Below are 57671 nucleotides of genomic sequence, written 5' to 3' on the forward strand. Positions count from 1 at the left end.
CGCGGGCCACCTTGCGGTTTTTGCATGGCCGCGCAGCCACAAATCAGTAAAAAGCATAAAACGGGGATGAAATTTTTAAGAAAAAATACCGGTTTTTGATTTAACATACTTTTTATGCCTTTTAAGCGATTTTTGTGTTTTTATGAACCCTGATATTAAAAATTGAAAATAATGCTTTATAAAAGATATTTTATAAATATCTAAAAATCAGTTATTTAACTACTATCTCGACACATGAACCATTAAAACCGACACATCTGACGGAGAAACGCCCGAAATGCGCGATGCCTGGCCTAAAGTGCGTGGTTTTATCTTCTTCAATTTTTCTCGAGCCTCTTTTGAAAGAGAGACGAGTTGGCTGTAATCGAATTCCGGATTGATCTCGCGATCTTCCATTTTTTTCATGCGCTCAACTATTTCCAGTTCTTTTATGAAGTAACTCTCATATTTGATTTTTATTTCAGCCTGCTCGATAGTTTCTTTATCGAAGGCAGAAAGTTTATCCTCCAAAGATGAATCGACTTTTCTCAACTCTTTAAAACCTAATTGAGGGCGGCCCAATAGGCTGAATAGTTTTACTGCCTGGTTTAACGGGCTGGTTCCTACTTCTTCTAAAAGTTTATTTGCAGTAGCAGGGTCGATACTTTTGGCTCGGGTGAAAGCTACAATATCATCAGAGTTCTTGATCTTGGCATTTACCTTATCCATACGCTCATCACTTATCAAACCTAATTCATGGCCCATACCGCTTAGCCTGATATCGGCATTATCCTGACGGAGCAATAAACGATGCTCGGCTCGCGAGGTAAACATGCGATAAGGTTCTTCGGTACCTTTTGTTACCAGGTCATCTATTAATACACCGATGTACGATTCAGATCTTTTCAGTATCAGCTCATGCTTATCGTTTATTTTTTGATGTGCATTTATACCAGCTATAAAACCTTGCGACGCAGCTTCTTCATAACCGGTAGTTCCGTTTATTTGCCCGGCGAAATATAGGTTGCTTATCAGTTTGGTTTCTAACGTTAAGCCTAATTGCGTAGGAGGGAAGAAGTCGTACTCGATAGCATACCCCGGGCGGAACATCTTCGCATTCTCGAAACCCGGTATTTTGGTTAAAGCTTTATACTGTACATCTTCGGGTAGTGAGGTTGAGAAACCATTTACATATATCTCACAAGTGTTCCAGCCTTCAGGTTCTACAAATATTTGGTGACGATCGCGCTCTGCAAAGCGGTTTATTTTATCTTCAATGGATGGGCAATAACGAGGGCCTAAACCTTTTATCCTACCGGTAAACATAGGCGAACGCTCGAAGCCTTCTTTCAAAGTTTCGTGCACATCTGGGTTGGTATAGGTTATCCAGCAGCAGCGTTGATCGGTAGCTAAGGGCACATCTGTATAAGAGAATCTCCCGCGTTCTTCATCGCCCCATTGTTCTTCCATTAAAGAATAGTTTAAAGAACGTCCGTCAATACGGGGAGGAGTACCTGTTTTCATCCTGCCTGCTTCAAAGCCCAGGGTCACTAATTGTTCAGTTAAACCTGTTGCAGCTTTCTCTCCCGTACGGCCACCACCAAATCTTTTCTCGCCGATATGTATAACACCATTCAGAAAAGTACCATTGGTTAATACTACGGCATCACATTCTATCTCTATACCTAAGGATGTTTTCACACCTGCAACGGTATTTCCCTTTACTAAAAGAGAGGTAACGGTGTCCTGCCAAAAGTCGACGTTCGGTGTTTTTTCTAAGGCAATTCTCCACTCTTCAGCAAAGCGCATGCGGTCGCTTTGTGCTCGTGGGCTCCACATAGCGGGCCCTTTGCTTAGGTTTAACATCCTAAATTGAAGAGAAGTTTTATCGGTAATGATACCCGAGTAACCACCCAGTGCATCTACCTCGCGTACTATTTGCCCTTTAGCAACACCGCCCATAGCGGGGTTACAACTCATCTGGGCAATGGTACCCATAGTCATGGTTATCAGTAAAACTGATGAACCTAAGTTAGCTGCTGCTGCCGCGGCTTCGCAGCCTGCGTGCCCTGCACCAACTACTATTACGTTATATTTCTTAAACATAATACCTCCATGTTCCACGTGGAACAGTATCTAATTATTAAAAATAAACGTTCCACGTGGAACGTTTTATATCTCTATTTCTCGGATGTTCCACGTGGAACAATAAAAGAATACGCGGCGAATGATGCCCAAATAGCTTCTAACACAATAAAAGGATAGAAGCTTATCATATATGATGATAGGCAGCATAAACCTGCACCTATAAAGTTCATTCCGCTATACCAACGGCTATTGGGGCTTAGCTTCTTGTATAAATTCAAAACAAAAGCGCCCAATAGTATAATAACTCCTATGGATGCGATAATGTCTGATAGCTTCATATTAGGCTTCCTTTAGTTCAGATAGCTCCATCCAACGCATGCTTTTTTCGTCTATCTGGCTGTTAAGCTTCGCTATACTTTCAGATAGTTCCTGTATTTTTTTAGCATCAAGGCCGGTGGAGTTTAGCTGTTCAGAAGTCGTTTTTAGCTTATCCTCTAAGTCGGCTATATCTTTTTCTAAACCCTGAAGCTCTTTCTCCTCTTTAAAGCTTAGTTTACTTTTCTTAGGAATTTCTACAACGGGTGCAGACACAGCGGGTGCAGGTTTCTTAGCAGCCTGCTTGCTCTCTTCTAATTCAAGCCTGTACGATGAATAGTTGCCGTTGTATATACGTACACCACCATTGCCTTCCATAATGAATAGCTGCTCTGCCATTTTATCCAACAAGTACCTGTCGTGCGATACGATCATTAATATACCAGGGTATGTAGTCAGGAATTCTTCCAATACGTTTAGTGTATCAATATCCAAATCGTTGGTAGGCTCATCCAGTATCAGGAAGTTAGGATTCTTCATCAAAATGCTCATCAGGTGAAGGCGTTTCTTTTCGCCACCGCTGAGTTTTGCCACCATGCCGTATTGCTTGGCAGGAGGGAAGAGGAATAGTGTGAGCAATGCCGAAGCTGATATTTGTTTCCCATCAGCCATGGTGATAAACTCGGCAACATTCTTTACAATGTCTATTACGCGCTCATCTTCTTTAAAGGCTAAACCTGCCTGGTTAAAGTAACCTATTACCGTTGTTTCGCCTTTTACTATTTCGCCGCTATCGGGCTTAAGAGAGTCGGTGATTAGGTTCAGTAAGGTGGATTTACCGCTTCCATTCCTGCCGGCAAGCCCTATGCGGTCGCCTTTTTTGAAGATGTAGCTAAAATCTTTTATGTAGGTGTTACCATTGAAGCCTTTGGTAACATGGTGCATTTCCATTATTTTGTTACCCTGGCGTGCTATTTTCACGCTCAGCTCAACATCCTGCTTGGTATTATGGCTTTTGGTTTTTGCTTCCAGATCGTAATAAGCATCTATCCTCGCTTTTGATTTGGTACCACGGGCCTGCGGTTGGCGGCGCATCCATTCCAACTCTTTCTTTAATAGCTGCGAGTTTTTCTGAAATGAAGCTTCGTCGCTTGCTTCGCGTTCAGCTTTCTTCTCCAGGTAGTAACCATAGTTGCCTACGTAGGGGATAACCTTGCCACGGTCTATCTCCAATATCTCGTTACATACGTTATCCAAAAAGTACCGGTCGTGCGTTACCATCAAAATGGTTTTGCTGCCTTCGGTAAGTAATTTCTCCAGCCACTCTATAGTATCAATATCTAAGTGGTTGGTAGGCTCATCCAAAATGTATATCTCCGGGTCTTCAATAAGCAACTTTGCAAGAGCCAATCGTTTCTTTTGTCCGCCTGATAAAATACTGATGCGCTGGGCAAGGTGATGAATATCTAATCTACCCAAAATGGTCTTGATCTTATACTCATATTCCCAGGCATCAACCTCGCTCATGTCAGCCATTACTTTTTCCAACTCCTTCATATTTTCAGGGTCGTTCTCCATCAACTCTTCGTAGCGGCGAATCAGTTGCTGCTGCTTGTTATCAGCATGGAAAATGTAATCGCTTATGGTAACGGCATCTTTAAAATGAGGGTCCTGCTCCAGGTAACCTACCTTAAGCCCTTTGGCTTGTGCCACTTTACCTTCGGTAGGGTTTATATAGCCCGAAAGTATTTTAAGCAGTGTAGATTTACCCGCGCCATTAACACCCACTAACGCCACCCTGCGGCCGCGGTTAATGCCAATGGTTAAGTTTTTAAATAACCAGTTATCATGAAAAGAGTGGCCAAGGCTCTCGGCCGAAATGTAAGTACTCACTAAGCGTTTATTATTTGGTCAAATGTATAAGTGTGTATGCCGGGCGCAGCTTTCAGCGAGTTTTTGTACATCGCGTTAGCAACCTGCTGTGCGGTAATGCTGCGGTATTTTCGCCAGCTGCCTATAAACAGGTGGTCTAATACCTTAAATATTCCTACAAATATGTTCTCCAGTGGCCGGTTCTCCTGCCTGCCACCATATAGCATAGATGGCTGATAAATATGCAGGCTTTCAAAACCAACAAGTTTTAAAGCTTCTTCCAACTCGCCTTTTAATTTGATATAAAAGGTTGATGAACCGGCATTAGCGCCAACCGCCGATACCAGCTGAAACTGGCGCACCCCGTTAGCTTTAGCTATTGCTGCAATTTGCAGGGGGTAGTCGTGGTCTATTTTTCTGTACTGTTCGGCATCCGGTGTTTTAGCTTTAGTTGTGCCGAGGCAACTGAATATTACATCAGCTTTTATGTCCGCTGTATGTTTATCCAGATCGTCAAAATTGATAACTAATTGCTTCAACTTTGTATGTGTAATGGTTAAGTGCTTGCGCACCAATATCACTACTTCATCAAATTCGGCACTGGCAAGCAATATGTCGAGCAGTTTACTGCCCACAAGCCCGCTTGCGCCAACTATTATTGCCTTATATCCCATTGATGCCCAGTTTAAAATGCAAAAATACGCATTATTAAAATAGTGTGCTTTTAAGCGTGTTTTTGTAATGTAAAAGATGATATGATAACTGATATATAGATTTTTATTTATAAATAATTGAAAATCAGATAAATATAATTTATATACATGCGGTACCCTTTGTAAACAAATCAAACTCACCCTATGTTATCCATTTAACCAGTTATACTACATATAATAGTTTTATGCGGCTGTAGGCTATAAAAAATAGCACAGCTGCAAAAACAAACCTTTATTATTTTGTTTATAACCGGCAAGTAATTAGATAATTATGGCAGAGCAGGCATTAACCGGTTATAGAAAATGGATGGAAGGCGTTGGCGAGCAGGGAGTTTTCTTTGCCCGGTTCTTCCGTAACATATTTACCGGCGGCTTCGAGTGGAATGAATTTGTACGCCAGTGTTACGAAATAGGGTACAAATCGTTCATGCTGGTGGGGCTCACTTCATTTATTATGGGTTTAGTACTCATCCTGCAGTTGCGCCCATCGATGGTAGAAATGGGTGCCGAAAGTATGCTGCCGAAAACGCTGGCCGTATCGTTCATCCGCGAAATGGGGCCGGTTATTACCGCTATTATTTGCGCAGGTAAAATTGCATCGAGCATAGGCGCCGAGCTGGGCAGTATGAAAGTAACTGAGCAAATAGATGCCATGGAAGTATCGGGCGCCAACCCTATGCAATACCTGGTGGTTACGCGCATTTTAGCCACTAGCCTTATGGTACCGCTACTGGCCTTAATGGGCGATGTTATAGGGCTGTTCGGCGGTTACCTGGCCTTAAACTTTACCGACGCTATTAGCTTCCCCTTATATTTTCGCAAGTGTATCTCTTCACTGGAGTTTATTGATTTTTTGCCAGCCCTGGTTAAAACCGTGTTCTTCGGTTTTGCTATTGGCTTTGTAGGTTGTTACAAAGGTTTTCATTCCGATAAGGGAACCGAGAGCGTAGGGCTTGCTGCCAACTCCGCCGTGGTTACTGCTTCGCTGTGGATATTTGTGATAGATGCCTTTGCAGTTCAGTTAACCAACATTTTATTTTATAACTGATATGCAAAAGCCTGAGAACCATAGCCATATTTCGGATGCTGCCAACGAGGTTGTGGTAGACATTCAGCATATCTCTAAAACCTTTGGCGATAACGAGGTGCTGAAGGATATAAGCCTTCAGGTACACAGGGGAGAGAATGTTGTAGTGCTTGGCAAGTCGGGACAGGGTAAATCTGTAACCATACAATGTATCGTAGGCCTGCTGCATCCCGATAGCGGCAGTGTGAAGGTATTTGGGGATGAGGTAGCCAACCTGAGCGATAAAAAGCTTAAAGAGCTGCGCACTAAAGTGGGCTTCCTTTTCCAGAGCGGAGCTTTGTACGATTCCATGACCGTGCGCGAGAACCTTGAGTTTCCGCTTACACGGGTTTTAAAGATGAAAGACAAGCAAGAGATAGATAACCGCGTACAGGAGGTATTAGAAGGCGTAGGATTGATAGATGCGATAGACAAAATGCCATCAGACCTGTCAGGCGGTATGCGTAAGCGGGTAGGCCTTGCGCGCACTCTGATTGTAAAGCCTGAGATAATGCTTTATGATGAACCTACTACCGGCTTAGATCCTATCACTTCGCGCGAGATAAGCCAACTGATACTAAACATGCAAAAGAAGTATAAAACAGCCTCGATCATCATCACCCATGATATGGAATGTGCCAAAATAACCGGCGACCGCGTGGTGATCATGAACGAAGGCGAATATATAGCCGAGGGCACGTTCGACGAACTTGAATCGTCTGACGATGAACTGGTAAGCTCATTTTTTAACCAAACAGTATGAAAACCACATCATCACAAAAAATAAAAATAGGGGTATTCACCATTATCGGGTTCGTAATACTGCTGCTGGGCGTTTTCTTCATTGGCAACCAAAAAAGCCTGTTCAATTCTACCTTTAGGGTTTACGGCATGTTTAAAAATGTGAACGGGCTTACGGTAGGCAATAACGTGCGTTTTGCGGGCATTAATGTTGGCGTGGTAGAAAGTATCAACATCGTAACCGATAGTTCGGTAAGGGTAGATCTGAGCTTGAATAAGTCGGTAAAAAAGTTTATCAAGAAAGATTCGAAGATGAGCATAGGCAGCGATGGGTTGATGGGGGATAAGCTGGTAATTATAGCGCCCGGTGGCGTTACCAGTACCGAAGAAATAGGCGATAACAATGAATTGAATTCGGTAAACCCGATGGATGTGGATAAGCTATTCAATAAACTGGCTAAAGTTGCCGACAACGCGGAGGAATTAACCACCAACCTATCGCAAATAGTAGCTAAAGTAAATAACGGAAAGGGGAGCATAGGCCGCTTGCTTAACAATGATAAAATTGCCCGCGACCTGGAAGGTACGGTGAAACAAGCTCAAAAAACGATGGTGGGTGTACATGCTACAACAGCTACCTTGAATGAAGACCTAAAGGCGGCTCAGCATAATTTCCTGTTGCGTGGCTTCTTCAAAAAGAAAGAAAAAGCGAAAAAAGCAAGGCAGGATTCCATCAGGAAAGCGCAGGAAGAGAAGTTGAAAGCGAAGCAAAAAGCTGCTGATGATGCTAAGATAAATTAATAAATATCTTATATACAGATATTTAAATAAAAAAGCGCCTGGTTTAGAGGCGCTTTTTTTATGTTCCATGTGGAACATTTTTTAGAATTTGATACCCATGTTTTGGAACATAAAAGCCCACTTATCGGCTTGTTCTGCAATGATTTGCGCGGTCGATTTGCCCGCGCCATGTCCGGCTTTTGTTTCGATACGGATAAGTACCGGTGCGGTACCTTTCTGCATTTCCTGTAAACGCGATGCGAACTTGAATGAGTGCGCGGGAACTACGCGATCGTCATGGTCGGCAGTGGTTACCATGGTTGCAGGGTAATCTGCCGGTTTTATAGCGTGGTAGGGCGAATATTTATACAGGTATTCGAACATCTCTTTAGAATCTTCGGCGGTACCATAATCATAGGCCCAACCTGCACCTGCGGTGAATTTGTTGTAACGTAGCATATCCATTACCCCTACAGCCGGGAAGGCCACCTGGCAAAGATCGGGGCGTTGCGTAATAGTGGCGCCAACTAACAATCCACCGTTAGAACCTCCGGAAACGGCAAGGTATTCCTTCGAAGTGTATTTATTATCGATAAGGTATTGCGCCGCAGCAATAAAATCATCAAAAACGTTCTGTTTCTGCATTTTAGTGCCGGCCAAGTGCCATTTCTCTCCGTACTCGCCGCCGCCGCGCAGGTTAGGGACTGCGTAAATGCCCCCATGCTCCAGCAAAACAATATTAGAAGTACTGAAAGCAGGGGTAAGGCTTACGCTAAAACCACCGTAAGCATAAAGCATTGTTGGGTTTTTGCCATTGAGTACGGTGCCTTTTTTATAGGTAATGATCATAGGTACCTTGGTACCATCCTTAGAAGTGTAGAACACCTGTTTAGATTCATACAATTCCGGGTCGAATTTTACGCCCGATTTTTTGTAAACGGTCGATTTTCCGCTCGCGATATCGTATTTGAAGATGGTGCTTGGGTATACATAAGAGGTGAAGCTGTAATACGTTTCCTTCTCATCTCTCTTAGCACCAAAACCACCCGCGCTGCCTACCGATGGCAATTGAATATCGTGTTCGAATTTGCCGTTCAGGTCATACTGTTTTACCAGCGATGTGGCATCTTTGAGGTATTCGGCGAATATCTTCCCGCCGCCTGTGGATACGCCCAGTACGTTAGGTGTTTCGGCTATCAGATCTTTCCAGTTGGCCGGTTTTGGGTTAGCTGCATCAACCGTAACCAGGCGATAGTTTGGTGCATTCAGGTTGGTGAAGATGTATAGCTTGCTGCCAACGTTATCAATAATGCTGTGCTCTTTTTCAAAGTTATCCACTACATTCACAATAGGACTGTTGGGTTTCGTCATATCCTTAAAATACAACTCGTTGCCGGTTGTAGATGTTGCCGCGGTGATCACCAGGTAATGCTCATCTTCGGTTAAGTATGCACCAATGTAGCGGCGGGGTGTTACATCGCCTCCGAATATCATCTTATCCTCGGTTTGCGGTGTGCCGAGCTTATGGTAATAGAGCTTGTGGTATTGCGTTAGGCCCGCCAGTTCACTGCCTTCTTTTGGTTTATCGTAGCTGCTGTAGTAAAAACCTTCGTTTTTATACCAGGCAATGCCCGAAAATTTCACATTGATCAGCGTATCGCCCACAATGCTTTTAGCAGTTGTTTTAATAACGATGACTTTCCTCCAGTCGGAACCACCCTCTGATATTTGGTAAGCTGCTAAACTACCGTCTTTAGAAAAGTTGATGCCGGCAAGCGATGTAGTACCATCCTTAGAAAATTTGGTAGGATCAAGGAACACCTCGGGCGCGCCATCGCCCAACTGGCGGTATAATAACGATTGGCTTTGTAAACCATCATTTTTATAGAAATAGGTGTATTTACCTTCTTTGAATGGGGCGCTGTATTTCTCATAGTTCCATAATACCTCCAGGCGTTTACGAATGTCTTCGCGGAAAGGTATTTGGCCTAAATAATCTTGTGTTACCTTATTTTCGGCAACAACCCATGCCTTGGTATCTTCGGCACGGTCGTCTTCCTGCCAGCGGTAGGGGTCGGGCACGGTGGTGCCAAAATAGGTATCGGTAACATCGCCTTTTTTAGTTTGCGGGTACGGTAGGGTTTTAATAGTCATTTGTGCGTGTGTATGGCTGCCAATTGCCAGTGCAATTGCCATTGCCGGTATTACTTTTTTCATTGTGGATGCAATAAGAGTTATGGCTAATATAGCAGAAAAATGCTGCTGTAAATAAAAAGAGGCTGTTCCCTATGTGGAAACAGCCTCTTTTTACATTTCAATAAGTTTATTGCTTATAATGCGCTGGTAATAGCAGGATCTAATGGTGTAGTAGCCGACCTGTAGCGATGGATAAGCTTACCGTTCTCATCGATCAGGAATTTTTCGAAATTCCATTTAATATCACCTTTGAAATCAGGGTTATCGGCAGTTGTTAAATATTTGAACAACGGGTCGATATCTAAACCTAACACACTCACTTTACCGCTCATAGGGAAAGTTACTGCGAAGTTATCGTGGCAGAAGTTTTTGATATCTTCGTTAGTACCCGGCTCCTGGCCGCCAAAGTTATTTGCGGGGAAACCTACTACTACCAATTTGTCTTTGTATTGGTCGGCAAGTTTTTGCAGATCGGTGTATTGTTTAGTAAAACCGCATTTAGAGGCAGTATTTACAATAAGAACTTTTTTGCCTTTGAATTTCTTCAGATTAAAGTCTTTACCATCGATAGATTTTAATTTAAAGTCGTATACCGACGAAGGCGCTAATGCAACAAACATCAGCGAAAGGAATAATGCAAGTGTTTTCATTGGTTAAATTTTGAGGCTTAATTTTATAACGTAAAAGTAGCGTTAAAAACCTCGTTCGCCCAAATAATGGTCTTCCTTTAATGTCATTTTTTTCTTGTCGGCAGCGCTTTTGTCTTTATAACCAAGCAAATGCAGCGCACCGTGCACCATTACGCGATGCATTTCATGTGTTTCTGTAACAGCATATTTACCGGCGTTCTCTTTTATACGCTCTACCGAAATAAAGATATCGCCAACAATAAGCCCTTCTTCCTCAGAATTATCAAAGGTGATGATATCGGTATAGGTGTCGTGATCCAGATACTGCTGGTTTATTTGCAATAGGTATTCGTCCGAACAAAAAATGTAGTTAAGCTCGCTAAGTTTAAAACCCTCGGCGATGATGGTATTGGTTAACCATTTACGCACAAGGGTTTTATCTTTCAGCTTATAGCTTAAGCCTTCTTCAAAAAAAGATATTTTGGGCATTATATTTTAAAATGTAGTTCCACCTCGTTGCCTTTCGCATTAAAAATGCACTGGTCGGCAAGGTGTTTTAATATGAATACGCCGCGGCCAGTAAGTTCTTCCAGCCTATCAGGTGCGGTAGGGTCGGCAAGGTTGTTATAGTCAAAGCCTTCGCCTTCGTCGGTAACGGTCCAAATAATGCGTTTGGGTTCTACTTCGGCGTTTATTATTACGATCTTATTGTCGTCGAGTTTGTTGCCATGTACAATGGCATTCACTACAGCCTCGTTAAGGCAGGTCATCATGTTGGCGAAAGTATCTTCGCTCACCTGGAATTTATCGGCAATTTCTTCTATCAATGCCTCCAGTTGCGTAATGCTTTCGTACTTAGATGGTAGTTGTAACGTGTATAACTGCTCCGCCTGCAGGTTTGGCTGCTCCATACTATTTAGCGTTAAGTTGTTCAAAGTAAAGTTTAATTTTTTGCCTGTAATACAAATTTAGTGCCGACGGAACAGTTTTTAGCCGCTCCGTTTGTTTGGCCCTGGTTTGTTCATATTGTTGCAAGGCCTTTATATATCCCGGGGGCATATCGGCAGCTGCACGCGATTCGCGTTTATCATCCTGTTCGCGCTGTTGTTCGGCCTTCTCGGCTTCCAGCAAACGCGACTGAATACGCTGCTGCCTCTTTAATGCTTCATCGGTAATTCTCCTGTTTACGAGATCGTTCTCAGTTTGTTCCATTTCTTTCGAAATTTTATCCAAACCTCCTGCATCGCCCTTTCCATCCTTAATTTGCTCGCGATTATACTGTTGCAAAGTTTGCCTTATCAGCTGTTGCTCACGTGCTAAACGTGCCAATTGCTCGCTCATGCTTTTGCTTCCGCCTAACTGCTGCTGTTGGCCGCTTTTACCTGGCTGCTGCCCCTGTTGCTGCATTTGCTCGCGGGCCTTTTGCATATTTTGGTTCAGTTGCTGCTGCATTTTGGTAAGCTGCGATAATGATGGCTGCCCGCTTTTGCCCTTGCCGCCTTTTTTATTCATCTGCTTTTGCAACTGGTCAAGCGCTTCGCTCAGCATCAACGCCAGGTTGTTCATTGATGTCATAGCAAATTGCTGATTACGCAAAGCTTCGGCTGTTCGGCGGTCGCCAAGTTTTTCCAGCGCCTGGTCAATATTGCTATTGATCGCAGTAACCTCTTTATTAACAGCCGACTGTATTTGCGGCACCCTTTTACTCAGCGAATATAAGCTATCTTCTGCCGTTTTAAGGTTATCCTTTATGCTTTTTTGTGTTTGCGCCAGGCGTGTGTAGGCAGGGTCGAGCGCGTTGGTAGTGCGCAATTGCCCCATCAATTTCTCCTGCCCGAAGGAGCTATTCACTAACGATTTCAGCAATTCGCGCAGTTGGCGTGCATCTACAGCGTTCTCGCTTTCTTCGCCTTCGGCATCCTGCTGCTGCATTTTTTGAGCCAACTGTTTCATTTGCTCCGCCGCCGATTGCTGCGATTTGGAAGCTTGCTTGCGGTTGTTCTTTTTCAGGTTCTCGCTACTTTGCTCCATCTGCTTATCTATCTCCTGCTTCTCTTTCTCAGGGTTTTCAAAGGCTTCTTTTTTGCCATTGGTTTCGTTGGTTTTCTGCAGGTCGTCCAACTGTTTTTTAATGTTATCAAAATCCTTATTCAACTTTTCCTGTTGCTGCAGGTCCTGTTGGCTATTGCCTTCTTTTTCCGTTTTATCGGCCAATTGTTTTTGCTCCTGCGCTAATTGTTCTAATTGGCTTACGGCCTGGTTAAGCTTCTGATCGAACTCCAGTTTTTTGTAAAGCTCCAGTATACGGTCGAGTTCTTTCTTCAGCGAACGGTTGTCGTTCTGCATTTTCGAAAGCTCGTCGCGGGTCGAGTATTTTTGATCCTGATCCAGCAACTGCTGAAGTTTTTGCAGCATTTCGCGGGTTTTCTCGTCGAGTACGTTATTAAACAGGTTCTCTATCTGCTTTTGCTTCTCCAGCAGTTCTTCGTTCTGTTTAAAGTTTTCCTGGCGGTTATAGAGGTTCTTTTTGTTATCCTCTTTAATGTCTTTTACCAATTCGTCCAGGTCCTTGCGTTTTTGCAGCAACTCTTCCACCTGCTTTTTCTCATCAAAGGAGAGGTTTGTTTTATCCAGCAATTGTTGGTTAAGCTTTTGAGCATCCTTCTCTATCTGCCCGGCCAGCTTTGCTGCCGATTGCATTTTGTCTTTCACGGCTTGGGTGCCGGCATTCAATTGGTCGGCGAGGGCTGCCGCATCGGGCACATTTAAGGTGCGCTCCGTCGAACGCGCTGTTTTTGGCCCGCTTACAGCATCGTTATCGGCAACTTCGAAGTAATAAGTTACTTTATCGCCTGGTTTTATGCCGGCATCCTTCAGGTTCCAAAAGTGGAAAAAGCCGCTTTGGGTAGCACCAAGATCCGCTTTTACGGTTTTGCTGAATGCCTTGTCGCCAATTTTGTAATGAAAGGTTAGCGACGAAAAACCATGATCGTCCTGAATTTTCCCGTTGAAATAAAAGGCTTTCAGGCTAATACTGTCGGGTTTTTCTTCCACCTCTATCCCGGGCGCCTCGTCGGCTACAACACTGATACGGTACGATGCTGAATCGCTATGTTTAACGGCATTGTTGAGCGGGCTGATCTTGTAAGACGTATTTGTTAGTATCCTTTCGCGATGCTCAAAAACGTCATCTCCGGACGGTTGAACCTGTGTGCTGTTCCCATTGATGCTAAACAAAAGCGCATTAGTGTTTTGTGTGTGGAACTTCCAGGTAACCGAAGTGCCGGCAGGTAAAGTAAGGTCACCGGCATTGGCTACGGTTTCGTTCTTTTTATGGAGATAAGCAGGGTAGTTCAACTCGGCATCGAAATGAAGCAAAACAGGTTTTAGGTTAACCTTTATCTCGTAAGGCACCGAACTAAAACCGTTACCCAACAGGCGGAACTTTGTGCTTTGTTGTAAATTGCTGAAGAGGTAATGGAAACGGCTGATATTCTCTTTATCCAGTTTGAAAGTATTACTCGCTGTTTCTACATAAACATCCGAAGGTATTTTATCACCGGTAAGTTTGAGTTCCAATTTAAAGTCTTCGCTCTGCACAGCCGACAGGTTTTTATTCATCACTACAAATTGAAACGGCGCAACGGGGGCAAAATACTCGTTATGGCGGATAAGCCTTTTGGTACTTTCGGTTAGTACCGATGGTGCCGCAAATGCTATAACACAAATAATGGCAGCGGGCGGGATAACATATTTGAGGTATTTATTATTCTCGCGAATGTTTACTGCTGAAGGAAAACTTACCGGCTTTAGCGTTTCTATTTTTTGGTTGATGCTGGCTTCTATCAGGCTGCGGTGCTCGGGGTTGTCAAGCGCCTGCTTTTTAAGTTGAAGTGTGTTCAGCAACTTATCGTTCACATCGGTAAAGTGTTTGCCAATGATCTCAGCAGCCTGATCGTGCGTGAGGGTTTTGCCCAATTGCAGGCGCGCCAATAGCGGCGGCACTACCAGCCAGGCCATCAAACCCAAGTTGAGCAAGATGAAGAAATAGAAAAGGATGGTACGGAAAGTAGTATTGAAATTGCCGAAATACTCACCCAGCGTAATAACCACGTACGCCGAAAACAGGCCCGCACCCAAAAATATCAGCCCGCGCAGCAGGTTGTTATAATGGTATTTACGGATGAAGGTGTTGATCTTATCAATCAGCAGGCCATAATTTTCTTCCTGGGTCATAAAAAGGCTAAGCAACAATTTGCCTAATTAAACGAAAATAAGAGTTTAATTAATATGCAAAGCCCTTTTTTTACAATACGCCTTTTATTAACTCCATGCGCTATTAAGCCGCTGGGGCTATTGGTTGCTGTTCCATCAGGGTTTGATGGCGTGCTTTAAGCTTTTCTTTCCGAAGGTATTGCCAATGCAACCCGGCAATGCAAAGAGCAGCTACACCTTCCAGCAGCATGGTATTAGTAGTGCCTATCCATTTTGATACCGAACCGATGATCAAGCCCCCAAGCGGCTGCATACCAAAGAATGCCGTGGCATAAAAACTGATGACCCGCCCACGCATATCCGGCGCGACCGTAGTTTGTATCAAGGTGTTGCTCACGGTTATTTGCGACATCATGCCGAAACCGGCAATGGTTACGAACACCAGGGCCAGGGCATAATTATGCTCGTGCGAGAACAGGATAAGCCCCGTGCCGAATACAATAGTATTAATGAAAAGTATTTTACGTAGGTCAGCACCGGTTTTTTGGGAGGCAAGGAAGATGGCACCCGAAAAAGCCCCCAGCCCTATGGCACTATCAATAACACCGAATGTTGAAGCCGTGCCCTTAAATACATCCTGTGCATAAAAAGGGATGAGTGTGCTAAAAGGCAATACAAATAAACTAATGAGCCCCAGCATCATAATGATGAACCTTAAAGAGGGTGTTTGGCGGATATATTCGAAACCTTCTTTTAGTTCAACAAAAGCATTTTTGGTATGCGGAACGGCTTTTTCCTTCGGCAGCTTCATCATCACCAAAGAACCAATAACCGCAATAAAGCTTGCCGCATTAATAGCAAAGCAAATATCATCTCCCAGTTTTTCGAGCGCGATACCTGCAATGCCCGGGCCGATGAGCCTGGAGAGGTTCACCATTGATGAGTTGAGCGCAAGAGCATTGGGCAGGTCGGCTTTATCTTCCACCATTTCATAAACTAACGATTGCCTTGCCGGCACATCAAAGGCATTGATAACACCTAGCATTACGCTAAGCGCCAGTATTTCCCAAACCTGGTAGTTTTTGGTAAAAATGAGGATCGTTAGCAATATGGCCTGTATCATTGACGCCACTTGGGTACCCAGCAAAACGCGAAAGCGGTTGTACCTGTCAGATACCACACCACCCCAAACCGACAGAACGAATGACGGGAACTGGCTGGCGAAAAGCGTTAAACCCAGCATAAAAGTAGAGTGGGTGAGCGTGTAAACCACCCAGCTAACGGCGGTTTTTTGCATCCATGTGCCAATGAGCGATATAGATTGGCCGGCAAAGAAGAGCCGGTAGTTGCGGCTTCGGAAAGCCCGGAATGTAGTGATAGTCATATATAAAACCCGTATTAGGCAAACTTACCGGGTCACTCAAAATCAAGTATCTTGGTTAACGGGCCAATAGCTTTCAGCAAGGCTTCCTGCTCGGGAGGGAAACAGGTTTCGGCAATAGCGCGTGCCAGCCAATGGTTGCGTTCTTCGCGCATTTGCAACAAAAGGCTAACACCCTGTTCGGATATCGAAACTAACACCTTGCGTTTATCTGTTTCGGATGGCTTGCGGTTTATTAATCCCAATTCATCCAGATGGTTCAATACCTGCGACATAGATTGATTGGTAATTTTCTCCTGCGCGGCCAGCTCGCTCGGCAGCATTTCGCTTTGGTAAAGCATAGCTAAAGTTGACCGCTGAGTGAGCGACAATTGCGACCCAACCTCAGATTTTTTGCGCAGCTTTTTCACCAACCGTGTAATTACCGTGCGGAGTTCTGCTGCCAGTTGTTCGTTATCTATGCTTGCCATTTTAATATTAAATTAAACTAATAAGTTTGCCTTACAAAAATAGATATCGCCCCGATATTGTTTATCACGACAGTATCATTAATTGCGGAGATAAAAAATGAATAGGGCTTTACAATTACGGATGCAAAAATTATATTTGCTGCCCCGCTATGTAATTTGTTCGGGATGTAGCGTAGCCCGGTATCGCGCCAGCATGGGGTGCTCGCTATCGCTCGCAACAATAGCCTCACGGCTATTATTGCTGGAGTAATTTTAGTTGTTCTATCGTTTTCTCATACACTTGTGTACGACGGTGTGTACTACCACCGAATGCTGTAATTCAACAATTATGGCAACCGTTGCAATTGTTCTAAACACCACAAAGAAGTTAGCTAATAATGAATACTCTGTAGCACTCAGAGTAACCCAAAACCGTGAGAAGCGATATATCTCAATATCCAGTTTATTAGTGAATCAAACCTTAAGATTTCGGTGCGCGAAAGATCATTGGCTTCCGGGAAAAGAGGAAGATGAAGGGTTAGGTAGGTTTTCTAAGACATTTAAACCTTATAAAGAATACAATTCCATACTAAGAGAAAAGCTATCTCTAGCACACTCTATCTTAAAACGATATGATGAGAAAAATATCGAATTTGACTTTGAAACATTCGAATCCGATATCCGGCTGAAGCAACCAGCACAGGGTTGGGTAGAAAGCCCTAAACAATCTATCATCTCGATATTTGATTATTATTCGCAGCAGATAGCGATACTGGAAGAGCAACAACGGGAAGGTACAGCCGGATTGTATCGTGAAAACCGCAGCATTCTGAAAAAATACAAACCCGATGCATTGCTATCAGATGTAAACTTTAGATTCCTTGAGGGCTTTGAGTATTGGTTACGAAACGTCAGGAAGAATAAGGACACCAGCATTAGTGTTAAAATGCGTAATCTTCAGAGAGTAATTAACCAGGCGATTGAAGATAAATTATTCAACAAAGACGATTACCCGTTCGGGGAAAAGAAATACAGTGTCAATCGACGGCTTGACCATAGCACTAAAAAAATCGCAATCAAACTGGACAAGATTTCTAAACTGAAAGAACTGGAACTCGACCCCGGTACATCACTTCATTTTGCTCAACAGATTTTTCTTTTTAGCTATTACACCCGTGGAATGAATTTCATTGATATAACGTTTCTCAAATGGACTGACTTACCAGATTTAACACTTAACTATACCCGTAAGAAAACAAGGGGTAAGTTCGAAATACCTGTTAATGAGTATATGCTGAGGATTTTGACATATTTCAAAGATAACTATGTTGTTCCAGGAGGATATGTTTTTCCGATACTGGATGATACGATACATATCACCTCCAAGCAAAAATACACACGTAAGAAAACGGCTTTAAAAGCGGTTAATGATAATCTCAAAAAGCTAGCCAAGCAAATAGGGGAGCCAACTCTAAAGCTTACAACAAATGTTGGTCGACATACTTACGCCACTGGATTAAAACGGTCCGGTGCAAGCACAGGCTATATTACGGAAGCATTAGGGCACGCAACGGAATTTCAGACACAAACCTATCTAGCTGAATTTGAAAAAGGAGAAATAGAGAGTTGGGAGCAAAAGATTTTTCAGTCTTAAGAGAAAATGCAGGATAGGAAACTGTCCTGCTTTTTTTATTTTAGCTTCTATGTCTCAACCAATCGAAAATCAGATAGACCCAACTCCGTATGTTAACTTGGACAATGTTGACTTGACTGTGCTTACATTAATTAATGAACATTACAAGGATGCAAAGGATGAAGGTTTTACTTTAAATGGTAAAAAGGTAACTCATTTAAACATTCAAGTGCGGTCGAACTTGTTAAATCATGACCCTCAATTACATGAGTATAATATTCTTTATAAATCTTACGATAGTTCCAACAAAACAGAGGCTGACTTAAAAGTTTATCACGAAGGAATTAAGCACCTTAACAAGAGAGTAAGCGATAGGGTCAGGGGTACATTCATGAGATGTATAAACCCCGAAACCGAATTAGGTTCCCGAATTGTTAATCATTTTGACACGTTGTTGTTTGCTGCCCTCTTTTTCTACGACAAGTTTTGGGATGCTTATGGAACTGATTTTGCGGGTAAGGTATCGCTTAAAAACAGCTTAAGCGATTTAGAATTTCATAAACAACCGTACTTTTATAGAGCACATCAACAGGTCATATATATAAGCACTTTACTCTATAATTATTACAAATCAGGTTTACCCCCAACTGAAATTCACATAATTTCAAATCGAAAAGCTCATGTTCAGAAAGACCCGATACTAACGCGCTGGGTTATGAAATCACTAGTTGAGAGTATACTCAATGACAAACTGCCTGTTTCTACCGATTATTACGGAGACCAATTGAAAGGCATCATCTCAAAATTAAATTATTCGATTGATAATGAAGCTTTAAATCAATTGAAAAATTTATCTGAATCTAAACCTCCTGTTTTTGTTAACATAAAACGCAAAGTAGTGCGGCAATTTTGTTTAGAACTTCATAAGGTTTTCTGCTATTATACAGGATTAAACGTTAAGACTTTTACAATACCTCAACTAATTATTTATACTAATATCTTAAAAGAATTTGGGATGGATAATTTTGAAACACATAAGCGTAAACCAGGGAGCGAATCAAAAAAAAGCCGCAATTTCCTTCCACAAGAGCGACTTAGAGAGCTACTTATGCGCGATGAAGCTGTTAGTAAGGAAGCCGCCGTTTAGCAAAACGTTGCTTGCATTAGGAATTTGACCTTTACCGAACCTCAATGAGAAACAATAAAGTTGCTCATTTAAAAAGGTAAAGATAGTCGAAATGAATTTTATTAACGAACGTAGAGGCAGAAATGCTGCAGCTACAAGCAACAAGTCGGTTTTAAATGCAGCGATGTGTTTAGCTAAGTATGTACAACCTAAAACGCTCTTAAACTTTGTAGATACGGGACGGTTTGACGACGTATCAGACTTGGACAAGTTTATCCTTAAAGTTAAGGATAATGGTAAGTACAACTACTCGCGTAAAGTACGCCAAGATAAGGGCGGTTTTAACTACAAATACATTAGTGTATTTGAATCTAATGGACCAGAGGGGTTTAAAATTGTCCTCCTCGATAATATGGACCACTTCCTTCGGGAATACCATTTAGGTCTATTTACGATAGACTTTACTTTAGAAGACTTAGTTAAAGAAGCCGAAAAATCGCAACAAGCGTAAAGCCCACACCCAGCAGCTGATAGAGCTGCTGGGTTTTTTATTGTCCAGAAATCTATATATGAAACCTATAATAGTAAAACTTCCTCCAAAGACATACTTAAGCGACATTGAACCTTTTAAAACCCATGGCATTGATACAGATAGTAAGTATCACAAAACAGTGCCAGGAGTCGGTATAACAACGTATGCTATTCGCTTTTTTAAAAATAATTTAATAGAAACGTTGCCTAATAAACCGGTGGTTGAGGCAAAAGTTAGCGAACACAACGAGAAGTTTCCCAATCAACCTGTGCTAGGGGTTTATAAAGGGGTTACAATCGCGAAAATAAAAGCATATCTATTATCTGATGTTGAGTACAAAAAAATAATCACCACACCCGAAGGTTTTATATACAAAGTTGTTGAAGCCTTTAGAGAGATTTATGGTGACTTATCAGTAATGTACAGCGATTTTTTTATGTTAATTGATGAGTCTGAACGCATAATTACTGATGTCTCGTACAGAGGTGATATAGCGGCTCCATTAAATTATTTCTTTCATTTTAAGAGAAAGGCGCTGGTGTCAGCTACTACGCTGCCGTTTAGCGATTCTCGCTTTAAAAGTTTTAAAGATTATGTAATCGAACCTCAATTTGATTATAGCAAGCCGATAACAATTCTAAACACCAATAATGTTATTGAATCGCTTAAACAGCATTTAGCCAAGCTTAACAGTGAACATATCTGCATTTTTTTCAACTCAACAAAGGGTATTAGTGCAATAGTTAATGCGCTAAATTTAAAGAGCAACTACATGGCGTTTTGTGCTGAAGATAGTGTAGTAAAACTAATCACGAAAAATGTGCCGTTTGAACGAACAACTGATGATTTCCACGTAAATAGAATGCTCAAGTTTAATTTTTTTACAAGCCGGTACTTCTCAGCGATTGATATAAACGTGGACTACAAACCTGATGTCATCGTCATCAGTGATGTTTTCTTTGCCCATCACAGTATACTTGACCCCAAAACAGAATTAATTCAAATATCTGGTCGGCTAAGGAATGGAATTAACAGCTACACTCACATTACAAACTTCAATCCTGATTTAAAAGCAAAAACGCCCGACGAAGCACGATTTTACATTGATGGGCATTTAGATGCTTATCAGGGGTTTGTTCAAACATACAATAAGGCTACTAATCCAGGTGAAAGGGAAGCTTTACGCAAAGCAATCACAGAATCCAAGGCGCATCATTTTTATGATGATAATGGCACGCTTAATGACGCGATGGTGGATAATTTTATTCATGAGGAAAGAGTGAAGGAATATTACAAAAACTTAGAAAACTTAAAGGCTGCATATACGCAGGTAAGTAAACATTTCACACCCACGTACATAAATGAGGTTTACGATGCTGGGGATGGAGACTTATTTTATTTAAAAACTTCATCCTCAAAAAAAGAGATTTACCAGCAAGTAGCAAGTATGTTGTACAAGTATAAAAGAAAATCGCATTTACATTTGATGCTGTTTAAACCAACAAACATACTTTCAAAATTGCGTGAGGAGTTTCCAGATATCGCTGATGGGGTAGACTATCTCGACGAAAATACATTTCAGGCTACTGACTTTGTAGTTTCCAGTATAAGAAAAGCAGTTTCAGATGCGAAAGAAATGGCTTTAATAAATAAATTAGCCCCTTGCATTTATCAGTTGATAGACCCTTTTGATACTTATGTTCAAAGTGAATTAGTTGAGTTAATGCGCAATGCTTATGAAAATGCCAAAGTGGACCGTAAAGTTGTTGCTCAACACATTTTTTTGTATTTCGAAGGGGTAAGGTCTTCTAAATTAAAGAAAAATGTTTATAAGCTGAAGGCAAGGAAATTTGAATACGCTATGCACAATTCAGATTTAATTAAAAGTTGAGTATTATAAGGGAAGTAAATGTTCTGAATCAACATCTATCTATCAATTCAGAATTTATTAAAAATAATGTTTTATACAGGTAGATAAATTCTTGAGTTAGAAAATAGGGCACCATTCGGTAGCCCTATTTTGTTTATCGGAGTTTCGATAGATTGATAAACTGTTGATGCACCAATCCGCTAACCTGTTAGTTTGCAGGCTAACCTTATAATACAATAGTAAGGAGGCATTGAAGCTATTCCTCCCCAATTTATTAAAAGGTACAGAAACCTAATACTACATCTATAAAAATCCCCCTGCCACTTAATAAATCCCCCCTACACTCTGTAAATGGGGATTGATTGCCTATAAAAATCGACTTCTCTGTAAAAACTTCCTGTGTGGCTTGAATGGCTGCATAGCTCCGACTTCAGCCCCTTACCAGCTTTCGACGGGAAAAGCGAAATATATAGCGTTGTTCAGCCTGTGTGCCAGGCTTGAACGGGCTAAAATTGTTCCTCCGGAACAAAACTCCAAGTGCTTCGCACTCCGCTATGAATCCTGCCTAAATGCATTTTCCTTAAACCATTTCAATTCCGAATCACCACTCAAACGCACCTTAAAAACCCTTAAAAACACATGATAGAGTACCGAGAAACACCCCAAAAACCTGAAACGCCCAGCAACCCTCCAAGAAAAAACACTATGGGAAAACGTTGGAAAATGGTCAAAGACAGTACGCATGCCAACAACCACAAAGCGTTCATCATGACCAAGATGATCCAATACCAACGCGTGCTACTGGAAGTAATGCAACTCGATTACTTTAAAGACCAGCCGTATTTCAACCGCGACTATAAAGACGATGGTAGCGAGCCTTTCCTCATCCATTCTTTCGTTTCCGAAACATTTTACTGGCGAATTGAATGCAATATGGTTTTCGAGATCGTCATTGAATATTGCTTCGAGAACTGCCCCGTTGAAGGCTTGGTATGGGCATCAATTGCCTGGCACCGGCTCCACAAATATGCTATTCGCAAAGTGCTCAACAAGCCGCTTGCTGAATTACATAAAGGCACCCTTGCCTTTCAGGACCCAAAGTATATCAATGGCGCTAAATAACCATCCGTACTATTTTATTAAAAGGTACTGCGCTGCAGTGCCAGCTACAATGCAACACCAAAATGCTTGGTCTATCGACCAGGCATTTTTCATTTCACCACAATTTTAAACTCTTTAAAACCAATCATCATGAAACAGAAACCAAATGTCCACCCGGCACAGTTACCTTATAATAAAGAGGTCGCCAATGCCTACCACAATGTGCTAAATGCTGCGAAGCGCATGATAGCTGCGCTGCCGGCTTATGAAGCCAGGTGCTCGCTTGAACTCGATGAGAAACACTCTTTCTCCGATTTGCGCATACATCAATTTGTCTCGCCTTTGCTATACCTAAGCCTTGAAGTCGGGTTTGGCGATAAGTATTACATCCACTTCGGCTATGAACAATTCGATACCGACCATGAACTGGCTGGCTTCTCATCCGTATTCCTGCGCACGCTTTACAGGCTAACTTCGAAACAACTCACTGCTGTCAACATCGAAGATTGTATTCACACCAACAACATTATCACAACCTGTTCAGAATTGTTCGAGGTGATTGACGATAGCAACCACAAACGTCACACGTTTAAAGAAATTCGGTATAAGCCTAAAGTATCGAGGCGAAAATTGATGAAAGCAGTGGCATAACAAAGTAGGGGCTTCGGTCCCTACTTAAACGGCGTGTCAGGTATAAAGTCCTTAACGGAACATTTAAAGACTACAGCCAACTTATTTAAATGATTGAGGTTGTATTTAGTTGGAGATTTGGAACTTTCGGCTTGACCAATAAATCCATTCGATACGTCTAATTGCACAGCAAGTTCGGATTGAGACATCCCCAATTCCTCTCTTTTCTCCTTAACCTTATTGATTACGTAAGCTTCAATATCCGTTTTTAGACTCGCTGCCATCAACAACGAAAGAATAAAAACTACAGCCACATATTGCTTAGCAATAACTAAGTATTTCTTAATTTTGCATTTGTAGTATGTCCCCTACAAACATTAATTAATTGCCGATTCTGGACATATCGGTACCCTTAACTTTATCATAGATATGAAACAAGCTTTTTATCAAATGCTAATTATAGCATTGTTCATTAGTTCATGCTCTAAAAAATCACAGGAAACAACGCCTAAGACAGTTTTAGAGGAAGCGATCTCCTCTCAATACATTCATAGCGGAACAACAGACAAATCATTGGTAGTTGAATATGCTTCTTACAAAGCCGGAGCCGATTGCGATAAAGCGGTGTTTAATGCTGCTAAAAACATGGTTCAAAATAGTAGCGGTACAAATACAGTAACCGTTGTTGGGGCAACCTTAACGATGACGTTTGAGCGTAATTCCAATGTTCAGCCCGCAAAGCTTTCATTAACTACCGGCTCAGCGCTGGACATCGCTGTAAAGAAAAAATGGGACTGGAAGGGCGTCATCACATTGAGGAAGCAGAATAGCTTTTTATCAACTACCGACTTCTTAAACGCGGTAAATGTAAGGGTCACTCCCGTTAATACTGGAGATGTTGCTAAGGTCTTATCAAAAAACGCAGCTGGCGAGATTATGGTAATTGAATATGCCCTCACAACTAGCAATCCATCGTATTCACAAGCCGTACAATTTGATGTGCAAACCAGCACGCCAGTTACATTCAAAAGTCAGCTAGCAGTCAATTGCCTAATTCCTGATTTTATAACACCACAACAAGAAATGGTTCTCAATATATCCACAAGATTAGCTGCGCCAGTAGAAAAGCCCCTTGGCGGTGGTATAACTTCATATCAACAAGAAGTCGATGCATATTGGGCTACCGTCTCTTTAGGGGAACGAATTGCTCAACGATACTTCGTAGAAAAACTTTATCCAACCATTAAATAATAACCATATGTCAAAAGATTTAAAGGAAGGGTTGGTAGCCTTTTCGGTGTTAACCACTATTCTATACGTAATTTGTGCATTTGTTCAACTGACAATAGACGTCACTGATTGGTCATCGACTTGCAGAGCCGTATTTGCGATAGGCATTGTTGTTATCATCATTTACCTACTTTTTATTTTTAACCCAGATTAATCTTGCAACCAGAACTATATCTCTCCATAACCCCCAAGAAGTTGTTTAAGAGGGTATGGAGAGATATGTTCTTGCCGGCTTTGCAAATGGGAGAACGAGGAAGATAGGTGTTACGTTCGGGCAAGCTCCACAATCAACACGCCAAGCTTCGTAAACATTCAATAAGCCTTTCGGCACATTTCATGTTTACCGGCTGATCGCTGGCTTGTCATGCTGCTTGCCACTCGCTTTTCTCACTCCACATGAGCTTTCTTTGTATTTATGTGCGTTTCACTAATCGCTTCGCCTCACTTGGCTTTGCAGCCAGGTGAATCTCGCAACCGTTCAACCTACATAAATCCAAGCGCTCATCATAATTTTAGCTCACCTGCGTGTCGGTCGTCGCTTCAGGCTTGTCATAGGTTTTGAGGAACCCTGTCCACACGCCACTATTCAAAACCAACGCCAAGCCTTTGTGAAGCATTCTTTCAATCGCGCTATCGCGCTTCTTTCGAAAGACGACGACCTCTGTTCGCAGGCGGTGAGCAAGCATGTATATTTTGACACGAACTGTATTAATTGTTTTTAATGTAAGTTTAGTAATCGTACCTTACGCTTTATTACCTAATCACTTATTATGCATTCTTCGATACAAAACGTCCACACCTCATTGATTACTCTTTCTAATACTGTTCGTGGCGCCTATCCCTCGAACGTTGTTTTCAATACAACCTGGGGATGGAATAACACAGCGCTCTCACGAGATGATTTAGCTGATATGCCTCTATTAATAGCTATACGTTTAGAAGGATCCGATATAAACGCAATTGAGGAGAAGTACTCAGAAATACTACTATCTATTCCGGAAAAGATCGCCTCATTTCAGTCTACAACTCTTCCTTATCTATTTAATGGAAACGGCTCGTTAGCCGTTCCGGCGTATATGTCGCTAATGCAATGGATTGAAACGACTTTGCAGCCACTGACAAACTGGCAAGTCGTGGATTCTAAAGCAATGCCGCTTCGCTTAGCAAACCGCCTTCGCTCGATTCAAGCTGATATCGACAATATCGTCCCAAATAAGGAGAACTTAGAGGAGCAAATCAAACGTATTCAAGATGCCACTTCAGCAGCAGAATCATTGCCAACAGATTTGGCACAGCTGAAAGATGCCAGATTAAAAATTGACTCAATGTCTACCGAAGCAGCCTCCGCTATGGGAAAGATTGGTTTACTGTCTGAAGCCGCTGCAATGTCATCTGTTAGCCTTAAAGCACGCGAGGAGGAAGCAATTAAGATAGTTGCTCAATGCCAAGAAGCTTATCGAATTGCAACATCCACCGGCTTAGCCGGAGCTTTTGATGACAGAGCTAAAAGGTTGTCTAGCTCAATGTGGGGATGGGTTGCTTTACTTCTTATTTCCCTAACATTGGGCGGGTGTTTAGGAACTATGCGATATGATTCTCTCACAAAGGTGCTAGACGTTTCAAAACCAAGTTGGGGAATAATTGCAGCTCATGTTCTGTTATCTTTATTTAGTTTAGCTGCTCCAGTATGGTTTGCCTGGATATCTACTAAACAAATTGGACAACGATTTAGATTATCCGAAGATTATGCCTTCAAAGCCTCTGTTGCTAAAGCATATGAGGGATATCGTAGAGAAGCTGCAAGGATCGACCCAATTTTTGAATCCCGTCTGTTTGGCTCGGCATTGACAAGACTAGAGGAACTACCATTGCGTTTAGTTGAAGGAGATAACCACGGAAGCCCTTGGCAAGAATTAATAAGTTCTGACGGGTTTCAAAAGGCATTACAGACTATCCCTGAATTAAGGGATAAATTTATGAATATGCCTAAAGATATTGTTGCAAGTTTTGGCAATGTAAAAAAAACCATATCCCCAGAGTCGGCAAAGACTGATGAGTAGCTTGGTTCGACGGTAAGTCCATACATTACATCGCTCTCCAAATGCAAATCAGATAAATTAATTTATGTGCAAAGATTTAGTCTCAACGGAAATTGATTACCCGGCATGGATTGGCGCAATTGCAGCTATAATTGGGGTGCCTCTTTCATTAGTTAGTATAATTAAACTTGTTTCTAAGGACAAGGACAGAGAAGCTCAAATTGGAAAACTCGCGACTATTGCTATTGTACTAGAGGCTCAAACACAAGCAATGCTAGAACAGAATCAGTTACTAGCTCAACAAGTCGATATATTTCGAAATACAGGTTTGCTTCATGCTCAGGATGGTGAAGCAGTGGCAAAGCTCCAGGCAATTGAGGAACAAAAGCTACGTTTAAGTGTTCAACCCCGGTTGTGGTTAAACGGTGCGGGCTACAGGTCAAACGGCGAATTACATATTGACTTAAATAATAAAGGAGAAGTGGCTTACTTGGATGAAATCAACCTTATTTCCGGAAATGTTACGTTACATAGCAAATCGTTACCATATGAGCTCGAAAAGGGCGAACGGCGTAATATATATGGCAGGGCTAATGACGATAGTCATATTAAAGACGCAGTATACATGATTGAGCTACTTTATCATAATTCAATCAAACAAAATTATCGTGCCGTGATTGAGGGGCATGGTGCGACAGCCAAAATTATTTCTGATGACCCTTTAGATTAAACACCTTAAGTAATTGTAAGGAAATTTTTACCACAAAGTTAGCCTCACAGCAGTAATACAGCCACTTCATTTCAAAGTGGTATAAAAACTTGGATATCATTCTATATTAAATACATTATTTTAGCCTAATTGATAACCTCGACTAGTATAATTACTTTTGACACACCACTAATGCAGCAACTATCCTTTTCAACCATATAATCGCTAAAATGAATAATGTCCGACATCTCGCTGAAAGCTGTTTCAATAATTTTCTTATCGATAACGAATTGGACGAAATTGACAAGGGAATTGGATTTGAGCTTTTCTGTGCAACAATGATCACCAAACAGTTGAACGTTTCTTTTGAGGATATTCAGGATAGCTTAGTAGGTGGGGGTAATGACGGAGGTATTGATGCTTTTATAATTCTGATAAATGACGACTGCATTAATTCCTTAGATCAATTAAGCAGTATTAAAATTAATGGGGATACTAAACTCCATATTCTAATAAATCAATCAAAGCGTGAAAATAGTTTTACAGAATCAACTATTGATAAGCTATTAGCGTCGGTCCCGATAATATTTTCGTTTTGCTCAGTGAAGGAGTTAAATTTAAGATTTAATCAGGGGTTGCTTGAAAAAGTTCTGATTTTTAGAAAACTTTGGGAATCGTTAGCTTTAAAAGGAGGTCATATAACCGTGTCATACAGCTATAGTTGTCTTGCGTCAGAACGGACATTCAGTAAAGCATATGAGCACAAAATAGAACAATTGGTTCGAGATACGAAGTCCCAATTGAATGTTAGTAAGGTGAATTGCACGTTTGCAAACCTTAGTTGCACTGAATTATTAAAATCTTACCAATATGCCAAATCTAATAGACTTAAATTAACATTTAAACAACCGCCACTATCGATAAGCTACGGAAAGTCCGGTATCGGATATATCGGTGTCGTAAAACTGAGTGATTTTTACGATTTTATAAAAGAGAATGGAAATATTAGAGAGGACCTGTTTGAAAGTAACATAAGGCATTACCAAGGTGAGGTTGATGTTAATAATAAAATTAAAAACACTCTGCTTAATGATACCGTTCGGGACTTTTGGTGGCTTAATAATGGTGTAACAATAATCGCTACGGATCCTTACCCATTTGGCGAATCTTTAACGATTGATAATATTCAAATAGTTAATGGGCTTCAAACCAGTTATAGCATTGGTCAGCATTATAATAGTCCGCAAGAAGAGCATCGGTCAGTTTTAGTCAAGGTTGTAATTAATTCGGACAAGGAGACTGTAGACAAGATTATTGCCTCTACTAACGATCAAAATGCTGTTTCACCAACATTGTTGAGAGCAAGTGATGATACTCAAAAGAACTTAGAAATGTACTTTTTGTCTAAAGGGTATTTTTATGATCGGCGTAAGAATTTTTATAAGAACCAAGGGAAACCCTTAAATAAAATCGTAAGCATTCAGTTTACTGCGCAAGCAATAGAAAGTGTTCTATATTCAAATCCTTCAGCAGCTAGGTCAAAGCCGACGACTTTAATCAAAGATAATAGTTCTTACAAAAGAATATTTAACACAGATATAAGCTTTGAGGCGTACTTGCGTTGTTGTCAAATTGTACAAAACACATTTGAACTATTTTCCAAAGAACAGAATAACACAAGAATTGCTTTTTCAAATTTTAAATTACATATAGCAAGAATTTATGCATCATTATTATTACAGAAACCAACTTTTCAAGCACATGATTTAATTTCACTTGATATCAAATTGTTTAACTCGGCAACACTCAAAACCTCAATCATGATTCTTGACAACTGTATTGATCAATATATGGGCGAGCACCCTGAAGAACTATTGAGTAATATTAGTAAGAGCAAGTCATTTGACGCAATCATGCTTAAACTAATTGAGCAAACCTACGACATTGTTTAAGGTAAATTATGTTATACTTCTAAACTGTAACAACAGGTTCATTAAAGGGAATATGCGATTATACTAACTATTTATTCCACGTGGAGCACCTGCCATTTGTCCATTGATTAACTTTCTCAAGTTATTAAAAGGCACTTGCCTCAATTGGAAGCACTATAACACCGGGCACTAAGCTGGCTCACCTTTTAATAAAATAGCGAAAAATGATTAAAGCAATCCCATTCACCAATTTTCAAGTCAGAATATATAATACCTGTATACATCGTATTTTCTTGAATTGAAAATCAAGCCATTGTGTTCAACTAAAGCAATGGATGTTGCAAAGACCGCTTCATGTAATATATTTGTTACATCGATTGAGCATTCTGCTCATTTGTGATAAGGTTTAGGTTAAGTCCCCAAGCAGCGAGTGTACGGGGACTTTATTAGTTTTAGATTGAATTGCAAATTAAAAACGCCCACTTAAATGGATTAAGTGAGCGTCGCTTTTATAATCAAGCTGTCCCCCGAATGCTTGATATTAAATTGACAATTATCAATAATAAAGGTTTTAATTTAGGAGCAAATTAAGCGTATCGACATCTTCATTATTGCTTCAGATATCCGTTAAGTATTATACACGTTAAGTAAACAACCTACCCAAAAAAGTGTTGTTTATATCAAATTTTAACCAATGTATAACAATAAATTGATAGCTATAGCTATAAGGGACCGGCGCCTACAACTCAATTACACTCAGGAATATATTGCCAGTCAGTTAAACATGTCTCAAAATGCCTATAGCAAATTGGAATTGGGACAGACCAAAGTCACACTTGAGCGGTTTATTCAATTATGTGATATTTTAGAGACCGAAATGTTAGAACTCTTAAAACCTTGTTTACAAGTTGCGTAAACATTCAGTGTTACCGTTATCTCGACTTAAGAGTCGGAGGCTCCACCGAATCATGGGTCAATCAATAAGCAGTTGCCGCGAGAGCATCATTGTAACTGCGAATTACACAAGGTTATTCTAAATGGTTCTCTAAAATCTCATAATTCGTTACAATAATATCTTTGTGATATATCCTGCCTGTACCCGCGTCGGGTAATACGGTTGTTTGTAGTTTGCCCTCCACGTATAATTTAGTCCCGGTTTTGAGCTTAATAAGTTCACTAACCGATTGTCCGATTGGTATCTTTATTCGGTGGATTTCGTTGTGCCCAATCATATTATTATTTCGATTAATTTTCTCTGCAGTACATAGTAAAAATGTAATGAATTCCGAATTACTTACCACTGGGCTATCTATATACCCCAGCAAAATTACCTTGTTGACCGAGTAATTGTATGACATATCTAAATAGTGAGACCTTTGATGCAGGTAATTTATGGCTAGCCTATTGCAAATTTAATAAATCAGTTTGACGAAGCCTGGTTTGTTGGAAGAGAAGTGCATACATAGAATGTGAATTGCTTTTATAATTCTTAGCAAGGATATATATATCTTAAAGATTTGCCTAACTAAGGAATAATCAATCCCGGCAAGCAAAGTTAGCCAGTTAAGCAGGAAACGGTTTCCTTACCCTCACGTGCCAACTACTCAAGGTGGTATCAAAAACTTTTAAGCTTTCACGGCATAAACCCGCTATGCCCATGCTCTGCCTATTTATTCCATGGTCATAAAAGTTGTTTGCTCTCCACCTTGACCTTATTCCTTCTTCCTGGCTGTATGGCTGCCATAATTAATTATTTATCCATTAAATCATTTAACGACATGGCAACTTCAACAAGTTCAGAACCGGTTACATTCAAAGACACCTATCAGGAAGTAACAGATGCAGTAATCAGAGCATTAGAAGAGGGAACAGTGATATGGCAATGCCCTTGGAATCAGGTTGGACTACCAAAGAACATTACCACCAATGTAAACTATCGAGGCTGGAACATATTCCTTCTTAACTTCCATTCTACAATCAAAGGTTACCCAACTCCTTATTACATTACTTTCAAACAGGCGCAGCACCTTAAAGGCTCGATAAAGAAGGGCGAGAAAGGGATAAGGATAATTTATTGGGCAGAGATTACACTTAAAAACAGCGCTGATGCTAATACGCACCCGGCAGTTGATGAAACTGGAAAGCCTAAAACAATAATGGTTCCCAAAGTCTATAACGTATTCAATATTGCCCAAACAGAAGGAATTGAATTCCCACATTTTGAATCTGAAGAACGGAACGAATTTGAAACAATAGAAGCCTGTGAAAATGTTGTCGCCAATATGCCTAACAAGCCCACTATACGCAAGAATGGTACAAATGCATATTACCAGCCGTCAACCGACACCGTTACCGTACCGAGCTTAAAAAGATCAAAGTCTAACGAAGAGTATTACAATACATTATTCCATGAACTGGCACACAGCACCGGTCATGAAAGTAGATTGAATAGAATGGAACTTATGCAATCAGATGGCTACGGTAAAACCGATTATGCTAAAGAAGAACTTACTGCAGAAATGACTGCAGCTTTCTTATCAGCCATAACCGGTATTAGTCAGCCAGTTTTTGATAATAGTGCAGCATATATCCAAGGGTGGCTCAAAGCGCTTAAGAATGATAAAACGTTAGTCATAAAAGCTGCCACGCAAGCACAACGAGCAGCTGACTACATTTTATCCGTGGAACATTAACCATCGTAAGTTAAAGCCCGTTAGGGCTTATTCTTACTTTATAACACATTTTATAGATTAAAATAAGATCATAGGTGGAGAGATATTGCAAGATCTTACGTCCCCAGTTGCGATTTGATAATAGGCTGTTCCTATTTCGTCAGTAAACTCAACACCAAAATTAATTTGCAATCCCTCATTTGACCATGGACCACTAAATATTCTTATAGGTTGATCAACTGCAAAATAGGGGGTTTCAAATTGAGAATACACTTTTACTCCATCGATAATTTTATAGGGCTTTAGATTAAGTGCGACGTTCTTTTTAAGTATCACAAATACCTCATGAGGGTCTTTATTATAGGGTCGAATATCCATTATAAATTCCGGACGGATAGACAGTAAGAATTTTTTATTTTCTAATTCTCTAGCGGTAAGTTGAGATTTTAAAACCTTGTTTTGTATTCGAAATGCACTGTAAGCAAGTACCAGGCTTAATGGAGTTATGATTAGTTGAGCTAATTTTAAAACATTATCTAAAGTCATCGCCGAGAAGGTTAATTTTTAAAGCAAACATCCAATATAATAAATATCTAATGCACCCAATTGCTTTCTGCTGATTTAAATTTTATGATGTCTTTCTACTTTATTAAAAGGTCACTTGGGCGTGTCATTCATTGAATGCCGAACCTGGCAAAATGCTTCTTTACCTTTTAAAACATTAGGGCAACATCGCACTTAACATCCCACTGAGGCTTTCTTTCTCAAATTCACCAAATAATAATCTACTACCAAATAGATAACATGGGGTTATAAAATCCAATTATTGAAAATCGTAGTAGTAGATTTTAGAAATCTCAACTCAGAATTTTATTACCCTCTATAAATTAAGAAATTTTAATTTTTCTGAATTGACAGAAATGGCATTTAAACAGCTATTAAGCAGTTTACCTTTTAAATAAATAGGGAAGAGTAGCAATCAACAATCTCAAACAACATTCACCTAATTCAGAATTTTAACTACCCTTATAAAAGTAAAAAATTAAGAATTTCTGAATTGGAAGTTGAGTGTGTAAAATGAATTATTAAGCAAAGTTACGATTATAGCTGCTGAAGCGAGGCAAGGAACTACGGCATAAACCCACATAGCTGCCACACAATCCATTTATTCCGTTCCTCCTTGCTCTTGATTGCTATAATCGTGCATAGGCATCATAATTCATTTATTCACTTAATAAATATAACATGAGGTATTTCAATTTTAATTCAAGCTAGTATATTTGCAGCCCAATGTGTACTACTCTGTGTACTACCATTAAAAAATCAAAGAATAAATAATCAAGTTAAACCTAGCATGAGGTTGTAAAAAACACCGTTTGCAAGATGGAAAGAGAGATTATTTAGAACAATTCATTTGTTCGGGATGTAGCGTAGCCCGGTATCGCGCCAGCATGGGGTGCTGGAGGTCGGAAGTTCGAATCTTCTCATCCCGACGAGAAAGTAAGAAGCCTTAAGTTGAAAGACTTGAGGCTTCTTACTTTGTAAAGAATTGTAATGACATTGCAAAGAAAGATACTTATATACATTTCAGGAAAATCAAACTAAAGCGAAGCTAAAGTGTTGAATTTGTGTTGCAAAAGTGTCGAATTAAGTTTATTTTTGTACTGCCCTGTCAAAGCGAAGGCCTACGTTCCACGTGGGAACTTTTTTAGCTACGATGGGGCTTTTTATTTCTTAAATTTTGCGTTATCCACTCTGTGGTCTTTTGGTTTAAAATTCCAATGACGATAAGGGTCAGTCCATCGTTCAGTAAATCCGCCACTTGTACTTACCCCAATATTGAATCTTGGCTTAATATCTCTAATATGTGCCAGTATATGTTTATATAAGTCTTCCTTAGCAATAGTGCGTTTACCTCGCCGGTGTTCGCCTACAGGTATTGCCTTATGTAAGTTATTAAGGCGAAAGGCCATACATCCGAGAATAATGTCCATACATTGCAAAATCACATGTCGGTTTGAATCAACGTCTACAATATCATCACGTCGTATGCAAATACGGGAATGAACAAATTGGTTTAAAGACTGTATGCCAAATATTTTACTTTTAAATTCCTCGCACCGCAGTTTATTATCGGGTAATTCATCAAAAAAATTCTTAGATATCTCTTTTCGTTAATTTCTTCTTCTGGTATACAGGCAAAACCAAACGCATGTTTTATGAACTGGTAATAAAGTAAAAAGAAGCCATTGTCCTTTTGCGACTGTGTTAAATTGATGGCCTCATACGCAGATTGGCGAAACATGATGCGTATTTTAAGTTTACCTGATTTGATTAAATCAAAGTACTCATCAATGAGACCTTTATATTTAGATAAATAATTGCTCGTAACTTTAGTCCACTTAACTTCTTTGTGTAGGTTAAGTTCGGCTTTTTTAGCTTCAAGCCGATTAACGATCTCTTCCAAATTACTGGAATCAAGAAGCGCCCCACCGTAAAAATCAGAATAGTAAGTCCCAGTCTCAACAGATTCATCGCAGTAAAGCAGATATTCCTTTGCCATTGTTCAAATATAGCCCCTTTGTTAATTGATTACTCGCCGGTCTGTAATCCATTAGTAGCCGAAACATAACTAATGGGCATAAATTTCTATTCATCCATCTCCAGCAATAAATTGGCAAATAGGGCCGTCCACCCGGTTTGGTGCGATGCGCCGAGGCCCTGCCCATTGTCGCCGTGGAAAAACTCGTAAAACAGGTGGTGGTCTTTAAAGTGTTCGCCGCTCCATTCTTTTTGTGTACTCGAATGGTATTGGTAAGCTCCATCTGCATCTCTTTCGAATATCTTCAAAAGCCGCTTGGTTAACTCGTTTGCAATTTGCTTCAGCGTTAGCTTATTTCCTGATCGCGCAGGGAACTCGTAGGTGTACGAATCGCCATAATACTCGTGGTATTTGCGGAGGGCGTTTATAATGAGATAGTTTATAGGCATCCATATCGGGCCGCGCCAATTGGAATTACCGCCGAACATAGCGCTCGAACTTTCACCTGGTTCGTATTGAATGCGAAACTCGGCCCCTTGATAGCCAAAAACAAAAGGCTTATCCTGGTAGTATTTAGATAGAGAACGAATGCCGTAATCTGATAAAAACTCATCCTCATCTAACAACCTTTTTAACAATTGCTCCAGGCGGTCGCCTATCATTAAGGCAAAGAGGTAATTGCCGTCGGCATTTTTCTTGTCGATGTCTGATATAACTTTCGTGAGGTCGGGGCGGGTTAGTTTGATGCTGCTGAGGCGGTTGTTGAATTCGCGCAGTTTCGAGAATATATCTGCCGGCATAATTTCCACCGCCAATAGCGGGATAATGCCCACCAGCGAACGTATCTTCAAACGCTGACTGGCCCCATTCTCAAATTGGATGGCATCATAATAAAAGCCGTCTTCCTCATCCCATAACGAAATATCGGTTTTACCCATACGTTGCATGGCCCAGCCAATATTTAAAAAGTGGCGGAAAAATTTAGCGGCAGATTCTTCGTAGGCTATATTATGTTGAGCAAGCTCGAGCGATATCCGCAGCATGTTGATGGCGTACATAGCCATCCAGCTGGTAGCATCAGCCTGCTGTAGTTTCTTAATGCCCGGCGGCATGTGGTTACGGTCGAATACACCGATGTTATCCAGCCCCAGGAAGCCTCCTTCAAAAATATCGGTACCGTTAGCATCTTTTTGGTTTACCCACCAGGTAAAGTTCATGAGCAGTTTTTGGAACGCTCGCTCCAGGAAATCCCAATCGGCTTTGCCGGTTTTCTTACGGTCGGCTTCAAAGCAATACCATACCCCCCAGGCATGCACCGGCGGGTTTACATCGCTAAAATTCCATTCATAAGCCGGAATTTGCCCGTTGGGATGCATGTAGTATTCGCGCAACACTACCAATAGTTGTTGCTTGGCAAACACCGGGTCTACGTGTACAAAACTTGCCGCGTGAAAGGCAAGGTCCCAGGCAGCAAACCATGGGTACTCCCACTTATCGGGCATTGATATGATGTTGCGACAGGTAAGGTGCTGCCAATCGTAATTGCGCTTAAAATTGCGTGGCGGGGTTGGGTCGTTAGGTTCGCCAAAAAGCCATTTAAAAATATCGAAGTAATAGAACTGTTTGGTCCAAAGTAGGCCACCAACCGCGCTTCTTAGTAATTGCTGTTGATTTGGTTGAAGCTTTTTAGGCGCAAGGTTTTTGTAATACTCGTCTGTTTCCGTCAATCGCGATTCAAGCACCTCGTCAAAATCTTCCCAGGGCAGTTCTGTTTTGCCGCGGCTCAGCCTTATTTTAAAGGTTTTAGAGCCCCCTGCTTCAATCTCGGCTTTTAGCCAAACAGCGGCTTTAGTTCCTTTTTTTTCAGGATTTACAGTTGGCTCGCCATTTACAACGTAATTGTTGATGCCGTCTTTAACAAAGGGCGTATCATTCTCTTTATGGAAGATACGCTGACTGTTGGTTTCATTCTCGCAAAACAATTGTTCGCCCCCTTGGTGGTAAAAGTAATATGCGCCGTTGCGCGTGGAAGTAGTTTGTATACAGCCTTCGGAAACCACCGCCATACCGGGTTTACTAAACCGTGGGTTGTGCCGCCAAAAATTGCGGAACCATAAATGTGGTAACACATGTATGGTGGCAGCTTCGGCGGCGCGGTTATGCACCGTTATTTTCATCAAAATATCTTTAACGCCGGCCTTTGCATACTCTATATAGCAGTCGAAATAACGCCCGTCTTTAAAGGCATCAGTATCTAATATCTCAAATTCGGGGCTTAGTCGGTCTCGCCTGTTGTTTTCCAACAGAGGCATATAGGGGTAAGCCTTTTGCGGGTATTTGTACAGGAATTTGCAATAAGAATGGGTGGGCGAAGAGTCTAAATGAAAATAAAGTTCTTTTACGTCTTCGCCGTGGTTGCCTTCATTATTGGTTAAGCCGAAGAGCCTTTCTTTTAAAATGGTATCGTTTCCGTTCCAAAAGGCGGGCGCAAGGCATAAAACCTGCTCGCTGTCGCAAAAGCCTCCAATCCCTTCTTCGCCCCAGCGGTAGGCATAACTGCGCGCCAGGTCGTGGTTAATATAGTCCCACGTGTTTCCGTTTTGGCTATAATCTTCCCTAACAGTACCCCATTGCCTTTCAGCAAGATATGGCCCCCATTGTTTCCAGTTTTTATCATTATGCGACTCCGAAAGCCTTATATTTTCCATAAATGTATCAAGCCTGTTTGGCAGCGTTGGCCACCCTATTGTGTACGCTAAGTTTTCGTCCCGAAAAGATAGCAAAATGTGCTTAATAACCGAGGCCTTTGTTGAATAACAATCTAAAATGCTTTGAAGCTGTGAGATAAAGCTTGTGGGTGCGGCCATATAAAACAAAACGCGGAGCAGCCATTGGCTACCCCGCGTTTTAAGCGTAATAAACTATATGTTATTGTTTGTTTTCGGGCGCTTTGTTTATCAGCTCCATAAACTGGTCGAGTTTTGGTGTAATGATAATTTGCGTACGCCTGTTTTTGCTTTTACCCGCTTCAGTAGTATTCTCTGCTATCGGGTTATACTCGCCGCGGCCACCTGCTGTTAAGCGTTTAGGATCTACCTGATAAGTATTTTGTAAGGCCATTACAACCGATGCCGCCCTCAGGGCGCTCAGGTCCCAGTTGTTGCGGATATTCTTTTGCGAAATCGGCACGTTGTCGGTATTACCTTCTATCAACACATCGTAGGTACTGTAGTCGGTAATGATCTTGGCAATTTTGCTCAGCGTAGCGCCGGCTTTGTCAGATATCTCGTAGCTGCCCGATTTGTAAAGCATATTATCGGCAAGCGAGATATAAACTACGCCCTTCAGCACTTGTACATCCACACCCTGTGCCTCAGTTTGGCTAAGCGAACGGGTAAGGTTGTTGGTTAGCACCAGGTTAAGCGAGTCGCTTTTGTTTTTGGCGTTCACCAATTGCTGAATGTAACGGTTTGATGAATTTATCTCGTCAACCAGTTTAGAGATGTTTACGTTACCCTGGCTGCCGGATGTTAAGCATTTATCGAGCGCGGCCTGCAATTGTTTTGCATTTGAGCGTTCGTTGGCCAGTTGCTCTTCCAGGCTTACTACACGCCCTGTACGTACGGCAAGGTTTTGTTCGCTGGTTAGGTATTTGGCTTTTAGATCACGGTTGCTGCTATCAAGCTGATTGTAGTTGGTTTGCAGGTCTTTATATTTTTTAGTGCTTACACAACTTTGGCCCACTACTGCAATTACGAGCAAAGCGGGGATAATTAATCGGAATTTCATGGTGTTGTATGTTTTTGATATCAAGTTAATTAATAGTACTTCATAACGCCCGGGGGTACAAAAAGTTTTAAGCGCCACTAAAACAGAGTGTAGGTTATGACGATATGATGAGAGTTTACACTGGGCGAAAAGATAAACGCCAGTTATAGAAAGGAAATAAATTAAGAGTAAATAAATTAAAAACATTTCAATAAATTAGCGCCCCGTATATCTCCCCTTTTTAAAACACTGCCTAAACAACCATAAATGCGCCTTTTCCCCCTTTTACTATTTTGCAGCACCATTTGCGCGGCGCAACAAAAAGCCATTACTGATATTGCCGGCGGTTGTTCTACTACAAACCTTAAAAAGAACTTGTATTACCTGGCATCGGCAAAAATGGAGGGGCGGGCCATGGGTAGCAAAGGAGATGTGCTTGCCGCAAATTATGTGGCAGCAGCTTATAAAGCCAACGGACTTACTGCGCCCTACGATAAAAACAGGTCGTATTTTCAATCGATAACAGCCATATTAAAGCAGGACAAAGCAACGCTAACGATTAACAATAAACGATTCGATATTTTCGATGGATGGCAATTATACCCGAGCCTGCCGGCAGATCTGAAGGATATGCCCGTTATTTTGGCTAACCACACCAGCCCCGATGATTTTTACCGCGACCTGCCACAAATGGAAGTACGTGAGAAGGCAGTAGTGCTGAACGGTGTTTTGATGGCTAAATTCTTTAAGTCGGGGATAGATAGTTTATCTAATGTATTAACTAAACGCGGCGCTTTGGCAATTATATGGAGTAGCCCTTCGGTATCAAAAGTATTGGACAGGCAACGCTCAAGGAAATTTATTCCGCAATATGTGCAGCCACAAACTCCGGCACCCGGTAGTGTGTTGCCTCTTCCCGAAATTGCCCTTTCGCCCGAACGTTTGAAAACCCTGTTAGCGGCAGATAATTTAACCACCAATACCGATGGTACCCTGCAAAACCCCGGCGATAAAAATTACCGCGAATTAAAAACCATTGTAAGCGTAGAACTTAACCGACAATTTAAAGAAACGCATGCCCCTAACGTTATCGGTATGATAAAGGGCACCGATACATCATTAGCCAGCGTGGTAATATCTGCCCACCACGATCACGACGGTGTAAACGGTAAAGAAATTTATTATGGCGCGGTAGACAATGCCAGCGGAACGGTAGCCGTAATGGAAATTGCCGCGATGATGAACCGTGCTGTTAAACAAGGGCTGCGCCCCAAACGCACTATCGTGTTTGCTTCATTCACTGGTGAGGAGCGCGGATTGCTGGGTTCGGCTTGGTATGTGGCGCACCCGGTACAACCTATGGAAAAAACCTATGCCGTATTGAATATTGATATGATGGGCCGGCCGGATACCATTCATGTAAACCACAAAATGGCCGATAGCACCAACTACGCATACATATTGGTAAAAGATACGCTTAACCGCGGGTTACGCGATGCTTTGTATGGCGCCAACGATGCATCAACAAAACTCACCCTTGATACGCACTACGAAGCCCCTCAATATATAATGAGGCGTTTAACCGGGTCAGACCAGTATTACTTTTACCTAAAAGGCGTGCCTTTTATAAGGATAGATTGTGGTTTTAGTACCGATTACCACAAGCCAACCGACACACCCGACAGGGTGAACTACAGCCTGCTTACCAAGCAAACTCAATTGGCTTTTGTTACGCTTTGGAACCTCGCCAATAAATAGGCGGAGCCTTTTTCTGTAGGGTATCGTATTCTGCGTTTTTTTGTTTACCTTATCGGTAACTTTTTTATCACAAGTTTTCGTATAACAAAACTTGTACGGAATTAAATTAAACGCATGCCCCTCAAACACATACGCCGAGTAATACCCGGTGTAGCCCTTTTTTATTTATTCTCCGGAAATGCGGCTTTCGCCGGTATGCGCAACCCGCATGTAGATAGCATTAAAAACCTGTTGAGTATTGCTTCGGCGGCGCAATCGCCCACAGATACGGTTACCATTAACCGTATGAATAAACTTGCGGCCGATTATTTTCAATCGAACCCCGACAGTGCTTTTTATTACGGGCAAAAAGGGGTGGAGATGGCGCGCAAAATAAAGTACGAAGAAGGGTTGGCCAATGGGCTTTTACAAACCGGGCACGTAAATTATTTTAAAGGCCGGTCCGAAAAGGCCCAAGAGAATTTTGACGAGGCCATCCAAATTTACAAGCGCTTAAAAAACAACAAGGGGCTAAGCTTAAGCTACGTGTCGTTGGGCAGGATGTATACGTTGCTTGCCGATTATAAAAAAGCACTGGTGTACCTGATACAGGCATTGGGCATTAACGAAAAAATTAACGACCAGCGCGCCCTTGCCGATAACTACAAGAATATTGGTATAGTATATTATAGCATGGGCGACCTGTCGCAAGCGCTTGATTATTATTATAAAGGCTTGTTCATTGCTGTAAAGTATCATTACAGCGGGCCTTCGGCAGAGTTGTATAACGATATTGGGCTTGTGTTGCAGGCCATGGAAGTTTATCCCAATGCGCTCGACCATTATCAAAAAGCGCTGAACCTTTTTAAAGGCACCAAAAACTACCAGGCCATTGCCACCGTGAACGAGAATATTGGCGAAGTGCTGTTGGCTCAAAAGGAATACAGCAAGGCTATTGGCTACCTGGCATCGTCATTAAAGGTTGCCAAAAGCCAGGAGGACATTGACGGCCTATGCTCGCTTTATACCGATTTGGGGCTTTGCTATGCCAACCAGGGGAAAGGGGCTTTGGCTATAAGTTACCTTGATACAGCTGTTAGCATTTCGCAAAAGTATAAGTATGTATTTAACCAGGCTTACGCGCTTATTGGTTTATCAACAGCATACAACTTGCAGAAGCAATACACCAAAGCATTTCAGCATGCCATAGCAGGGCAAGCTTTGGCCATACAACTGGGTAACTTATCGGTAAGGGCAAATGCAGCTTTGCAGTTGAGCAAAACGCTATCGGGCTTAGGCAAGTTTGATGATGCTTATGCTTATCTCGACGAGTACATGCAGCTTCGCGCCAAACTAAAGGATAACGAGAGCATTCAAAAACTAACATCCTACAATTACGGGCTCAATTTTGCAGCCAAAGAACGGCAGATAAAGGAGCAACAAAGAGAGCAAACCCTGCTGTATCAACAAAAAATAGAAAGTCAGCGTTCGTTGAACATCATTTTCGGCATCGTTATCCTGGCCATGATCATTATAGCCGTAAACTATTACCGCCAGCGCCGCAAGCAACAGCAAATAAATGCCAAACTGGAGGAAAAAAACTACGAAGTACTGCAGCAGAAGGTTAGCCTGGATGACCAGACGTATAAGCTGAATGACCTGAATAAATTAAAAGACAGGCTGATATCGATACTGGCGCACGACCTGAGGGCTCCTCTAAGTACCCTGCGTGGCATGTTCGACTTGCTCACCGACCAAACCATCACCCACCAGGAAATGCTGGAGATGATACCCGGCGTATTGAAGAAGCTGGAGTATACCTCCGACTTTTTGGACACGCTGCTGTTTTGGATAAACAGCCAGATGGAGAGTTTCACCAATTCGGTTACTACTTTTTCGGTGAAGGACGTGGTGCGCTACGAAGTGGAGAATTATCATGACTCGGCTACGCAAAAAGGCGTAGGCCTGATAGACGGGGTAGAAGCCGGCCTTTCTGCCGCCGCCGATCCTAATTCTATACGCATAGTTTTGCGCAACCTGATAACCAATGCCATTAAGTTCACGGGCAAAGGCGACACCATCGAAGTATTATCGGGATGGCAAGATGAGGAGCATGTTATTATCCGCGTGCGCGATACGGGCATGGGCATGGCACCCGAGCAGGCAGAAAAATTATTCAAAAGCAAGGTTGACAGTAAAACGGGTACAAATAATGAATTAGGCACCGGTATGGGCCTTTTATTTTGTAAAGACCTGGTAGAAAAATGTAACGGCAAAATATGGGTGAACAGCCAGCCGGGCATAGGCACCGAGTTTGCGTTTACTATACCCGTTGTTGCGCAGCCTGTTGAGGTTGGCGTTTTGGCTTAAGCGGCTATCAAAATACTACATCTGTATTATTGATGCCGGTGTGTAAAAACGGGTGATTTGTATTAACAAACACCCAAACCATGAAAAAACTTTTCACCTTATTGGCAGCCGTTCTTGTTTTCGGTGCCTGTTCAAAAAACAACGAAGAAGCAAAACCTGCTGCCAATAGCTGGAAACTGGGCAGCACTACCTATACCGTGGGCTTTAGCCACAGGGTAGTAACATCTGGCGGGACACCAAGTACCTTATTCCTGTTCGCTGATAAAACCCCCGTAGGTACCGACCCAACAGTACATTCAATTGTTCCGAGCTTTAAAACCATACCAACGGCCAGCGGCACCTATAAACTGGTGCGCGTTGGTGCAGCAACAGCTGCTAACGAGTTCGAACTATCTGCAGGCGGCGATTCACAAGCCTTTGCTTACAACGAATTAACGGCCGTTGATGTACAAGTAACAGTTAGCAGCGGAAAACTTAGTTTTAAAATACCCGAGGTAAATATGATGAATACCGATGGGTCAAAGCCCAACGCAACCATATCCGGAGAAATAACCGAACTATAAACTAAACACAACTAAACAGGTTGGCCGCCATGCATTTTGCAGGCGGCTTTTTTTATTGAGTAGGAGTTTGGCTTAACGGTTTATTCGCCAACTAATTGGCAGCACTTTTGAGGTATGGTATGGCAACCCAATGAAAGCACTATGTTAATTGCAACAGGGTCCCTTACAGCCGAAGCGGAAATAAGGGAATTGATAGATGATAAAATAATTGCGGTTTATAACCGCGACGAACACGCACTTATATCCAAATATGCGCCGGATGTAACTACATTCGACCTTGCGGGTGCGCTTCAAAATAACGGCGGCTTAGCCGAACGGCTGGAAAAATGGTTTTCGGGCTATGTTGGCCACATAAACCAAGAAGTTGCCAATGTTCAGGTGTCGGCAAGCGGAGCGGTCGCCTTCAGTAATTTCCTGATGCGCACCTGGGGGACTGGCGTGAACGGCGAGGAACATGATATGTGGTACCGGGTAACATCTGGCTATAAAAATATCGGCGGGCAATGGCTCATCACCCACGAACATATTTCAGAACCGGTTGACCTCGAAACAGGCAAGGCCATGTTCGGCCTTAAACCATTAAACTAAATTATAAACCCCAATAACGAATACATTATGTTACAGGAATCAAAAGGCTTCAGCAGCTTCTCGGTTGATGATACCGATAAGGCAGAACATTTTTATAAAGAAGTATTAGGCCTGCAGGTTGAAAAGAACGAACAGATGGGTAACATTCTTACAGTTACTACCGGCGGCGGCAAGATCATCATCTATCCAAAACCGAACCATCAGCCGGCTACTTTCACGGTGTATAATTTCCCCGTGAAAGATATCGACGAAACGGTAAATACCCTCAAAGCAAAGGGTGCAAAGTTCGAAAGTTACGATTCGGAATACCTTAAAACCGACGAAAACAACATTTCACGTGGCGATGGTGGCGAACGCGGCCCCAGCATTGCCTGGTTTACCGACCCGGCAGGGAACATCTTATCTGTAATAGAGGAATAAACCATTTTATTTTAGAAAGCCATGAGCCTGGAAAAGTATGCCAAGAAACGGGATTTCAGCAAAACTGCTGAACCCAAGGGCGGGAAAAGCAAGGATAAAGATAAGCTGCATTTTGTAATACAAAAGCATGATGCTATCCGCCTGCATTACGACTTCAGGCTGGAGATGGATGGCGTACTAAAAAGCTGGGCTGTACCCAAGGGGCCATCAACCGACCCAAAGAACAAACGGTTGGCTATGATGGTGGAAGACCACCCCTATGATTACCGCTTGTTTGAAGGGTTGATACCCAAAGGCGAATACGGAGGCGGCACCGTCATCGTTTGGGACGAGGGCACCTATGAACCCATTGAGGAAGTAAAAGGCAAAAAGGCACAGGAAAAGCATCTGCTGAAACAACTGAAGGAAGGCTCACTAAAAATAAAACTCCATGGCGAAAAGCTGGAGGGGGAATATGCGTTAGTGAAAACCCATGGCATGGGGGAGAACGGCTGGTTGCTGATAAAGCATAAAGATGATTTTGCTTCGACGAAGGATATCACCAAGCAGGATAAGTCGGTGCTGTCGGGTAAAACCATAGCAAGCATGGAGAAAACCGGCGATAAGGTTTGGCAGCACGGGCACGAAGAGGATATAGAAAAAGAGAAGCCAAAACGAACAAGTAAAAAGAAACTCCCGACAGAAAAGCTTGAGGATGCGGTAGAAGAAACAAAAGCCGATGATTCTGTAGATGTCGACTTTATCTTAAAAAAAGCGCCCAAAAGCAAAATCCCCGTCGGAATAAAGCCCATGCTGGCTACATTGGTTGATAAACCATTTGATGACTCGGATTGGGTGTACGAAATAAAATGGGATGGCTACCGCACGCTCGGTTTTATTAACAAGGGCGAGGTGCAGCTGCTATCGCGCAATAACAAATCCTTTAATGAAAAATACTATCCTATTACCAAGCTATTGGAGGGCTGGAAGATAAATGCCGTTATAGATGGCGAAATATTGGTGTTGAATGATAAAGGCATCTCCAACTTCGGCGCGCTGCAAAACTGGCGTAGCGAAGCCGATGGGGAGCTGATGCTTTATGTATTCGATTTGCTTTGGTACGAGGGGAAAAACCTGATGGATTTACCACTTACTCAACGCCAGGCAATACTAAAAAGCGTGTTGCCTACGGATGACGACCGGATTCGCCTGAACCAGTTGTTTACAGCCAATGGCTTGGAGTTTTACAAAGCTGCAGAGAAGATAGGGCTTGAAGGCATTATGGCCAAAAAAGCCAACAGTCCGTACGTAGCCGATAGCCGCTCGAAAGATTGGCTGAAAATAAAAATAAATAAAAGGCAGGAAGTTGTTATTGGCGGCTTCACCAAAAACGAGGGGACAGCAAAGCAATTCAGCTCGTTGTTATTAGGCGTTTATGAAAATGGGCGCTTTCAATATGTGGGCAAGGTAGGAACCGGTTTTTCGGATAAGCTTCAAAAAGAAATGATGAAGCAGTTTAAGCCGCTCATTATCGACGAAACGCCATTCGATAGCGAGCCGGATGTGAATAAACCCTCGCGCTTCCGCCCGAACCCGCCTAAAGCCAAAGCTACCTGGTTAAAACCCGAACTGGTTTGCGAAGTAAGTTTTGCCGAAGTAACAAGCGATGGCGTTTTCCGCCACCCATCCTTTCAGGGCATGCGTGAAGATAAGAAAGCTAAAGAGGTGGTCCGCGAAGCGGAAGCTCGTACGGCTGAAGTTGTTGAAGGTGAAGCTCTAAAAAAAGAAAGGAAAGAAAGCAAAAGCGACTTAGTAAAATCCCCAAAGGAAAGCACCAGGCGGACCCTGCTAAACCCAAAGGAAGAAACTCAGGTAAAGAAAATTTGCGGTCACGACCTGAAGTTTACGCACCTGAGCAAAATTTACTGGCCCGAGGATGGCATTACCAAAAGGGATATGTTCAACTACTACTACCAGGTAGCCGAATATATTTTGCCATATTTGAAAGACCGCCCGCAATCGCTCAACCGTTTCCCCAACGGTATCCACGGGCCAAGTTTTTACCAAAAGGATGTAAAAGGCAAAGCACCCGATTGGGTGAAGACGTTCCCGTATAAAACCAGCGAGGGCGAGGATAAAGATTATTTGGTTGGGCACGATGAAGCTACCCTGCTTTGGATGGCATCGTTAGGATGTATCGAGATGAACCCTTGGTTCAGCAGGGTGCAGTCGCCGGATAACCCGGACTATTGCATTATAGACCTCGACCCCGATAAAAACACATTCGACCAGGTGATAGCCGCCGCGCAGGAAGTAAAAAAAGTGCTGGATGCTGTAGATGTACCCTCGTTTTGCAAAACATCCGGCTCTACCGGTATGCATATTTATATTCCGCTCGGGGCGAAGTACGATTACGACCAGTCGCAGTTATTCGCCCGCCTTATTGTCAATATCGTCCACCAGCAAATACCCGGCTATACCACTTTAGAGCGAATGGTTAAAAACCGTGACGGCAAAATGTACCTTGATTTTTTACAGAACCGCCCCGGCGCCACCATTGCGGGCCCATACTCGCTACGTCCCAAACCCGGCGCTACCGTTTCTATGCCTTTGCATTGGGATGAAGTAAAACCCGGGCTTACCATGAAGGATTTTACTATCCACAATTCCATAGCCCGCCTCAAAAAAGAAGGCGACCTGTTCGCCGGTGTATTGGGTAAGGGAATTGATTTGGAGAAAACGATTAAGAAGGCGCAGCGTATTTTTAAGTAAAGAGTCTAGGTTACCTAACCCATACATTCCCCAAGGCGGTGTCCTCACCGCCGCTCACATAAGAATCGAATGATCTTTAAATCAAGCGCATCAAGGTTCAGAAAAATGCGATAGGGATAGGAGCGGAAAACCCACAGCTGCGAGAAGGCTTGCGCGAAAGAAAGAGCGAGGATTTGCAGCGTATGAGCCTGGACCGCAGGTATCGTCATAAAATTATTAGTCTCATAATCAACAAATTGTATTATATTTTACTTGCTTTACTAATCGATTAGTTGTAATACTAATTCATTAGTAGTAGCTTGCATTATAATTTAATTGATAATGCAGAAACTGGCTAAACGCGAAGAACAGATAATGCAGGCCTTTTGGAGCCTGGGTAAAGCTTTTATAAAAGAAATTATTCCCGAACTACCCGACCCAAAACCCCACTACAACTCGGTAGCTACCATGGTGAAGATACTGGAGGAGAAAGGCTTTTTGGCGCACGAAACTGTTGGCAACATCTATCATTATTACCCAATAATTGCCCGCGAGGAATACCAGAAGCACGCCATGAAGGATATTGTGAGCCAATACTTTAATAACTCATACCCCAGCATGCTGGCCTTTTTTGCCAAAGAAGAGAAGATATCTGATAAAGAACTGGACGAATTAGTAAACCTTATTAAAGCCAACAAGAAATGATACCTTATGTATTACACGTGGCCCTGCTGTTGGACATTTGCCTGTTGTTTTACAAACTGCTGCTGCAAAAGGAAACTTATTACCGCTTAAACCGGGTGATATTATTAGGCTGCCTTGCCGCTGCCTTTTTGCTGCCGCTGATACAAGTGCCTCAGCAATGGGCGTTGCGCCAAAGCCCTCCGGCTGTTGCTGCGGACCCTATACCGGTTGTAGCTATAAGATTACCGCAGGTTACGCCTGCACCAAGCTACAGTCCGAAGGCAACGCCGCCGGCAACAAAAGCGGAAGTAAAAGTGCAGGAACCCGAAGTTCCGTTGATGCAACGTGTAATAACATGGGCCTTTTACCTGTATTGGTTCGGCGTTATTGCCTTTGGTGCCAATATGTTGCTGCAGATAGGCGTATTGCTGTTACAAACACGCCGCCGACCAGTAATTGTTGATGGGCAATACCGCATTGTGGAGCTTGATGATGATAAAGCCCCATGTAGCTTCGGCAACAGCATATTTATCAATCCTACCAAATACGAGCCCGATACTTTCGACCAAATATTGCTGCACGAGAAGGTTCACATTAAACAAAAGCACAGCCTCGATTTGCTGCTTGCCGAATTGATGTTGGCCTTCCAATGGTTCAACCCATTTGCCTGGCTTTACCGCAAGGAGGTAGAGAGCAACCTGGAATACCTTGCCGATAACGAAGTGCTGCACCACGCAACCGTTGAGCGCAGCGATTACCAAATGAACCTGCTGAAAGTATCGGTACCCAACCTTTCGCTTAGAATAACAACCAACTATAATCAATCACTTTTAAAAAAACGCATAGTTATGATGAACGCAAAACGCTCTAATATACACACCGCCTGGAAATACCTGTTCCTGGCACCCATGATGGTATTTTTGGTATGCGCGCTCAATGAGCCCGCCGCCTCTACCGAAATTGCAAACAACAATAAAAACATCAATTATGCCCCGGCACCAAAGGCAGCCATTGATAACGAAGGCAACTGGAAAGCAACCATAAAAGGCAGCAAACTGGAGCTAAAACTTTATGAAGAAGGCGAAAAGAACCACATGAGCAACTCCGACTTTTTGGTGAGCGAGTTTACCGCATTGCCTAAGGGAGAGGAGGGAAGCTTTAAACTGGTGCGCGAGGCCGGTACCATGCAATTCACCGGCAGGTTCGATGGCGCGACAGGTTCGGGTAAGTACAAGTTTACGCCGGATGCATCTTTCAAAAGCTATATGAAAGCCGAGGGATTGACCAACATCAGCGATGATGACGATATGGCTTTCTTCTTTTTAAACATCACTAAAGGTTACGTAGCTATGTTGAAAGGGAATGGTTACAAAACACCATCGAAAGATGATGTTATTGCCTGCAAAGCCCTTGGCGTTGATGATGCCTACATCAAATCGATGAAAAAGAACGGCTTCCCGAATGTTAAACTACAGGAGCTGATAAGCGGGAAAGCCCTTGGTATTACCGGTGCTTACATTGCTGATATACATAAGGCGGGTTACCCAAATGTAAGCTGGGATAAACTTATCAGCTTTAAAGCACAGGGGATAGATAGCAAGTACATCAACAAATTTAAAGCCGCAAACGGCAAACCCGGCGTTGTGAAAAAAGGCGCATCCGAAGATGATATGGTTGCTTTTAAAGCATTAGATGTAAGCGACGAATACATTAACTCGTTAAAGAAAGAAGGCTATACAAATCTATCGACCGATAAACTGACCGGCATGAAGGCGCTGGGCATAGATGGTGATTATATCCACGGCTTTAAAGCAGCAGGTTTTAATAAGTTAACGGCAGACAATTTAATGTCGATGAAAGCACTTGGCATTACCCCACAATTTATGACCAGTTTTAAAGCAGCCGGATATCCATCACTCACGGTTGAACAGGCATCGTCTGCAAAGGCACTGGGCATCACTGCGGATTATTTGAGCAGCTTTAAAAAGATCGGCTACAATAATATGTCGCTCGAGCAGGCCTCATCTGTAAAAGCCTTGGGCATTACCCCTGAATATTTAGATAGCTTTAAAGATGCAGGCTATAAAATTACGCTCGATAACGCATCGAGCCTGAAAGCACTTGGTGTTACCCCCGAGTTTTTGAAAGGTTTTAAAGCCATTGGCTACGATGTAACCATAGACCAGGCCTCGTCGCTAAAAGCTATGGGCGTTACGCCGGAGTATGTTACCCAAATGAAAGAGAAGGGTTTCAAATCCGACGATATCAATAAATACATCACGCTGAAAGCTGCTTTTTAAAAGAAGCGCTTTAAAATAAAAAGGAGCTGCGGTATTCGCGGCTCCTTTTTTGTTTTCCATAGGCTTGCTGGTGGCTTATGCCGCCAACTGATGCTCCACTTTATTAAGCAGTACCGTCATGTCGAACGGTTTTGGTAAAATATCATCGGGCGCACCCTCCTGGTTCAACGATTCTTCAATATCATCGTTACCCGAGCATATAATTACGGGCAGGTTTTGGGTAGCCTTGTTATGCTTAATAATGCGGCAAATATCCCGTCCATCTACTCCCGGCAGCACAATATCCATTATCACAAGGTCGGGGTGCGTGGTCCTAATGTGGGCCACAACACCGTCGCCGCTGTTCAGCGTGGTAACATCATAGCCATTGTTGGTTAAAATGTAGCTCATTACCTCGGTAACCAGCTCATTATCATCTACAATTAATATTCTCTTGTTCATGGCTATGTATTTAATATTTACCATAATACAAAGGCCATGCCGAGAATTAACTTGTGTTTAAAAAACTTAGGCGAGAGGAAAGGGGGCTGTGTTGGTGATTTTACCACAAAGGACACAGAGAGGAAAAACACAAAGAGGCACAAAGGTTAATAGATAGAATACCTTAATGGTTGTTTTAAAAAGCACAAAGGCGAAAAGTTTGGATTTTTCGCCTTTGTACTTTCGTTTTTCAAAATTAACAACAGGACGGGCTTTGTGCCTCTTTGTGTAAAACTTTGTGTCCTTTGTGGTTAAATCAGATTAGCCCGATTATACATGTATGAATAATTCTTCCGAAGGTTTACGCACTTTTATCAATTTGCTGAATGCGTCTTCTTCCGAACGGAAACCAACGGCGGCTATTACAGTAGAAGTAAGGCCTTTTTCTTTTAACCCTAATATTTCATCAAATTTTGCAGGGTCGAAGCCTTCCATTGGTCCGGCATCAATGCCCAAGTCCGCTGCGGCAGAAACCAGTACGCCTAAGGCAATATATGCTTGTTTTTGCGCCCAAAGCACTTTTTGCTCGTGTGTACGGCTGCTGATAGCGTTTAGCACCATGCCTTCTAAACCCGCAAGGGCTCCGCGTTCAACATTGCGGGTTTGGGCAACCAGGTCAATAAATTTTTTGCCGTATGCTTCGTCCATATTAGTTTCTGCTGCGAATACGATCAGTTGCGATGCATCTGTAACCTGCGGCTGGCCGTAAGCAGCTTCGCGTAATTTGGCGCGTACTTCTGGGTTTTCTACTACCAGCACTTTGTAATGCTGCAGCCCGATAGATGATGGGGCCAATTGTATAGCTTCGAGCAATTGGTTCAACTGCTCTTGGGTAAGCTTTTTAGCGGTATCGAATTTTTTGGTGGCATAGCGCCATTTTAATTTATCTACTAATGACATGACTTGTTTTCGTTTAAATGTTCGCGCAAAACTGCATGTTTAAACATTTAAATCTGTCATGAATAAGTAAAGCCTACTAATTTGGTAGGCTTTAGTAGATTGTGATGACGATCAACGCTAAGGCATCCGGCTCTTCATCTCTTTTTCTTTATCTTTCATTTCCTGTTTCAGCCGCTTTTTCTCTTCTTTCACTTCCTTTTTGGTCCGGCCTGTAGTATCTACATTATCCATTCGTTGTTCATAATCGGCCTTCATCGCTTTAATTTCCTGCTTAATGCGATCCTTGATCATGTCGTTGGTCTCTTTTATCTTCTCCTCCATTTTAGCCGCCTGGCTGGTATCTTTTTTACCAAACAAACGCTGGAAGAAATTGGGGCGCTTAGTTTCCTCTTCAACGGCGGGTACATCTAAATTAACACCCATCCCGTTGTTGTCGTCGCCTTGTTTGATCAGGCTGTCAACAGCGGCGGTATCAGCAGGCATTTCGCGGCGCAGGCTTGGTTTCAGGCGTACAGTATAAAAGCCATAAGCATTGGTATCGCGTTGCGTTAGCCCTTTGCCCGCCATTAACCTGCCGATCAGGTTAAAGTAACCATGCAAGCCCGGCCGCAGCGAACCATCGCCCTGGAATGCATATAACCCCGCTTTTGGATTTGGCACAATGCTGGCCAAAAAGATACTCTCGCCCAGTGTAAGCTCGGCAGGCGATTTACCGAAGTAATAGTGTGAGGCCTCGCTGATCCCGTAGATGTTGCGGCCCCACTCAATGATGTTGAAGTAAACTTCCAGCATGCGGTTTTTGCTCATCAGGCGGGTGTTCTCAATGATCCAAACAATAAGTATTTCCTCAATTTTACGCGAGAGGGTTTTGCTGCGCACCAAAAAGGCGTTTTTGATCAGCTGCATAGATATAGTACTACCGCCGCGGGTAAACTTCTTGGTTTTAAAATCCGTAGCCAGCGATTTGCGGATAGCCTCGTCCACAAAGCCCTTATTGCGATAAAAGGATGGGTCCTCGGCCGTCATTACGGCATTGCGTAAATCGGGCGAAATTTGCTCCAGCGGGGTGAACTCCGGGTTTTCGGGGCCAATGGTGTGCGGCGCCATAGGCTTGCCATATTCATATGGCGTATAAACAAAGGTTTTGTTTAGTTTTTCGAAGTCGGTTTTGCCGAATTTCACAATGCGGAAGCCGTCGTTGTCCAACCGCGAATCGAACACAAGGTTATCAATATCATCCTTGTTCATGTAAAAGTTGAGGTTGTAATTCAACTTACCCGCAACCTGCATACCTTCTAACGATTCGAACAAACCGATAGGGAACGAATCGAACACATCCTGCGCGTTCATCCAACCGGTATGTATTTTGGCCTCGTATATTTTTACCGGGTTTAGCGTGTATTTAAAATAAGGGTTGGCCTTTATTTTTTTAAGATGGATAACCGAAGAACTATCAAGCGCCAGGTAATTGCTGCCCACAAAAATATTGGCATCAATAGCGCCGCTGGGTACAATAATATCTTTGGCAGATAGGCCCGCATGGTTCACCAGAAGGTTACGTACCGAACATGAGGTGAATATTTGTGTTTCTCCGTCGTTACGTTCTACCTTAGTTAGTTTGGTATCAAGCGTATCGAAGTTAAGTTTCACGTGGAACTTTTTCTCAATAATGGGAAGCTCTACTTTTTTGCCATCTGCATAGAGGCGAACATCTATATCCTTATCTGATGGGTGCATTATACCATCGAAGTGCCAGGTAGATGAGGCTGTGCCATCGTTAACTAAAATGGTTGACTTTAATTCACCATCATCAATAACCGCAGTTTTGGCCAGCATAGTAATGCGTGTGCTATCATCAGTAGCCGAGGCCAGGAAATTGTTGAGCGAAAGATTATCGGGTATTTTGTAGAGTACCTGGTTAATCAGATTGTCTGATAGTTCGGCAAGGTCGAGTTTATGCGAAGTTTGCGTGGTATCTTTCTTCTTTTTGAAAAGGAAATCGAAGTTTTTTACGCCGTTTTTGTTGGTAAGGTTAAGATGCCCGTTTTGCAGCACCACATCGCCCAATTTGATATTGCCGAAAATAAGCGGCATTAACTTGACGCTTACACTAAAGGTTTTTACCGATAGCAGGCTATCGCGCTGAAAAGGCACTACCGAAATGTCGGTAAAGGCTACGGTTGCCAGCCCCGTAAAGGTAGCTGAACCTATTTTTACATCTAAATTATAGTCTTTTTTGGCTTTTGCTTTAGCTTTGCTGATGGCAGACTGCAGGATGGCTTCGCGCTTGGAATAGGCAATGGCGCCGCCAATAAGCAGGAACACCAATAATACAGCAACAACTATACCTGCGATACGAATATATTTAGGATTGATACGGCGCATTTGAGGAATTTTATTCAAAACTAAACTAAATATGCTGCGGTGCAACGCTTTGCCGCCGCAAATTGTTTTTCTTAACAAACGCAACACGCCCCCTGTTTTCGTATTTTTGTACCCTCATAAACATGGAAATTACAAAACAACAAGTTTTACAAGCACTTAGCAACGTAGAGGAACCGGACTTGAAAAAAGACCTGGTTACCCTAAACATGATACAGGATATTGTTATCGATGGCAATAAATTGGCTTTTTCGGTAATATTAACAACCCCGGCCTGCCCTTTGAAGGCGTTGATAGAGAATGCCTGCCGCAATGCGATAAAGCATTTCATCAGCCCCGAAATTGAAGTGAGTATTAACATGACATCGCGCGTTACTACGCAAACAAATACCGGTGTGCCGGGCGTTAAAAACATTATTGCTGTAGCATCAGGCAAGGGTGGCGTAGGTAAATCAACCGTATCTGTCAACCTCGCTTTGGCTTTGGCAAAAACAGGGGCGAAGGTAGGTTTAATAGATGCCGATATCTACGGCCCGTCTATCCCTATTATGTTCGGGCTGGAAGGTGCGCGCCCTATGGCCAGCAACGTAAACGGCAAAACCAGGATAGAACCGATAGAGAAATACGGAATCAAACTGTTATCAATAGGGTTCTTTACCGATCCTAACCAACCCGTACCATGGCGCGGTCCAATGGTATCTACCGCGGTGAAGCAGTTATTTAACGATGCCGACTGGGGAGAACTGGATTATTTGGTGATAGACTTGCCACCCGGTACCGGCGATGTGCATATTACCATTACGCAAAGCTTCCCGGTTACGGGCGCTGTAATTGTAACCACCCCGCAGAACGTAGCCCTGGCTGATGCTAAAAAAGGTATTGGCATGTTTATGATGAATGCCATTAACGTGCCTATTTTGGGTATTGTGGAGAACATGAGCTATTTTACACCTGCCGAACTGCCCGAAAACAAATATTACATTTTTGGTAAAGGTGGCGGGCAAAAATTAGCGCAAACGCTTGATGTACCATTTTTGGGCGAAATACCGTTAGTAAAAGGTATAAGCGACAGCGGCGACGCCGGCAAACCAATTGTGATGGAAGAAGAAGGCGTTATGCCGGTTGCCTTTATGGAAATGGCGCGCAGTGTAGCGCAGCAGGTTTCTATAGCTAATGCCGAAAAAGCAAATGCTATGAATGTTGTAAATAATTAATAACTTTACGTATATAAATTATCAAAATGAGTTTAATTGATCAGGTAGAGACCGCGTTAGATACCATTCGCCCTTATTTGGAGGCCGATGGTGGTAACGTGTCTATTGAGGAAATTACGCCTGAAAATGTAGTTAAGTTGAAGCTGTTAGGTTCGTGCGGCTCTTGCCCCATGAGCATCATGACGCTGAAAGCTGGTATTGAGCAGGCCATTAAAAAAGCAGTGCCCGAAATTACAGGTGTTGAAGCTATAAACCTAACCGACATTGACGACCCCAATGCGGTGCTTCCGGAAAACTTACGCTAATGTTAAGAATTGTTAAATAACAATTCGGACTAAAGAATTAAGGTATTTTTGCGCTTGTTTTAAAACAAATAAAGAACAGGCAACGTAATAATTGTACGCCACCTAATAAATGAAGAAGTTAATAGGCATATTGTTAATGCTGGTATCGCTTTCGGCTTTTGCCCAAAAGGAAAAACCTTTGGTGCAATTTTCGGGCGTTATTTACAATGCCGATAGCTTGAACACGGTGGTACCTTACGTAAGCGTAAGCAATAAAAGCAATCGCAACTCTACTATTATTGCGGCCTACAACGGTTACTTCTCCTTTGTGGCACACGAGCAAGATACTATCAGCTTTACGGCTGTGGGTTTTGCACCTTTAACAGTTGTAATACCGGCTAACCTGCCAACACGCAGTTACACCACACAAATAAAAATAAAACCGCAGATCATAAACCTGCCGGTGTTTAAAGTATTCCCCTGGGCAACTACGGATGAATTCCGCCGCGATTTTATTACTGCTAAAATTGCCGACGACGACCTGGAGATAGCCCGTAAAAATATTAGCAGAGCTACATTAGCGGCGCTAAGCACCACGCTACCGCGCGACGGGCAGGAAATACAAGCCGCCAATGCCGGGCAAATGCATACCAACATTGTCAACTCCCACTCTATCACCAACCCACTGCTAAATCCGCTTGCATGGGGTAGCCTCATCAAGTCGATAACAGACGGAGAGAAGAAGGGAAATTAATTTAGAGAGTCAAGACTTTTAGAGTCAAGAATCAAGAAAGAAGAGTCAAAACAGGACTAAACATAAAGAGCCGCGATGTTTTTTGCATCGCGGCTCTTCTTTTTATCTCGGTTCCTGACTCTGAAAGTCTCGATTCTCCCTACCTTCCTTTCTTAGCGTCAGGGAATTTCATTTTATAATCTACATCAACCGAACCTTTAGAGATATCGTTAAGTCGTTTCTCCAACAGGCGGCGGCGCAGGGGGCTAAGTTTGTCGGTAAACAGCTTGCCTTCTATGTGGTCGTACTCGTGCTGTATCACACGGGCGGCCATGCCTTTAAAGGTTGCTTCGTGGTGTTTCCAGTTCTCGTCGTAGTACGACATGCGGATAACCGGCTTGCGCATTACATCTTCGCGAATGTCGGGTATACTCAGGCAGCCTTCATTAAAGGCCCATTCGGTACCGGTTTCTTCTACAATAGTGGCATTTATGAATGCTTTTTTAAAGCCGGCCAGTTCGGGCTCCTCATCATCAAAAGGAGAAACATCAACCACGAATAGGCGCATGCTCATGCCTATTTGCGGGGCGGCCAGCCCAACGCCGCGGGCAGCGTACATGGTTTCGTACATGTTGGCCACAAGCTCTTTTATATGAGGGTATTCATCCGGCTCAATGGCTGGGGCTTTGCGCCTCAAAACAGGGTCGCCGTATGCTACAATAGGGTATTTCATGGTGCAAAAATAGGTGATTTACGCTTTAGGCTCAAATAATAAGGTTACCATACCGTCATTATCAAAAATTTCGTTACTTATCTCCAATAATTGGTCGGCGGTAACTTCGTTAACACGGGCAAAAATATCGTCGAGGGTATCTATCCGGTCAAAATCTATCAGGCTTTTGGCCATGCTGATGATGAGGCTCATGCGGCTTTCTTCGGCAAGGGCTATTTGGCCAATGAACTTTTCTTTTGCCTGCTTTAGCTGTACCGGGCTTATCCTGTTCTCGCGCAGGTTCTTCAACTCTTTGTGCACCAACTTTAATGCCCGTTCTGCCTTTTCGGCATCGGTACCAAAGTAAACCGAAAATATGCCGGTATCGGTAAGCGAGGTATAGCTACTCTCTATGGTGTAGGCAATGCCGTACTTTTCGCGAATCTGCAGGTTAAGGCGATTGCTCATGCCCATGCCACCCAGCAGGTTGTTTAGTAGCAGTAGCCCGTATTTATTGGGATGTGCCGATGCGTATGCCCTGCCGCCTAAAACACAATGCGTTTGCGATATGGGCTTTTGTACTTGGTGAAAGCCTGCTTCGGCCGGCTGCGGAGCAATGCGTTGTTTTTGGCTTATATTCTCGGGTACGCCACCAAAATATTTCTCGCCAAGCTTGACCAGTTTCTTAAAATCGTAATCGCCGTTTACTGCGAAAACCATCTGATGCGTGTTGTTATTGGCCAGCATAAAATGCTTAATATCGGCACCACTCATGGCCGCTACACTTTCGGGGGTGCCCAAAATGTTGTTGCCGATGGGGTGGCCTTTAAATAGCAGCTCTTCAAAATCATCCTGTATGGCTTCTTCGGGCTGGTCCAGGTAACTGGCTATCTCGTCTAATATTACGCCGCGTTCTTTCTCCATCTCATCCTCGGGGAAAGTGGAGTGGAACAGGATATCTTCGAAAAGGTCGGCAGCGCGCTCTAAATGTTGCTTTAATAACGATGCATGTATGCAGGTATATTCTTTAGTGGTATACGCATTCAGGTCGGCACCAACCAGCTCCAAGCGGTTTAATATTTGTGTGGTGCTGCGGCGTTCGGTTTCTTTAAATAGCAGGTGCTCAATAAAATGGGCAAGCCCCTCTTTGCCCGGCAATTCATCGCGCGAGCCTGCATTAAGCACAAAGCAGCAATGCGTAATAGGCGAGGGATTGTGTTTGAAAAGTATACGAATACCGTTGGGCAGCGTGTGTATCTGGTGGTCTGTCATAAGTAAGGGTGTAAAGATAGGGTTTTATATTTGCC

General features: G+C 42.5%; 48 protein-coding genes and 1 tRNA gene (1 of these 49 only partly in view). 27 read left to right on the plus strand and 22 right to left on the minus strand.

The window, feature by feature from the left end; all coding sequences use genetic code 11:
- The 5 genes from BC343_RS04845 to BC343_RS04860 all read right to left on the minus strand — a co-directional run.
- On the minus strand, positions 1 to 26 hold the 5' portion of the coding sequence (locus BC343_RS04845; RefSeq protein WP_162276820.1) for an Ig-like domain-containing protein. 1537 nt of this gene lie to the left of the window's left edge; 26 of the gene's 1563 nt are visible here — the first part of the coding sequence; its start codon is at positions 24 to 26; its stop codon lies off the left edge, out of view.
- 196 nt (positions 27 to 222) lie between these two features.
- Positions 223 to 2085: a tRNA uridine-5-carboxymethylaminomethyl(34) synthesis enzyme MnmG gene (mnmG, locus tag BC343_RS04850; RefSeq protein ID WP_078346611.1), complete on the minus strand. Its 1863-nt coding sequence runs from the start codon at positions 2083 to 2085 to the stop codon at positions 223 to 225.
- A gap of 74 nt (positions 2086 to 2159) precedes the next feature.
- Positions 2160 to 2405, minus strand: a complete 246-nt coding sequence (locus BC343_RS32050) for a CBU_0592 family membrane protein (protein WP_449406587.1) — start codon at positions 2403 to 2405, stop codon at positions 2160 to 2162.
- Between the two features lies 1 nt (position 2406).
- Positions 2407 to 4275, minus strand: a complete 1869-nt coding sequence (locus tag BC343_RS04855) for an ABC-F family ATP-binding cassette domain-containing protein (RefSeq protein WP_078346612.1) — start codon at positions 4273 to 4275, stop codon at positions 2407 to 2409.
- On the minus strand, positions 4275 to 4928 hold the full coding sequence (locus BC343_RS04860; RefSeq protein WP_078346613.1) for an NAD(P)H-binding protein: 654 nt from the start codon (positions 4926 to 4928) through the stop codon (positions 4275 to 4277). Before BC343_RS04860 ends, BC343_RS04855 begins: the two co-directional genes overlap by 1 nt.
- A 310-nt stretch (positions 4929 to 5238) precedes the next feature.
- Between BC343_RS04860 and BC343_RS04865 the strand changes: the two genes are divergently transcribed.
- From BC343_RS04865 to BC343_RS04875, 3 genes are read left to right on the plus strand one after another with little or no spacing between them, the layout of a single operon-like run.
- Positions 5239 to 6015: an MlaE family ABC transporter permease gene (locus tag BC343_RS04865; RefSeq protein WP_078346614.1), complete on the plus strand. Its 777-nt coding sequence runs from the start codon at positions 5239 to 5241 to the stop codon at positions 6013 to 6015.
- Between the two features lies 1 nt (position 6016).
- Positions 6017 to 6796, plus strand: coding sequence for an ABC transporter ATP-binding protein (locus BC343_RS04870; protein WP_078346615.1), 780 nt, complete (start codon positions 6017 to 6019; stop codon positions 6794 to 6796).
- Positions 6793 to 7575, plus strand: coding sequence for an MlaD family protein (locus tag BC343_RS04875; RefSeq protein WP_078346616.1), 783 nt, complete (start codon positions 6793 to 6795; stop codon positions 7573 to 7575). The genes BC343_RS04870 and BC343_RS04875 overlap by 4 nt, the downstream gene beginning before the upstream one ends.
- Positions 7576 to 7656: 81 nt before the next feature.
- Here the strand turns inward: BC343_RS04875 and BC343_RS04880 are convergent, their stop codons facing one another.
- The 7 genes from BC343_RS04880 to BC343_RS04910 all read right to left on the minus strand — a co-directional run bounded on the left by BC343_RS04880 (position 7657) and on the right by BC343_RS04910 (position 16445).
- Positions 7657 to 9771, minus strand: a complete 2115-nt coding sequence (locus tag BC343_RS04880) for a prolyl oligopeptidase family serine peptidase (RefSeq protein WP_078346617.1) — start codon at positions 9769 to 9771, stop codon at positions 7657 to 7659.
- Positions 9772 to 9884: 113 nt separating this feature from the next.
- The gene (locus tag BC343_RS04885) at positions 9885 to 10400 is read right to left on the minus strand and encodes a glutathione peroxidase (RefSeq protein WP_078346618.1); all 516 of its coding nucleotides are present in this window, start codon (positions 10398 to 10400) and stop codon (positions 9885 to 9887) included.
- Positions 10401 to 10442: 42 nt separating this feature from the next.
- A complete protein-coding gene (ybeY, locus tag BC343_RS04890) occupies positions 10443 to 10868 on the minus strand; it encodes an rRNA maturation RNase YbeY (protein ID WP_078346619.1) in 426 nt (141 codons plus the stop codon).
- Entirely contained in the window at positions 10868 to 11290 is a 423-nt protein-coding gene (locus BC343_RS04895; RefSeq protein ID WP_078346620.1) for an ATP-binding protein, read from the minus strand. Before BC343_RS04895 ends, ybeY begins: the two co-directional genes overlap by 1 nt.
- A 1-nt stretch (position 11291) precedes the next feature.
- Positions 11292 to 14615 carry a DUF4175 family protein gene (locus BC343_RS04900; RefSeq protein WP_078346621.1) on the minus strand — a complete coding sequence of 1108 codons (3324 nt, stop codon included), beginning with the start codon at positions 14613 to 14615 and terminating at the stop codon, positions 11292 to 11294.
- Positions 14616 to 14718: 103 nt separating this feature from the next.
- Positions 14719 to 15978 carry an MFS transporter gene (locus BC343_RS04905; RefSeq protein WP_078346622.1) on the minus strand — a complete coding sequence of 420 codons (1260 nt, stop codon included), beginning with the start codon at positions 15976 to 15978 and terminating at the stop codon, positions 14719 to 14721.
- A gap of 32 nt (positions 15979 to 16010) precedes the next feature.
- Positions 16011 to 16445, minus strand: coding sequence for a MarR family winged helix-turn-helix transcriptional regulator (locus BC343_RS04910; protein WP_078346623.1), 435 nt, complete (start codon positions 16443 to 16445; stop codon positions 16011 to 16013).
- A gap of 328 nt (positions 16446 to 16773) precedes the next feature.
- Here BC343_RS04910 and BC343_RS04915 point away from each other — a divergent pair, with 328 nt between their 5' ends.
- The 6 genes from BC343_RS04915 to BC343_RS04940 all read left to right on the plus strand — a co-directional run bounded on the left by BC343_RS04915 (position 16774) and on the right by BC343_RS04940 (position 23337).
- Positions 16774 to 18078, plus strand: coding sequence for a site-specific integrase (locus tag BC343_RS04915; protein WP_078346624.1), 1305 nt, complete (start codon positions 16774 to 16776; stop codon positions 18076 to 18078).
- A 49-nt stretch (positions 18079 to 18127) separates the two neighbouring features.
- Positions 18128 to 19204, plus strand: a complete 1077-nt coding sequence (locus BC343_RS04920; protein ID WP_078346625.1) for a hypothetical protein — start codon at positions 18128 to 18130, stop codon at positions 19202 to 19204.
- 91 nt (positions 19205 to 19295) lie between these two features.
- Positions 19296 to 19694, plus strand: coding sequence for a hypothetical protein (locus BC343_RS04925; protein WP_078346626.1), 399 nt, complete (start codon positions 19296 to 19298; stop codon positions 19692 to 19694).
- Positions 19695 to 19752: 58 nt separating this feature from the next.
- Complete coding sequence (locus tag BC343_RS04930; protein ID WP_078346627.1) at positions 19753 to 21606, plus strand: hypothetical protein; 1854 nt, start codon at positions 19753 to 19755, stop codon at positions 21604 to 21606.
- 684 nt (positions 21607 to 22290) lie between these two features.
- The gene (locus BC343_RS04935; RefSeq protein WP_143822063.1) at positions 22291 to 22707 is read left to right on the plus strand and encodes a hypothetical protein; all 417 of its coding nucleotides are present in this window, start codon (positions 22291 to 22293) and stop codon (positions 22705 to 22707) included.
- Positions 22708 to 22836: 129 nt separating this feature from the next.
- Positions 22837 to 23337, plus strand: a complete 501-nt coding sequence (locus BC343_RS04940; RefSeq protein WP_078346629.1) for a hypothetical protein — start codon at positions 22837 to 22839, stop codon at positions 23335 to 23337.
- A gap of 20 nt (positions 23338 to 23357) precedes the next feature.
- Here the strand turns inward: BC343_RS04940 and BC343_RS04945 are convergent, their stop codons facing one another.
- Positions 23358 to 23630, minus strand: coding sequence for a helix-turn-helix domain-containing protein (locus tag BC343_RS04945; RefSeq protein ID WP_238381700.1), 273 nt, complete (start codon positions 23628 to 23630; stop codon positions 23358 to 23360).
- A 115-nt stretch (positions 23631 to 23745) separates the two neighbouring features.
- Between BC343_RS04945 and BC343_RS04950 the strand changes: the two genes are divergently transcribed.
- The 6 genes from BC343_RS04950 to BC343_RS04985 all read left to right on the plus strand — a co-directional run bounded on the left by BC343_RS04950 (position 23746) and on the right by BC343_RS04985 (position 31978).
- Positions 23746 to 24567 (plus strand): hypothetical protein, encoded by an 822-nt coding sequence (locus BC343_RS04950; protein ID WP_078346631.1) that lies wholly within the window; start codon positions 23746 to 23748, stop codon positions 24565 to 24567.
- A gap of 809 nt (positions 24568 to 25376) precedes the next feature.
- On the plus strand, positions 25377 to 26666 hold the full coding sequence (locus tag BC343_RS04960; RefSeq protein WP_143822064.1) for a hypothetical protein: 1290 nt from the start codon (positions 25377 to 25379) through the stop codon (positions 26664 to 26666).
- Between the two features lie 64 nt (positions 26667 to 26730).
- Entirely contained in the window at positions 26731 to 27375 is a 645-nt protein-coding gene (locus tag BC343_RS04965) for a hypothetical protein (RefSeq protein ID WP_078346634.1), read from the plus strand.
- A gap of 269 nt (positions 27376 to 27644) precedes the next feature.
- Complete coding sequence (locus BC343_RS04970; RefSeq protein WP_162276821.1) at positions 27645 to 29306, plus strand: AIPR family protein; 1662 nt, start codon at positions 27645 to 27647, stop codon at positions 29304 to 29306.
- 673 nt (positions 29307 to 29979) lie between these two features.
- Positions 29980 to 30201 (plus strand): helix-turn-helix domain-containing protein, encoded by a 222-nt coding sequence (locus tag BC343_RS31935; RefSeq protein WP_078346636.1) that lies wholly within the window; start codon positions 29980 to 29982, stop codon positions 30199 to 30201.
- A gap of 862 nt (positions 30202 to 31063) precedes the next feature.
- Positions 31064 to 31978, plus strand: a complete 915-nt coding sequence (locus tag BC343_RS04985; protein ID WP_162276822.1) for an ArdC family protein — start codon at positions 31064 to 31066, stop codon at positions 31976 to 31978.
- Between the two features lie 57 nt (positions 31979 to 32035).
- Here the strand turns inward: BC343_RS04985 and BC343_RS04990 are convergent, their stop codons facing one another.
- Positions 32036 to 32503, minus strand: coding sequence for a hypothetical protein (locus BC343_RS04990; RefSeq protein ID WP_078346639.1), 468 nt, complete (start codon positions 32501 to 32503; stop codon positions 32036 to 32038).
- A gap of 873 nt (positions 32504 to 33376) precedes the next feature.
- On the opposite strand from BC343_RS04990, the gene BC343_RS04995 reads away from it, so the two are divergent.
- Positions 33377 to 33450 (plus strand) — tRNA-Pro (locus tag BC343_RS04995).
- A gap of 584 nt (positions 33451 to 34034) precedes the next feature.
- Here BC343_RS04995 and BC343_RS31315 read toward each other — a convergent pair.
- The 3 genes from BC343_RS31315 to BC343_RS05010 all read right to left on the minus strand — a co-directional run bounded on the left by BC343_RS31315 (position 34035) and on the right by BC343_RS05010 (position 38288).
- Positions 34035 to 34520, minus strand: coding sequence for a hypothetical protein (locus BC343_RS31315; protein ID WP_202909731.1), 486 nt, complete (start codon positions 34518 to 34520; stop codon positions 34035 to 34037).
- A gap of 86 nt (positions 34521 to 34606) precedes the next feature.
- The gene (locus BC343_RS05005) at positions 34607 to 37207 is read right to left on the minus strand and encodes an MGH1-like glycoside hydrolase domain-containing protein (RefSeq protein WP_078346768.1); all 2601 of its coding nucleotides are present in this window, start codon (positions 37205 to 37207) and stop codon (positions 34607 to 34609) included.
- A 220-nt stretch (positions 37208 to 37427) separates the two neighbouring features.
- Positions 37428 to 38288 (minus strand): OmpA/MotB family protein, encoded by an 861-nt coding sequence (locus BC343_RS05010; RefSeq protein ID WP_078346770.1) that lies wholly within the window; start codon positions 38286 to 38288, stop codon positions 37428 to 37430.
- Positions 38289 to 38534: 246 nt separating this feature from the next.
- Here BC343_RS05010 and BC343_RS05015 point away from each other — a divergent pair, with 246 nt between their 5' ends.
- The 8 genes from BC343_RS05015 (at position 38535) to BC343_RS05050 (ending at position 49659) form a co-directional block, all read left to right on the plus strand.
- Complete coding sequence (locus BC343_RS05015) at positions 38535 to 40025, plus strand: M28 family metallopeptidase (RefSeq protein ID WP_078346640.1); 1491 nt, start codon at positions 38535 to 38537, stop codon at positions 40023 to 40025.
- A 114-nt stretch (positions 40026 to 40139) separates the two neighbouring features.
- Entirely contained in the window at positions 40140 to 42374 is a 2235-nt protein-coding gene (locus BC343_RS05020) for a tetratricopeptide repeat-containing sensor histidine kinase (protein ID WP_078346641.1), read from the plus strand.
- 80 nt (positions 42375 to 42454) lie between these two features.
- Positions 42455 to 42937, plus strand: coding sequence for a hypothetical protein (locus BC343_RS05025; RefSeq protein ID WP_078346642.1), 483 nt, complete (start codon positions 42455 to 42457; stop codon positions 42935 to 42937).
- A 141-nt stretch (positions 42938 to 43078) separates the two neighbouring features.
- On the plus strand, positions 43079 to 43525 hold the full coding sequence (locus BC343_RS05030; protein ID WP_162276823.1) for a YybH family protein: 447 nt from the start codon (positions 43079 to 43081) through the stop codon (positions 43523 to 43525).
- 27 nt (positions 43526 to 43552) lie between these two features.
- Positions 43553 to 43945: a VOC family protein gene (locus BC343_RS05035; protein WP_078346644.1), complete on the plus strand. Its 393-nt coding sequence runs from the start codon at positions 43553 to 43555 to the stop codon at positions 43943 to 43945.
- Between the two features lie 21 nt (positions 43946 to 43966).
- Positions 43967 to 46696 carry a DNA ligase D gene (gene ligD / locus BC343_RS05040; protein WP_078346645.1) on the plus strand — a complete coding sequence of 910 codons (2730 nt, stop codon included), beginning with the start codon at positions 43967 to 43969 and terminating at the stop codon, positions 46694 to 46696.
- A gap of 321 nt (positions 46697 to 47017) precedes the next feature.
- Entirely contained in the window at positions 47018 to 47380 is a 363-nt protein-coding gene (locus BC343_RS05045; RefSeq protein WP_078346646.1) for a BlaI/MecI/CopY family transcriptional regulator, read from the plus strand.
- Positions 47377 to 49659 carry a M56 family metallopeptidase gene (locus BC343_RS05050; protein WP_078346647.1) on the plus strand — a complete coding sequence of 761 codons (2283 nt, stop codon included), beginning with the start codon at positions 47377 to 47379 and terminating at the stop codon, positions 49657 to 49659. Before BC343_RS05045 ends, BC343_RS05050 begins: the two co-directional genes overlap by 4 nt.
- Positions 49660 to 49734: 75 nt before the next feature.
- On the opposite strand, the gene BC343_RS05055 is transcribed toward BC343_RS05050, so the two are convergent.
- From BC343_RS05055 to BC343_RS05065, 3 genes are all read right to left on the minus strand, one after another.
- Positions 49735 to 50100 (minus strand): response regulator, encoded by a 366-nt coding sequence (locus tag BC343_RS05055; RefSeq protein WP_162276824.1) that lies wholly within the window; start codon positions 50098 to 50100, stop codon positions 49735 to 49737.
- Between the two features lie 309 nt (positions 50101 to 50409).
- On the minus strand, positions 50410 to 51039 hold the full coding sequence (locus BC343_RS05060) for an NAD(P)H-dependent oxidoreductase (RefSeq protein WP_078346649.1): 630 nt from the start codon (positions 51037 to 51039) through the stop codon (positions 50410 to 50412).
- Between the two features lie 117 nt (positions 51040 to 51156).
- Positions 51157 to 53424 (minus strand): biosynthetic peptidoglycan transglycosylase, encoded by a 2268-nt coding sequence (locus BC343_RS05065; RefSeq protein ID WP_078346650.1) that lies wholly within the window; start codon positions 53422 to 53424, stop codon positions 51157 to 51159.
- Between the two features lie 122 nt (positions 53425 to 53546).
- Here BC343_RS05065 and BC343_RS05070 point away from each other — a divergent pair, with 122 nt between their 5' ends.
- The 3 genes from BC343_RS05070 to BC343_RS05080 all read left to right on the plus strand — a co-directional run bounded on the left by BC343_RS05070 (position 53547) and on the right by BC343_RS05080 (position 55673).
- Positions 53547 to 54635: an Mrp/NBP35 family ATP-binding protein gene (locus BC343_RS05070; protein WP_078346651.1), complete on the plus strand. Its 1089-nt coding sequence runs from the start codon at positions 53547 to 53549 to the stop codon at positions 54633 to 54635.
- A gap of 26 nt (positions 54636 to 54661) precedes the next feature.
- Positions 54662 to 54940, plus strand: coding sequence for a NifU family protein (locus BC343_RS05075; protein WP_078346652.1), 279 nt, complete (start codon positions 54662 to 54664; stop codon positions 54938 to 54940).
- 109 nt (positions 54941 to 55049) lie between these two features.
- Positions 55050 to 55673 (plus strand): hypothetical protein, encoded by a 624-nt coding sequence (locus tag BC343_RS05080; RefSeq protein WP_078346653.1) that lies wholly within the window; start codon positions 55050 to 55052, stop codon positions 55671 to 55673.
- Positions 55674 to 55812: 139 nt separating this feature from the next.
- Here the strand turns inward: BC343_RS05080 and def are convergent, their stop codons facing one another.
- Complete coding sequence (gene def, locus BC343_RS05085) at positions 55813 to 56385, minus strand: peptide deformylase (protein WP_078346654.1); 573 nt, start codon at positions 56383 to 56385, stop codon at positions 55813 to 55815.
- 18 nt (positions 56386 to 56403) lie between these two features.
- Complete coding sequence (locus BC343_RS05090) at positions 56404 to 57636, minus strand: M16 family metallopeptidase (protein ID WP_078346655.1); 1233 nt, start codon at positions 57634 to 57636, stop codon at positions 56404 to 56406.
- Positions 57637 to 57671 lie beyond the last annotated feature (35 nt).

This window comes from Mucilaginibacter pedocola (assembly GCF_002013915.1).
Lineage (GTDB): Bacteria > Bacteroidota > Bacteroidia > Sphingobacteriales > Sphingobacteriaceae > Mucilaginibacter > Mucilaginibacter pedocola.

Excerpts from the sequence above, each read along its gene's own strand:
- BC343_RS04965 (WP_078346634.1), top strand. The coding sequence starts at position 26,731 with ATGTGCAAAGATTTAGTCTCAACGGAAATTGATTACCCGGCATGGATT.
- BC343_RS05055 (WP_162276824.1), bottom strand. The coding sequence starts at position 50,100 with ATGAACAAGAGAATATTAATTGTAGATGATAATGAGCTGGTTACCGAG.
- BC343_RS05090 (WP_078346655.1), bottom strand. The coding sequence starts at position 57,636 with ATGACAGACCACCAGATACACACGCTGCCCAACGGTATTCGTATACTT.
- BC343_RS04950 (WP_078346631.1), top strand. The coding sequence starts at position 23,746 with ATGAAACAAGCTTTTTATCAAATGCTAATTATAGCATTGTTCATTAGT.
- BC343_RS05015 (WP_078346640.1), top strand. The coding sequence starts at position 38,535 with ATGCGCCTTTTCCCCCTTTTACTATTTTGCAGCACCATTTGCGCGGCG.
- BC343_RS05030 (WP_162276823.1), top strand. The coding sequence starts at position 43,079 with ATGTTAATTGCAACAGGGTCCCTTACAGCCGAAGCGGAAATAAGGGAA.
- BC343_RS05045 (WP_078346646.1), top strand. The coding sequence starts at position 47,018 with ATGCAGAAACTGGCTAAACGCGAAGAACAGATAATGCAGGCCTTTTGG.
- ybeY (WP_078346619.1), bottom strand. The coding sequence starts at position 10,868 with ATGCCCAAAATATCTTTTTTTGAAGAAGGCTTAAGCTATAAGCTGAAA.
- BC343_RS05070 (WP_078346651.1), top strand. The coding sequence starts at position 53,547 with ATGGAAATTACAAAACAACAAGTTTTACAAGCACTTAGCAACGTAGAG.
- BC343_RS05065 (WP_078346650.1), bottom strand. The coding sequence starts at position 53,424 with ATGCGCCGTATCAATCCTAAATATATTCGTATCGCAGGTATAGTTGTT.
- BC343_RS05060 (WP_078346649.1), bottom strand. The coding sequence starts at position 51,039 with ATGTCATTAGTAGATAAATTAAAATGGCGCTATGCCACCAAAAAATTC.
- BC343_RS05005 (WP_078346768.1), bottom strand. The coding sequence starts at position 37,207 with ATGGAAAATATAAGGCTTTCGGAGTCGCATAATGATAAAAACTGGAAA.
- ligD (WP_078346645.1), top strand. The coding sequence starts at position 43,967 with ATGAGCCTGGAAAAGTATGCCAAGAAACGGGATTTCAGCAAAACTGCT.
- BC343_RS04960 (WP_143822064.1), top strand. The coding sequence starts at position 25,377 with ATGCATTCTTCGATACAAAACGTCCACACCTCATTGATTACTCTTTCT.
- def (WP_078346654.1), bottom strand. The coding sequence starts at position 56,385 with ATGAAATACCCTATTGTAGCATACGGCGACCCTGTTTTGAGGCGCAAA.
- BC343_RS04990 (WP_078346639.1), bottom strand. The coding sequence starts at position 32,503 with ATGACTTTAGATAATGTTTTAAAATTAGCTCAACTAATCATAACTCCA.
- mnmG (WP_078346611.1), bottom strand. The coding sequence starts at position 2,085 with ATGTTTAAGAAATATAACGTAATAGTAGTTGGTGCAGGGCACGCAGGC.
- BC343_RS04905 (WP_078346622.1), bottom strand. The coding sequence starts at position 15,978 with ATGACTATCACTACATTCCGGGCTTTCCGAAGCCGCAACTACCGGCTC.
- BC343_RS05010 (WP_078346770.1), bottom strand. The coding sequence starts at position 38,288 with ATGAAATTCCGATTAATTATCCCCGCTTTGCTCGTAATTGCAGTAGTG.
- BC343_RS04880 (WP_078346617.1), bottom strand. The coding sequence starts at position 9,771 with ATGAAAAAAGTAATACCGGCAATGGCAATTGCACTGGCAATTGGCAGC.
- BC343_RS04865 (WP_078346614.1), top strand. The coding sequence starts at position 5,239 with ATGGCAGAGCAGGCATTAACCGGTTATAGAAAATGGATGGAAGGCGTT.
- BC343_RS31935 (WP_078346636.1), top strand. The coding sequence starts at position 29,980 with ATGTATAACAATAAATTGATAGCTATAGCTATAAGGGACCGGCGCCTA.
- BC343_RS05020 (WP_078346641.1), top strand. The coding sequence starts at position 40,140 with ATGCCCCTCAAACACATACGCCGAGTAATACCCGGTGTAGCCCTTTTT.
- BC343_RS04910 (WP_078346623.1), bottom strand. The coding sequence starts at position 16,445 with ATGGCAAGCATAGATAACGAACAACTGGCAGCAGAACTCCGCACGGTA.
- BC343_RS05075 (WP_078346652.1), top strand. The coding sequence starts at position 54,662 with ATGAGTTTAATTGATCAGGTAGAGACCGCGTTAGATACCATTCGCCCT.
- BC343_RS04885 (WP_078346618.1), bottom strand. The coding sequence starts at position 10,400 with ATGAAAACACTTGCATTATTCCTTTCGCTGATGTTTGTTGCATTAGCG.
- BC343_RS04940 (WP_078346629.1), top strand. The coding sequence starts at position 22,837 with ATGAAACAGAAACCAAATGTCCACCCGGCACAGTTACCTTATAATAAA.
- BC343_RS04870 (WP_078346615.1), top strand. The coding sequence starts at position 6,017 with ATGCAAAAGCCTGAGAACCATAGCCATATTTCGGATGCTGCCAACGAG.
- BC343_RS32050 (WP_449406587.1), bottom strand. The coding sequence starts at position 2,405 with ATGAAGCTATCAGACATTATCGCATCCATAGGAGTTATTATACTATTG.
- BC343_RS04900 (WP_078346621.1), bottom strand. The coding sequence starts at position 14,615 with ATGACCCAGGAAGAAAATTATGGCCTGCTGATTGATAAGATCAACACC.
- BC343_RS04895 (WP_078346620.1), bottom strand. The coding sequence starts at position 11,290 with ATGGAGCAGCCAAACCTGCAGGCGGAGCAGTTATACACGTTACAACTA.
- BC343_RS31315 (WP_202909731.1), bottom strand. The coding sequence starts at position 34,520 with ATGGCAAAGGAATATCTGCTTTACTGCGATGAATCTGTTGAGACTGGG.
- BC343_RS04860 (WP_078346613.1), bottom strand. The coding sequence starts at position 4,928 with ATGGGATATAAGGCAATAATAGTTGGCGCAAGCGGGCTTGTGGGCAGT.
- BC343_RS04925 (WP_078346626.1), top strand. The coding sequence starts at position 19,296 with ATGAATTTTATTAACGAACGTAGAGGCAGAAATGCTGCAGCTACAAGC.
- BC343_RS05025 (WP_078346642.1), top strand. The coding sequence starts at position 42,455 with ATGAAAAAACTTTTCACCTTATTGGCAGCCGTTCTTGTTTTCGGTGCC.
- BC343_RS05050 (WP_078346647.1), top strand. The coding sequence starts at position 47,377 with ATGATACCTTATGTATTACACGTGGCCCTGCTGTTGGACATTTGCCTG.
- BC343_RS04920 (WP_078346625.1), top strand. The coding sequence starts at position 18,128 with ATGTCTCAACCAATCGAAAATCAGATAGACCCAACTCCGTATGTTAAC.
- BC343_RS04985 (WP_162276822.1), top strand. The coding sequence starts at position 31,064 with ATGGCAACTTCAACAAGTTCAGAACCGGTTACATTCAAAGACACCTAT.
- BC343_RS05080 (WP_078346653.1), top strand. The coding sequence starts at position 55,050 with ATGAAGAAGTTAATAGGCATATTGTTAATGCTGGTATCGCTTTCGGCT.
- BC343_RS05035 (WP_078346644.1), top strand. The coding sequence starts at position 43,553 with ATGTTACAGGAATCAAAAGGCTTCAGCAGCTTCTCGGTTGATGATACC.
- BC343_RS04915 (WP_078346624.1), top strand. The coding sequence starts at position 16,774 with ATGGCAACCGTTGCAATTGTTCTAAACACCACAAAGAAGTTAGCTAAT.
- BC343_RS04930 (WP_078346627.1), top strand. The coding sequence starts at position 19,753 with ATGAAACCTATAATAGTAAAACTTCCTCCAAAGACATACTTAAGCGAC.
- BC343_RS04875 (WP_078346616.1), top strand. The coding sequence starts at position 6,793 with ATGAAAACCACATCATCACAAAAAATAAAAATAGGGGTATTCACCATT.
- BC343_RS04935 (WP_143822063.1), top strand. The coding sequence starts at position 22,291 with ATGGGAAAACGTTGGAAAATGGTCAAAGACAGTACGCATGCCAACAAC.